Genomic DNA, 57,218 nt, shown 5'->3' with positions numbered 1-57,218 from the left:
CGTGCGTGCCGCGGCCGTCACCTTCGCGATCGTCGCCGCCGAGACGTTCGGCTCGCCGTTGATCACGCGCGAGACGGTCTTCACGCCGACGCCCGCGAGCGCGGCGACATGTCGCATCGTCGGCCGGGAGCGGCCGCCCCCGGAGCCCGACGTGTCCTCTGACAACGATGTCACGATCTGCTCTCCAATGTGCCAAGTGGACTTGACTATACACATCGACATGGTCTAGACCTAACGTGACATCGTTGTCAGGGCGACAACGGTCACCCACGACCAGAGGAGATTCGTCGATGAATCACGCAGCACCCGGCGCCGTTCGCCGCCGCCTGATCGCAGTGGGCGCGCTCGCCGCGGCCACCGCACTCGCCTTCACCGGATGCGCGTCCGGCACAGCCACCGGATCGTCGGATGGCGGCGACGACACCGTCGGCGTCTCGCTCATCGTGAAGACCACCACGAACCCCTTCTTCGTCGCCATGCAGGACGGCGCCGAGGCCGCCGCCGAGGACCTGGGCGTCGAGCTCACCATGGCCGCCGGCAAGGAGGACGGCGACGAGGACAGCCAGATCCAGGCCGTCGAGAACGCCATCTCCAAGGGCGACGCCGGCATCCTGATCACCCCCAACGGCCCGGCCGTCGAGGACGCGCTCGTCAAGGCCCGCGACGCCGGCCTGTTCGTCATCGCGCTCGACACCCCGCCGGCCGACCCCGAGTCGGTCGACATCACGTTCGCGACCGACAACTTCCTCGCCGGCCAGAAGATCGGCGAGTGGACCGCGGCGAAGCTCGCAGGCGAGAAGGCGACGATCGCGATGATCGACCTCTTCGACGACAAGGTCGTCTCGGTCGACGTGGCCCGCGACCAGGGCTTCCTCGACGGCATGGGCATCGACCTGGCCGACGACACGGCCAACGGCGACGAGGAGGCATCCGGCACCTACAGCGGCGGCGACTACGAGATCGTCGGCAACGAGGCCTCGCAGGGCGCCGAGGACGGCGGCCGCACCGCCGCCGAGACGCTGCTTTCGAAGAACCCCGACATCAACGTGGTGTACACGATCAACGAGCCCGCCGCGTACGGCGCCTACGAGGCCTTCAAGGCCGCGAGCGCCACCGACGGCCTCATCGTGGTCTCCGTCGACGGCGGCTGCGCCGGCATCGATGCGGTCAAGGACGGCATCATCGGCGCCACCAGCCAGCAGTACCCCGTCAAGATGGCCGAGCTCGGCGTGAAGGCGATCCACGACCTCGTCACCAAGGGCACGACCCCCGAGAACACCGAGGGCCTCGACTTCTACAACACCGGCGTCGAGCTCGTGACCGACGACCCGCAGGAGGGCATCGACTCGATCGACACCACCGAGGCCGCCGACATCTGCTGGGGCTGATGCCCCGCACCGCACCGTGAGGTGGTGCGGCGTCGGCGACGGATGCCGCGAGCTCGCGCCCGGGGCATCCGTCGACACCAACCGGGGCCGCACCACCGCACCACCCAACATCGGAGATTTCACGTGAGTCAGCACACGACCGAGCCGCCGACGGCGGCACTCGACCTGGCCGAGGAGTTCCTCGACCGAACCACCCCGCTCAGCCGCATCCGCAACACGCTGCACCGCTATCCGGCGATCAGCCCGGCCATCGTGCTGGTGCTGTCCGTCATCGTGTTCGGACTGCTCAACGAGCGCTTCCTGAACCCGGCCAACCTGTCGCTCATCACGCAGCAGGTCGCCGTGGTCGGCACCCTCGCGGTGGCCCAGACGCTCATCATCCTCACCGCGGGCATCGACCTCTCGGTCGGCGCCGTGATGGTGCTGAGCTCGATGGTCATCGCCCAGACCACGGTGCAGGCCGGACTGCCCGCACCGGTCGGCCTGTTCCTCGGCCTGCTCGTCGGCCTCGCAGCCGGCGCGCTCAACGGCGCGCTCGTCACCCGGCTCAAGCTGCCGCCGTTCATCGTGACCCTGGGCACCCTGAACATCTTCGTCGCGCTGACGCTGCTCTACTCGGGCGGCGCCACCGTGCGCGGCGGCGAGATGCCCGCGCTGCTCACGTGGACCGGCAACACGTTCAACGTGCTCGGCGTGAACTTCACCGTCGGCGTCGTCATGATGCTGCTGCTCTACGTCGTCATCTCCTTCATCCTCGCGAAGACGGCGTGGGGCCGGCACGTTTACGCGGTGGGCGACGACAAGGAGTCCGCGCGCCTGGCCGGCATCAGCGTGAACCGCGTGCTGATGAGCGTGTACCTGGCCGCGGGCGCCATCCTCGCGCTCGGTGCGTGGATCCAGATCGGCCGCACCAACGCGGCCTCGCCCAACGCGGGCACCGACCTCAACCTCGACTCGATCACGGCCGTCGTCATCGGCGGCACGAGCCTCTTCGGCGGCCGCGGCACCGTGTGGGGCACGCTGCTCGGTGCCCTCATCGTGGGCGTCTTCCGCAACGGCCTCTCACTCGCCGGGCTCGACGTGCTCTGGCAGACCTTCGCGGTCGGCGTGCTCATCATCGTCGCCGTCTCCGTCGACCAGTGGATCCGAAAGGTACGCAAATGACCGACACCATCGCATCGGATGCCGCGGGCGGCGCGCCCGTGGAGACCCGCACGCCCATCCTCCGGGCCCGACGCCTCGTGAAGACGTTCGGCCGCGTCGTCGGCCTCGACGGCGTGAGCCTCGACCTCTACCCGGGTGAGGTGCTCGCCGTGATCGGCGACAACGGCGCAGGCAAGTCGACCCTGATCAAGTGCCTGACCGGCGCCGAGATCCCCGACGAGGGCGAGATCTTCCTCGACGGCAAGCCCGTGCACTTCAAGCGCCCGCAGGACGCTCGGGCCGCGGGCATCGAGACGGTGTACCAGAACCTGGCCGTCTCGCCGGCGCTCGACGTGGCCGCGAACCTGTTCCTCGGTCGCGAGGAGCGCAAGCGGGGCGTGCTCGGCTCCGTCTTCCGCGTCGTCGACCAGAAGGGCATGCGGCAGAAGGCGAAGGACGAGCTCACCGCGCTCGGCATCTCGACGCTGCAGGACGTGACCGTGCCGGTCGAGAACCTCTCGGGCGGGCAGCGCCAGGCCGTGGCCGTGGCCCGCGCCGCCGCGTTCGGCTCGAAGGTCGTGGTGCTCGACGAGCCCACCGCGGCGCTCGGCGTGCGCGAGTCCAACCAGGTGCTCGAGCTCATCAAGAACCTGCGCGAGCGCGGCATCCCCGTGATCCTCATCTCGCACAACATGCCGCACGTCTTCGAGGTCGCCGACCGCATCCACATCCAGCGGCTCGGCAAGCGCGCGGCGACGATCACGCCGGAGTCGCACTCCATGACGGACGCCGTGGCGATCATGACGGGCGCGGCCCGCGGATGAGCTGGGCGAGTGAGGACGGCCGCGTCGAGCTCGTGGCCCGGTTCACCGCCCTGCCCGGCCACGAGGAGGAGGTCGAGCGCCTCCTCCTCGCGCTCACCGCGAAGGTGCGCGACGAGCCCGGATGCCTCGCCTTCGAGCCGCATCGCGTCGGTCCTGCTCCGGCGGGGTCGGGCGCGACGGAAGGACCGGAGCCGATCGGCACCGGCTTCGTGGTCGTCGAGGCCTACCGCGACGACGCGGCGTTCGCCGAGCATCTCGCCGCCCCGTACGGCGCCCCGTTCAATGCGGCGCTCGGGCCCCTGATCGAGGAGGACGGCTCGGTCCTCACGTTCCTGACCCGGCTCGGCTGAGCCCGACCGCCCGAACCCGGCGGCGGCGCCCTGCGCATGACGCGGGCGTCGTCGCCGACCTCGGTCCGACGCCGCTCGTCGGAGCCGCAGGCCGTCGCCTGTCAGGCGTGCGCGACCCGGTACGCCTGGAACGTGCGGTCGAGCGCCTCGGCGATCGGAGTCGCGCGTGCGCCGAGCGCCGCGATGCGACTCGAGTCGACGACGAACGGCTCCTCGAACTCGTAGGCCATCTCGAGGAGCTCCCGAACGGTCGGATTGACGAGGCCGACGGCGCGCAACGCGACCTTCGGCAGGCGTCCGATGCGCGGCTCGGTGCCGGCGAGCCGGAAGAACTCCTCGACCATCGCGCGACTCGTCCACGGCTGCGGGTCGTTCGGCAGGTGCCAGGCGGATCCGCTCACGCCGTCCGCCGTGCCGAGCACGGCGAGGCCCTCGCCGATGTCGGGCAGGTACGTGTAGCTGTGCACCAGGCCGGGATCACCGAACAGGTCGACGCGCTTGCCGGCGGCCACCGCGTCGAGCACTCGGTCGCCGATGGGCGACGCGATACCCGCACCCGGCCCGTAGTAGTCGGACGCCCGGCCGCTCACGACCTCGACGCGCCCCTCGCGGTGCGCCGCCCACAGCTCGTTCGCCATGTCGAGCCGCACTCGCCCCTTGCGGGTGTGCGGCTGCTGAGGGCTCTCCTCGGTGAGCGGCCTGCCGCCGGTGCGGCCGTACGAGTACACGTTGTCCATGTTCACGAGGCGCGCGCCGTTCGCCTCCGCGGCCGCGAGCACGCCGCGCTGCAGCGGCGGGAAGTCCTCGGCCCACCGGTGGTAGACGGGGTTCAGGGTCTGGTAGACGGATGCCGCGCCGGCGGCCGCGCGGGTGGCGAATGCGGCGTCCGCGGCATCACCGCTGATCACCTCGACGTCGGCCAGCGCTGCGGCATCGGGCCCCAGCGCGTTGCGGCCGCTTCGGTTGACGATGCGCACGCCGAGCCCGCGGGAGCGCAGTGCGACCGCGGTGGCGCGGCCGACGGGGCCCGAGCCGAAGACGACATGCAGGCGGGGGTCGCTCATGGTGCTCCTGATCTCGCGATATCTCTGGACACTGTTCGGCGTTACAACACTGTACGGTGTGTGGAGATGAACCGCCAGATCGCACCCGCATGAGACCCGGACCCCGCCGCAGCTTCACCCACGCCGAGATCCTCGACGCCGCCTTCGACCTGCTCGAGACGAGAGGCTTCGCCGCGGTGTCCGTGCGGGGCGTCGCCGGCTCGCTCGGCATCACGCCGACCGCACTCTATACCTACTACTCCAGCAAGAACGCACTGCTCCGCGGCATGATCGAGCACCTGCTCGCCCGCCTCGACCTGCGCGAAGCCGGCGGTTCCGACACGGTCGACGTTCCGGATGCCGCGGCGATCCGCCGGCGCATCGTGGCCCTTGCGCTCCGCCTCCGTGAGCTCCTCACCGCGCACGCCGGCGCGCTCGGCCTCATCATGAGCGGCCCGCTCGACGGGCCGAACGCGATGCGCCTGAACGAGACGCTCCTCGAGTCGTTCACCGCTGCCGGCCTCGGCCTCGACGACGCCGCGCGGGCTGCCTACGCGCTGCAGGTCTTCGCGCTCGGGTCGATCGCCCTCGAGTCGGCCGACCAGGACGCCGACCTCGAGGCGGCCGCACCGACCGACGGCCTGTTCCCGGATGCCTCGGGCACGGCGCTCTGGACGGACCTCGCCACCTTCCCCCTCAGCTCACGCACCGCCGACGTGGCGGCTCAGCACAACTCCACCGACCAGTTCGTGTGGGGCCTGGAGCGACTGCTCGACGGACTGCTGCCACAGGCCTGATCGGGCCTCCGTCGCCCAGTGGAGCGGCCGTCATGCCCGTCGGCGCGATCCGATCGCGGTGGCGGCGGCTCCGGCCGCGGCGAGGGCGGCCGCCGCCACCATGCCGGGGAACGCGTCCGTCCCGGTGGCAGGCAGGGCCTGATCGGGGTTCGTCGGACCCGGGGGCGTCGACGGATCGGTCGGGGGATCCGTGGGATCCGGTGGAATCGAGTCACCGCTCTCGAGACAGGTGAGCTCCGCGGCGAACGGGAAGTTGTGGACCTCGCGCGGCGAGCCGACCGGCGTCGCGGCGGGCTGCCCGTGGATGAACGAGGCCGCGATGACGTTGCCCTCGATGTTCTGCGTGACCTGCCAGTTCACGTCGGCGTTCGGGGCGTAGATCGTGCCCTCGAGGGTCGCGCCGCCCGTGACCGTCACCGAGGTCGCCTCGGGGAAGTTCCACAGGATGAACGGCGCATTCGCTCCGGAGAGGCCGGCGAGATTCGGGATGGTCCCGCTGAAGGCAGTGCCGGTGACGTTCACCAGCAGTGGCGTGTCGGGCGACGGGCCGCCGTCGGGAAAGGTGATCTCGGCCAGGGCATCGAGGTCGGCCGCCGCGAGCGTGACGACGTTCGTCTCGCCGGGCACGAGGGTGAGTCGGGCCGCCGTCCCCTCGGCATACGGGGGAGTCAGGGGTGCGCCATCGTCTCGGTTGGCGAAGTCGATGGTCGGAGCGCAGCGGCTGAGCGTGGTCGTCGTGTCCCGGTAGAGGGCGAACGCCCCGTCGACGTCGATGAGGTCGGCGGGCACCGGCGTCTCGATCGAGGTCGGCGTCTGCGTGATCGTGCCCTCGATGCGCGGCTGCGTCTCGTACGAACCCCCGGGCGGCACGACGTGGTGCGGACCGACGGTGTTGTTCTGGTCGGTGTCGAACGCGTCGTAGGTCGTCGTGTCGGCGATCTTCGTGAAGCCGTTGTTGAGCACCTTGAGCACGACCCCGGCGTCGTCCGGGAACGCGACGCCGCCGCCGACGTAGAGGTACGTCGGCGAGGTGTCGCCGGGGGCGATGAAGGTGCCGGGCGGCACCGAACCGGCCGCGATGTTGTACGGCGTCTGGAAGCTGAGGTCCCCGCCGAGCGCGAGCGTGCCCTCGGCTTCGTCCGCGTTCAACTCCACGTCGCCCTCGACGAACACGAGGAAGCCGCTGTTCGCGGCATGGCTGCCGAGCGGCTGGGCGACGGGGTTGATCGGTCCGATCGTGTCGCCCGGCGCGGCGACCGCGGCGCCCGGAAGCAGCACGGCGGCTCCCGCGAATGCAGCCACTGCCACGACCGTGGCGACGGCCCTTCCCCGACGTTCCCCCGAATGCGTCATGCGCTCCAGCCTTGCACGTGCCGGGTCGCCCGCCAAGCGTTCACGAGCGCTCATCCGCGCGTCGGCGCCTCCGCGGCCGGCGCTCCGCAGGAATGCGGCGAGGCGCCGACTCCCGAAGGAGCCGACGCCTCGCCGGTCGTGCGATCGGATCAGCCCGCTGCGGGCGGGGTGATCTTGATCTGGGCGGACGTGTTGTTCTTGCCCGCCTTCTTCACCTCGACGACGGTGCCGTAGCCGACACCGGCATCGGCCGGGTTGCCCGAGCCGAGCGTCATGCCCGGCATGACCTCCAAGCCGTAGAACTCGGTGAGCGGCGTGCCGTTCTCGTCGACGACCCGCGTGGAGTACGGCTGGTTGTCGACCGAGGGCACGACGACCGAACCGTTGCGGTAGCGGTAGTACAGGTCCTCGCCGTTGCGGATCTCGATGCCGGGGACCCAGCCCTGGTTGTCGGTGAAGACGCTCACCGGCTTCTGGGACTTGACGTCGGTGCAGTACTCGTCGGTGAAGTCGGCTCCCGTGATGCACTCCGTGAAGGGGTACGTCTTGGTGAGGCCGAACGCCGCGTTCGAGGACTGGGCACGCGAGGGCATGTTGTCGGTCGCCGTGGGGTCGATCTCGGCCGCCTCGCCGGTACGGCGCAGCGGGTCGAAGTGGCTGTCGACGATCAACAGGCCGCCCTTGGCGCCGGCGCTCGGGAGCGCCGTCTCGTTGGACTCGACGTGGTTGGTGCTGCCGTAGCCCGCGTCGCGGTACCAGACGAGCGCACCGGGAGCGTTGTACTTGATCTTGTCGACCTTCCACGCACCGGCCGTGGCGCTGTAGACGGTGTCGTACCCGTACTTCAGGCCCTCGTCGAAGCCGTCGAAGTTGCGCCACTCGACCAGGTAGTACTGGGCGGTGGTGGAGGTGCCGCTGTCGATGCGCCAGCCGGGACCGGTCGATGCCGCGAAGGTCTCGACCTGCTTCTCCCAGCCGTTGTCACCGCCCTCGACATCGTCGGACCAGACGGTGGTGCCGGCGCTCTGCAGGTCGAAGTCGTCGACGAACCAGCCGCGCTCCTGGAAGGCGGCGTCGGTGGCGAGGCGGAGGCGGAGGCTGACCGTGCTGCCGGCGTACGCGGCGAGGTCGACGTACTGGTGCTTCCACCCGTCGGAGGTGCCCGTGAGGCCGTAGTGCTTGGCCTCGCCCTCGTTCGAGCCGAAGGTGGCCATGTTGCCGTTGGGGTCGGCGTAGCCGTCGGGCGTGGTGGCCTCGCTGCCGTCCTCGTTGAGGACCTTCAGCTCGCTCCACGTGGTGCCGCCGTCAGTCGAGACCTCGACGAAGCCGAAGTCCCAGTCCTCCTCGATGACGTAGTTGTTCTGCATCCAGAGCTTCGCGTCGACGGGCACGTCGAGGTCGCGGACGATGCGGATGTCGCCCCAGTCCTGGTCGGAGCCGGTGTACCACATGTTCTCGCCGCTGGTCGGCTCGGCCATGACGTTGACCTTGGCGGGCAGGTTGATCTTCACGCCGTCCTCGGTGCCCTTGATCGGGCGCGAGCTCTGGCCGACGGTGATGGTCTTGGCAGCTTCACCGGGGTTCATCTGGATGGGGTCGGCCCAGCCGAGCACCCACTTGTCCCAGAGGCCCATGTGGGTCGGCATCGACTGGAAGATCGGTCCGGAGTGCGAGCCCGACGACATCAGGTCCCAGAAGTCGACGTCGGAGTCGCCCTGGTTGGAGGTGTCGTAGAGGTCGGGCAGGCCGAGGTCGTGGCCGTACTCGTGCGCGAACACGCCGACGCCCGAATCCTCGGGCTGCACGATGTAGTTCGAGAGCTTGAGGTCGGTGCCGGGGATGGCAGCGCCGCCCGCGACAGCGGAGGAGTGCGCCCAGATGGCGTAGGTGCCCTCTGCACCGCCGCCGCCCGACTTGTCCTCACCGGCGTGCACGAGCACGACGTGGTCGATCACGCCGTCGGGCTCGAGGTAGTTCCCGTCGCCGTCGCGGTCGCCCTGGTCCTCGATGTCGTAGTCGGCCCACGGGAAGTCGGGCTGCGCCGCCGCCAGTGCCGTCACCGCGTCGATGGGGAGCTGGCCCGCGCCGATGGGGTTGTCGGGGTGGCCCTGCATGTCCTGGATCGCGCCGGCCTCGTACACGCCCTCGTCGTTCAGGAAGCAGGTGCTCGCGCCGTAGTACGCCTCGGAGTGCGGGACGGTGACCCACGGGGTCGCGGAGCCGTGCACGGTATAGGCGCCGTGCGACATCTCCTCGTACATGTTCTTCATGGTGTAGCCCGAGATGTCGATGCCGGGCTTGCCGTCGGGACCGACGAGGTCCTTGCGCACGCGCTCGGTGATGCCCTTGTCGGTGAAGAGCATGGTGTTGTAGTGCTCCGACGAGAAGTCGGAGACCCACATCGAGTTGTTGTCCTCGAGCTCGTAATCGGCGGGGTTCGGGATGTTGTTGTGGAGGGGGCCGTTCTGGACCTCGCCCGGCTTGCACTCGGTCGAGCCGAACTCGGTCGGAACCTGCACGCCCGTGAAGTCGTCGTTGGCGTCGGTGTTGAACTCGACGAGGATCGTGAGGAGCTTCGCCTCCTGCGTCTCCTCGGCCTGCTTGTAGTCGGGCGTCTTGTGCGGGTTCTTGTGCTTGCCCTTGTCGGAACGCCCCTCGCGCTTGAGCTGCCCAGGGCTCTTGCCGGTGTCGATCGACTGGGCCTCGAGCTGCGCGAGCCCCTTCGCCGCCACCGGGTTGCCCTGCGAGTACTTCGCGTCGATGGCCTCGGCCTCGGCGATGGCCTCGGGCGCGGTGCGCTTGGCGACGGATCCGGCGACGACCTCGTCGTCGGTGCCGAACGCCGCTTCGGCTCTCGGCGCGACGTAGTTCATGTAGTACTCGTCGTCGCTGATCACCGGCGCGGAGACGTGCGATGGCGCTGCCGATGCCCCGGTCGCTCCCATGGTCGCCAAGCCGGCGGCCGCGAGTGCGAGCACGGGAATCGTCGCCACCACGCGCCTGCGCGCGCGAGTGGTGTTTCCAAACATGCTTCTCCCTCCGAGTGCGCCGGGGGATGACCGCGGCGCACGAACGACGCCCGCCTGGTAGACGGACGTAGACGGCATCCTGCCTTGCCATGCGGCCCCTATGGAAGTGCTTTCCGCAATCTGTGGAGAGAGACGCAAGTCCGTTGCGTGCCGCGCACGATTCATCCGCGGGCCCTGCTCGGTGACCGCGCCGATTGTGAACGGACCGTTACAGAGTGCGGCCGAGGGGTGGCCGGGTGGGGAAGACGGGCATACCCTGAGCCGGGACCGCGCCCGGCGGATTCCGGAGAGGAACACATGAGCGAGTCCACCGGTTCCACCCTCGCCGATTGGGAGCGGGAGGAGATCGCGCGCGCGAACGCGTCCGACCTCACGCCGGTCGTGTTCGTGCACGGACTCTGGCTGCTGTCGAGCAGCTGGCAGCCGTGGCGCGACTTCTTCGAGGACAACGGGTTCATCACCCTCGCACCGGGATGGCCCGACGACCCGGCCACCGTCGCCGAGGCGCGCGAGCATCCCGAGGCCTTCGCGAAGAAGATGGTGCAGCAGGTCACGGATCACTACCTCGAGGCGATCGCGGCGCTCGACCAGGCGCCCGTCGTGATCGGCCATTCGTTCGGCGGCCTGATCGCCCAGAAGATCGCCGGCGAGGGCGTGGCCGCCGCCACGGTCTCGATCGACAACGCGCCGTTCAAGGGCGTGCTGCCGCTGCCCGCGTCCGCGCTGAAGTCCGCGTCACCGGTGCTGTCGAACCCGGCGAACGCCAAGCGGGGAGTGGCGCTCACCTTCGAGCAGTTCCAGTACGGCTGGGCCAACGCGCTCGACGAGGCCGAGGCCAGGCGTCTCTACGACACGCTCCATGTGCCCGCTGCCGGCGCTCCGCTCTTCCAGGCGGCGTTCGCGAACTTCAACCCGTTCGGCGGCGAGACCACGGTCGACTCGAAGAATCCGGAGCGCGGACCGATGCTCATCATCGGCGGCGAGAAGGACCACACCGTTCCGCCGGCGATCACCGACGCGAGCTACAAGATCCAGGCGAAGAACCCGGGCACGACCGAGGAGATCACGATCCCGGGCCGCGGGCACTCGCTCACCATCGACTCGGGGTGGCGCGAGGTCGCCGACGAGGCCCTGGCCTTCGTGCAGCGGTTCATCCAGTAGCCGAGCGGATGCCGCGTGGCGCGTGCCCGCGGCATCCCGCTCCGTCCGCCGGTCGCGGCTCCCGGCCGCTCAGCCGGCGCGGCGTACGATCGGTCGCGGGGGTGGTTCGGATGGGCGGAATCCTGGTTCGAGGCGCAGGGCGGCGGCCTGCGGCATCCGCTGCGCTGATGGCGACGGTCGCGCTGGTCGGGGCGCTGGCGCTCGCAGGCTGCTCGTCGAACACCACGGGGGGCGCGTCGGCGCTGCCGCCCGTGATCGTCGACCTCGGCGACGTGGACGGCACGACGGTCGAGGTGACCGAGGGCGGCACGATCGACCTGACCGGCGACGACGAGACCTACGCCGCGTGGACGGCCGACATCGATGATCCCGACGTGGTCGAGTTCGTCGCGGGCCGCGACGACGGCAGCGCGCAGTTCAACCCCGGCCTCACCGCGAAGTCCGTCGGCGAGACCAACGTGACGCTGGACAACGGCGAGACGGGCGACAGCGTGACCTTCACCGTCGACGTGGTGCCGAAGGCCGCGGGCGGCTCCTGACCCGGCGCCCGGGGCCGTGCCCCGTGGGCGGGCGGAGCCTCAGCCGAGCAGCAGCGACCGGAGCTGGTCGGCCGAGTGCACGACCGCCATGGCGTCGCCGGCCTCGGCGGGGGAGCCGTAGCCCCACTCGACCATGATCGTCGGCACGCCGTTCGCGGCGGCACCCAGGGTGTCGTAGCCGCGGTCGCCGACCATGACGGGGTTCGAGAGGTCGACGCCCTGCGACTCGAGGCGACGCAGCGCCTCGCGCACGACCTCGGCCTTGGTGCTGAGCTCCTCGTCGTCGCTCGCGCCGGTGATCTCGGTGAAGTACTGGCTCAGTCCGGCGTGGTCGAGCACCTTGCGGGCCATCGACTCGGGCTTCGAGGTCGCGAGTGCGACCGGCACGCCCGCGGCGTGCAGCCGCTCGAGCACGCCCGCGACGCCGGGGAAGACCGGGGAGCAGAGCACGCGGTGCGCGTAGTGCTCGCGGTAGACGTTGAGCGCCTCCCAGGCCTCGGCGTCGTCGAAGCCGGCGGTCAGCCGCAGGCTGTCGAGCAGGGGCGGGCCGACGTAGGAGCGGAGCACCTCGTCGGACGGCACGTCGACGCCGAGCTGGGTGAACATGTGGGCGAGCGACGCCGTGATGTCGGAGGCCGAGTCGACGATCGTGCCGTCGAGGTCGAACAGCACGGCCGACCAGGTGCGCGTGGGCGCGATGGTCTGAAGGGGCATCGTGGAAGTCACCGTGTCATCCTATGTCGAGCGTGTCTGAGTGTTTCTCAGGAAGAGAACGCTCCCATTCCCCAGAACGAGCGACAAGGGGCTTGCATGCCGATCGTCCGATCGTCGTGCGACGGTCAGTCGACTGCCCCACGCGCCCCCTCAGAACAGGCGGGCGTGGCCGCTCTCGATGCCGCGCATCGCGTCGTAGTCGAGCACGACGCAGCGGATGCCGCGGTCCTCCGCGAGGGTGCGCGCCTGCGGCTTGATCTCCTGCGCGGCGAAGATGCCGGTCACCGGTGCCAGGCGGGGATCGCGGTTCATGAGCTCGAGGTAGCGGGTGAGCTGCTCGACGCCGTCGATGTCGCCGCGCCGCTTGAGCTCGACCGCGACCGAGGCCCCCGAGGCATCCGTCGCCAGGATGTCGACCGGACCGATCGCCGTCATGTACTCGCGCCGCACGAGCCGGTGCCCGTCGCCGAGGAGCTCGATCTGCTCGGCGAGGAGCTGCTGCAGGTGCGCCTCGACGCCGTCCTTCTGGAGGCCCGGGTCGACGCCGAGCTCGTGCGCGGAGTCGTGGAGCACCTCGTGGATCGAGACGACGAGCTGGTCGGCGGTCTTCTTGTGCGTGACCTTCCACAGCTCGATGACGCCCGCAGCGGCCTGGTCGTCGTCGGGCTCGAGCGACTCGAGCGTGCACGGCGGGCTCATCCAGTTGAGCGGCTTGTAGCTGCCGCCGTCGGAGTGCACGAGCAGGCTGCCGTCGCCCTTGACCATGAGCAGCCGCGTCGCGAGCGGCAGGTGGGCGGAGAGGCGCCCCGCGTAGTCGACGGAGCAGCGGGCGATGACGAGACGCACCCGTCGAGTGTACGGCGTCAGGCGCCGGCGGATGCCTCGGGCGGCCGCGCCTCGTGGTGCCGGCGCCCGCGGGTGCGCCGGTCCTCCTTCATCTCGGCCTCGAAGAGGTGGCGGCGTCCGCCGACGAGCTCGTCGCGGGCCGCGCGCTCGACGTCGCGAACCTCGGCGTAGTAGCCGTCGTCGTACTCCTCGACGACCTGGAACGTCCAGCGGCCCTCGAGCACGTTGCGACCGATGACGTCCCGTTCGAGACGGTCCGCGACCCGCTCGTAGCCCGCGGCGCGGAAGAGCTCGGCGGCCTCGCCGATGGCCAGGTCGGCCTTGCCGGTCAGTCGGTGGAACCGGTACAGCGAGCCACGGGCATCCTCGATCGTCTCGAGCGCCTCGGAGAGCTTGCCGAGCGCCTCGACGGTGGCGTCGTCGACGCCCGGCGGCCGGGTGTGGTGGACGGCGGGGCGGTCGAGGTCGGCTCGGCCGTCACCGTCACCGTCACCGTCACCGTCACCGTCACCGTCGCGGTCGTCGCGGGCCGGGTCGAGGCGGGCGTGGTCGTCGAGCAGGTCGTCGGCATCCATCCTCGGATTCTCGCCGTCCGGGCGGCCGGCGCGAGAGCCCTTGCCCGCTCCCGGACGGTGCGCTACGGCGCTGCGGGCGCCTTGGGCCGCGCGCGCGGACCGGTCTGCTCGCGGGCGGCGGGCGCTGCCAGCCCGGCCATCACCATGAGGCCGAGGATGACGAGCAGCGCGTTCAGGATGCCGAAGTGCTCGCCGATGAACCCGAGGAACGGCGGGCCGGCGAGGAACGCGCAGTAGCCGATGATCGCGACGGCGCTCACCCGCGAGGCCGCGAGGCGGCGGTCGGACACGTCGGCCGCGGCGGACATGCCGACGGGGAACCCGAGCGAGCAGCCGACGCCCCAGAGCACGGTGCCGATGATGAGCAACCACGGCTCGTCGCCGTAGATGAACAGGGCGAGGCCGACGACGCCGATGGCCGCGAGCACCTGGAGGATCGGGACGCGGCCGAACCGGTCGAGCACGGGCCCGCCGAGCACGCGTGCGGCGGTCATGGACACTGTGAAGACGGTGAAGATCGCCGCACCGACGGTGGCGTCGAAGCCGTGCCCGTCGACGACCGCGAGGGCGAGCCAGTCGTTCGCCCCGCCCTCGGCGAACGACATGCCGAGCATGACCACGCCGATGAGGAGCAGCCGCACGTCGCCCCAGACCATGAGGCTCTCGCGCAGACGACGGCGCCACGGAGGACGCGGCGCGTCGGTATGCGGGTCGTCGCCGAGCTCCTCGCGCACCGGCACGAAGCGCACCGCGACGATCACGGCTCCCGCCACGAGCACGGCCATGACGGCGAGGTGGAAGGCGACCGGGATGCCGAGCGCGGACGCCACGACCGCGACGCCGGCTCCGGCGACGGTGCCGAAGCTGAAGAACGCGTGCATGAGGGGCATCAGCGTGCGGCCGATCTCGCGCTCCACCTCTGCGCCTTCGACGTTCATCATCACGTCGACCGTGCCGTTGCCGAACCCGAACAGCGCCAGGCCGATCATGACGAGGGGCACGGACGGCAGGATCGAGCCGCCGATCCCGACGAGGATCAGGCCGACGGCGACGATCACGAGCACCGCCGCCATGCCGAGACGCGTGCCGAAGCGCGCCATCAGCCACGGCGCCACGATGAGGCCGATCACGGATGCCGCGGAGCCGGCGAGGATGACGAATCCCACGCCCTGCGTGCTGAGGTCGACGTCGTCGCGGATCGCGGGAAGTCGGGCGACCCAGCTCGCGAGGCTCAGCCCCGAGAGGAAGAAGATCGTGAAGATCGCGTTGCGCCAGGCGATCAGTTCGCGACGCGTGCGGTCGGTGGTCACGCTCTCACGCGGGGTTCCGGTCATCTGCTCTGCTTCGTCGTGTGCGGCTCGGCGACGGGGTCGAATCGATTCGATACCGCCGATCTGAGAACCATATCGATCACGCGGGATGATCGCAACCGCGGCCCGGCACGCCCGGAAATCCGCGGCGCGCAACGCTTGCGCAGCACGTCGGTGGCGGGTTATCTTCTCGTGCTAAACGATTAACAATCGTTTCCCCCGCTCGGGGCCAAGGCCCCGCCGTAGACCCCCGACAGAACCACTTCGAAGGAGAAACGCATGCTCCGATCCACCAGACCCGGCCGCACTGTCGCGGCCCTGGCCGCATCGGCCGCCGCCCTGCTCGCATTCAGCGCCTGCGCGTCCGGCAGCGCGGCCGGCGATGACGGCGGCGACGTCACGATCGACTACGCCATCTGGGACCAGAACCAGCAGCCTGCGATGGAGGAGATCGCCGCCGCGTTCACGAAGGAGCACCCGAACGTCACCGTCGACATCCAGCTCACGCCCTACAAGGAGTACTTCACGAAGCTCCAGACCGCGGTGTCGGGCGGCGCCGGCCCTGACGTGTTCTGGATGAACGGCCCAAACTTCCAGCTCTACGCCTCGAACGGCGTGCTCGCGCCGCTCGACGACGAGGGCATCGAGGCATCCGACTACCCGCAGGGGCTCATCGACCTCTACACCTACGACGGCTCCCTCTACGGCGCACCCAAGGACTTCGACACCGTCGCGCTCTGGTACAACACCGAGCTCTTCGACGCGGCCGGCGTCGAGTACCCGAGCGCCGGCTGGACGTGGGACGACCTGAAGGCCGCCGCGGCGAAGCTCACCGACCCGGCGGCCGGCGTCTACGGCATCACGGCAACCCAGTACGGCCAGGAGAACTTCTACGACTCGATCGCCCAGGCCGGCGGCGAGGTCGTCAGCGCCGACGGCACCGAGACCGGCTACGGCACCCCCGAGGCGCTCGAGGGCATCACGCTCTGGACCGACCTGATCGAGGCCGGCTCGTCGCCGACCGCGCAGCAGATGACCGACACGAGCCCCGAGGACTTCTTCCTCTCCGGCAAGGCGGCCATGTTCCAGAACGGCTCGTGGGCCGCCGTCGCCTACGCCGAGAATCCCGACATCGCCGACAAGGTGAACGTGGCGCCGCTCGCCGCCGGGCCGGAGGGCAACCAGAGCGTCATCCACGGCATCGGCAACGTCGCCAACGCGAAGAGCGACCAGCTCGAGATCGCCAAGGAGTTCGCCGCCTTCGCGAGCGGCGAGCAGGCCGCGAAGATCCAGGCCGAGACCGGGACCGTGATTCCCGCCTTCAACGGCACCCAGCAGGACTGGGTCGACGCGCTGCCGCAGTACGACCTGCAGGTCTACATCGACGCGCTCGAGACCGCCGTGCCGTACCCGGTGTCGAAGAACACCGCCGCGTGGAACGCGATCGAGAGCGAGATCCTCTCGCAGGTATGGGCGGGCGCGTTGACGCCGGAGGACGGCCTCGCGCAACTGGCGGACCAGATGCAGGCCGCGCTCGACGCGGAGTCGGAGTAGCGCCATGACCGACCTGATCGCGCAGCGCACCGCCGCGCCGATCGCCGAGCTGGACGGGGGGCGGCCGGGAGACGCCGCCCCTCGCCCCGGCCGACGGGGGGACCGGGCGGGTCGTACCGGCCGCGGCCCGCGCCAGTCGGGCTGGTGGGCTCTCCTCTTCATCGGGCCCACGGCCGTCGGGCTCCTGGCGTTCTACCTCTGGCCCACGGTGCGCACGCTCATCCTCTCGTTCACCGAGTCGGGCCCCTTCGGCGGCACCACCTTCGTCGGCTTCGACAACTACGTCTCGCTGCTGCAGGACCCCGAGCTCCTCGGAGCGCTCCGCAACACCGCCGTGTACACCCTCATCACCCTCGTCGGCATCCCGATCGCCGTGGCCATCGCCGCGCTGCTCAACACCACCGGGCTCCGTGGGCGCGGCGTCTACCGCACCCTCTACTTCATCCCGGTCGTGACCATGCCGGCCGCGATCGCGCTCGTGTGGCGCATGATCTACAACGGGGACTACGGCGTGCTCAACGAGGTGCTCGGCGTCGTCGGCATCGAGGGCCGCAGCTGGCTCACCGACCCGAGCACCGCGCTCATCTCCATCGCGGTCGTCGGGATCTGGGCGGGACTCGGCACGAGCATCGTGATCTTCCTCGCGGGCCTGCAGGGCATCCCCGACACGCTCATGGAGGCGGCCGACCTCGACGGCGCGGGCCCGATCCGCAAGTTCTTCTCGATCACCATCCCGATGCTGTCGCCGAGCATCTTCTTCGTCAGCGTCATCGGCGTGATCGGCGCCCTGCAGGTCTTCGACCTCGTCTACATGATGCTCGGCCGCAACAACCCGGCGATGCCGAACACCCGCACGATCGTCTACCTCTTCTACGAGGCCGGCTTCCTCGACAACCAGCGCGGCTACGCGGCCGCGATCGCGTTCCTGCTGCTGCTGATCATCCTCGTGCTGACCGTCGTGCAGTTCAGGCTGCAGAAGAAGTGGGTGCACTATGAGTGACCTCTCCCTGGACACCCGGGCGATGACGGGCGCGGATGCCGCGGGCGCGCGCCAGCGCGCAGCATCCGCTGCCCGCACCGGCCGCCGCAACCGCGGCCACTGGATCGTGCACGTGCTGCTCTCGGCCGGCGCCGTCGTCATGGTGTTCCCGTTCGTGTGGCAGACGCTCACGGCGTTCAAGACGTTCCAGGACTCGGTGCAGGTGCCGCCCGTGGTCATCCCCGACCCGTGGGTGTTCACGAACTTCGCCGAGGTCTTCGAGTCGATGCCGTTCGGGCAGATGTTCCTGAACTCGGTGGTGCTCACGATCGGCCGCACGGTCGGCCAGGTGGTCCTCTGCACGATGGCGGGTTACGCGTTCGCTCGCATCCCGTTCCGGGGTCGCAACGTCGTGTTCGTCGTGTTCCTCTCGGTGCTCATGGTGCCCTCGCAGCTGTACCTGCTGCCGCAGTACGAGATCATCCAGTCGCTCGGCTGGCTGAACACCCTGCAGGCGCTCATCGTGCCCGGCATCTTCAGCGCGTTCGGCACCTTCCTCATGCGGCAGTTCTTCATGTCGATGCCGGCCGAGCTCGAGGAGGCCGCGCGCATCGACGGCGCCAACCCGTGGCAGACCTTCTGGCGCATCATGGTGCCGCTCGCCAAGCCCGGCATCATCGCGCTCACGGTGTTCACGGTGCTGTGGTCGTGGAACGACCTGCTCTGGCCGCTCGTGGTCACGACCGACCCCGAGAAGATGCCGCTGTCGGTGGGCCTGTCGCAGCTCGTCGGGCTGCACGGCACTGATTACCCTGTGCTCATGGCCGGCGCGCTGCTCGCGACGTTGCCGATGCTGATCACGTTCATGGTCCTGCAGAAGCAGTTCATCCAGGGCATCGCGTTCTCCGGGACGAAGGGATGACGCGGGTGACGCAGGCGAACGAGCACGAGGAACGGCACACGGCGCCCAGGCGGCGCCCGACGCTGCGCATGGTCGCCGAGCTCGCCGGCGTGTCCACGGCGACGGTGTCGTACGTGTTCTCGGGCCGCAACGGCGGTGAGTCGGGCGTGGCCGAGCCGACCGCCGAGCGCGTGCTCGCCGCGGCCCGCCAGCTCAACTACCGGCCGAACCGCGCGGCCCGCACGATCCGCACCGGCCGCAGCGACACCGTGCAGCTCTCGCTGCACATGCTGAGCGACCCGTGGTCGCTCGCGGTCGCCGCGGCGGTGAACGAGGAGGCGAACCGGCACGGCCTGACCACGCTGATCCTCGCCGACGGCGACTGGTACGCCGCGCTCGACCGGGTCGAGAGCGACGTCGCCTACCTCGACGGGGCGGTCGCCACCGACGACGGTCGGCAGAAGCTGCAGGCGCTCGTCGAGCGCGGCCAGCGGCTCGTCGTGTTCTCGGAGACGCTCGAGCCCGACGGCTACGACGTGATCCGCTCCGACGCCCTGCCGGGGTGCGAGCTGGCGATGGACCACCTGCTCGAACGGCACACGGCGATCGGATGCCTCGTGGCCGAGGGCGCGTTCCGCGCCACCGGACGCTCCCGGTACTCGCCCTACGTGGAGCGCCTCCACGCGCACGGGCTTCCCGTCGACCCGGCGTTCACGGCGACGTACGGCGAGACGCAGGCGAGCGCGTTCGCCGCCGCGGTTGCGCTCCTCTCGCAGGAGCACCGCCCGACCGCGATCTACGCCACGACCGACTTCGCCGCGATCGCCGCGATCAACGCCGCGCACATGCTGGGGCTCCGCGTGCCCCACGACGTCGCCGTGGTCGGCGTGGGCAACACCCCCGACGCCCAGCTCGTGGCCCCCACCCTCACGACCGTCGGTCCGACCGACTTCTACGAGCGCCAGGCCGAGATCATCGTGGCCCGCGCGCTGGAGCCCGAGGCGGCCGAGCCGCGGCTGCACGACTTCCCGTGGTCGCTGTTCCCGGGCGGCTCCACCGATCTCGACGCGCCGCCGCGCGCGCCCCGAAACCTGTAACCCCCTGAAGGAGTACCAACTCGTGCACCACCCTGTGGACCTGAACATCGGCATCGTCGGCTTCGGCGCGCGCGCCTCGCTCTGGCGCGAGGCGCACCGACCCGGACAGGGCGCCCGCGTCGTCGCGGTGTGCGACCTCGCCGAGCGCTCGCGCGAGGAGGCCCGGGCGGCCCTGCCGGAGGCATCCGTCACCGCATCGCTCGACGAGCTGCTCGGCATGGGCCTCGATGCCGTCATGGTGCTGACCCCCGACCACCAGCACGCCGCCGTCGCGATCGCGGCGCTCGAGGCCGGCGTGCCGGTGTTCTGCGAGAAGCCGCTCGCCGTGACGGTCGAGGACGCCGACGCGATCCTCGAGACCGCCCGCCGCACTGGCACCCGGCTCTACGTCGGGCACAACATGCGGCACATGCCCGTGGTCGTGCTCATGCGGCGCCTCATCCTCGAGGGGCGGATCGGCGAGGTGAAGGCGGTCTGGTGCCGCCACTTCGTGGGCAACGGCGGCGACTACTACTTCAAGGACTGGCACGCCGAGCGGTCGAAGACCACCGGGCTGCTGCTGCAGAAGGGCGCGCACGACCTCGACGTCATCCACTGGCTCGCCGGCGCCTACTCGACCGAGGTGCAGGCGATGGGTTCGCTCACCGTCTACGGCGGCATCGACGACCGCCGCGACCGTTCGGGCGAGCGCATGCGCGACTGGTTCAGCCTCGACAACTGGCCGCCGACCGCGCAGACCGGGCTCAACCCGATCATCGACGTCGAGGACCTCTCGATGGTGAACCTGCGACTCGGCAACGGCGTGCTCGCCTCGTACCAGCAGTGCCACTTCACGCCCGACTACTGGCGCAACTACACCGTCATCGGCACGGAGGGGCGCATCGAGAACCTCGGCGACACCGCCGGCTCCGAGGTGCGGCTCTGGAACCGCCGCCACCACGGCGCGGCCCCGGCCGACGAGACGTTCATCGTGCCCGCCGCCGGCGAGGAGGCCGGCCACGACGGGGCCGACGCGCTGCTCGTCACCGAGTTCCTGCGCTTCGTGCGCGAGGGCGGGCGCACCGAGACCTCACCCGTCGCCGCCCGCGAGGCGGTCGCGGTCGGCATCCGGGCCACCGAGTCGCTTCGCAGCGGCGGCGGGAGCCTCCGCGTCCCCGCGCTCGACGCGGACCTCGTCGCCTACTTCGAGCGGGGCCAGGTCGAGCCGGCCGACGGGTCGGCGGATGCCGCAGGGCGGGCGCCGGTCACGGTGACGGTGGCCCCGGCATCCGTGGCTACCATGAACTGACTGGCGATCGGCGCCACCGGACACGAACCGGTGCCCGACCCAGAGCCGAACACCCCCGGCTCGCGACCCAGAGAACAACGAGGTTATCGATGAAGGCCCTCTACAAACCTGCCCCCGGCGCCGGCCTGGAGTACGTCGACCGGCCGGAGCCCGAGACGGGCCCCGCCGACGTGAAGATCCGGGTCCTGCGCACCGGCATCTGCGGCACCGACCTCCACATCGAGCGGTGGGACGACTGGGCCGCCGCCGAGATCCAGGCGCCGCTCATCCCGGGCCACGAGTTCTACGGCGAGGTCGTCGAGGTCGGTGAGCTCGTGCACGACGTCGCCGTCGGCGACCACGTGTCGGGGGAGGGCCACATCGTCTGCGGCATGTGCCGCAACTGCCGGGCCGGACGCCGCCAGATGTGCATCCGCACCAAGGGCGTGGGCCTGCACCGCGACGGCGCGTTCGCGGAGTACATCGTCATCCCCGGCGAGAACGTGTGGGTGCACCACGCCTCGGTCGAGCCCGAGGTCGGCGCCATCTTCGACCCGTTCGGCAACGCCGTGCACACCGCGCTCGCGTTCTCGGTCGTCGGCGAGGACGTGCTCGTCACCGGCTGCGGCCCGATCGGGCTCATGTCGATCGCCGTCGCCCGCCACGTGGGCGCCCGCTACATCGTCGCGTCGGATGTCTCGCCCGCGCGCCTCCAGCTCGCCATGCAGATGGGGGCGGATGCCGCGGTCGACGTGTCGCGCGAGCGCGTCCGCGACGTGCAGCAGCGCCTCGGCATGCGCGAGGGCTTCGACGTGGGCTTCGAGATGTCGGGATCGGCGAAGGCGCTGCCCGAGATGATCGAGAACATGAACCACGGCGGGCGCATCGCCCTGCTCGGCCTGCCGTCCGAGCCGTACGCCATCGACTGGGGCAAGGTCGTGACGCACATGCTCACCCTCAAGGGCATCTACGGCCGCGAGATGTTCGAGACCTGGAACTCCATGAGCGCGATGCTGCAGACCAGCGGCGAGCTGCGCTCCCGGGTCGCGTCGATCATCAGCGACCGCTACCCGGCACGCGAGTGGCGTGCCGCGTTCGACGCGGCGGCATCCGGCGGCGTCGGCAAGGTCATCCTCGATTGGACGGAACTCTGATGTACGGAACGGTTCGCGACCAGCTGCGCGCTGAGCTCGACGAGATCGAGGCTGCCGGCCTCACCAAGCGTGAACGGGGCATCCGCGGTCCGCAGTCGTCCGAGATCGAGGTGGCCGGGCGCCAGGTGCTGAACTTCTGCGCCAACAACTACCTCGGCCTCGCCGACGACCCCCGCATCGTCGAGGCCGCGCACGCCGGCCTCGACGAGTGGGGCTACGGCCTCGCGAGCGTGCGATTCATCTGCGGCACCCAGGAGCTGCACCTCGAGCTCGAGCGCCGGGTGTCCTCCTTCCTGGGCTACGACGACACCATCTTGTTCTCGTCGTGCTTCGACGCGAACGGCGGCGTCTTCGAGGTGCTCTTCGGGCCCGATGACGCGATCATCTCCGACGAGCTCAACCACGCGTCGATCATCGACGGCATCCGGCTCTCGAAGGCGGCGCGGTACCGCTACAAGAACCGCGACATGGCCGACCTCGAGGCGCAGCTCGTCGCGGCATCCGGAGCCCGTCGCCGGGTGATCGTGACCGACGGCGTCTTCTCGATGGACGGCTACATCGCGCCGCTGCAGGAGATCTGCGACCTCGCCGATCGATACGACGCGCTGGTCTTCGTCGACGACTCGCACGCCGTCGGCTTCGTCGGCTCGAACGGCCGCGGCACGCCCGAGTACTGCGGGGTCGAGGGGCGCGTCGACATCACGACCGGCACGTTCGGCAAGGCGCTCGGCGGGGCATCCGGCGGCTACGTCGCGGCCCGTGCCGAGATCGTGGCGCTGCTGCGGCAGCGGGCGCGTCCGTACCTCTTCTCCAACACGCTCGCCCCGGCGATCGTCGCGGGCACGATCCGCGCGCTCGAGCTGCTCGAGTCGTCGGGCTCGCTCCGCGAGACGCTGAAGTCGAACGCGGCCCTCTTCCGGTCGCTGATGGATGCCGCGGGCTTCGACCTGCTGCCCGGCGAGCACCCCATCGTGCCGGTCATGTTCGGCGACGCCGCGCTCACGGCGCGCATCGCCGCGGCGTTGCAGGAGCGGGGGGTGTTCGTCACGGCGTTCAGCTTCCCGGTGGTGCCGCGTGGGGCGGCGCGCATCCGCGTGCAGCTCTCGGCGGCGCACTCCGAGGACGAGATCCGTCGGTGCGTCGAGGCGTTCACGGCCGCGCGCGACGAGATTGCCGCGACCGCGGCGGCCGAGTAGCGTTCTCCGGTCGGGCCCGCTCGAATCGATTCGGCTTAGAATCAGCCCATGCACGCGGATGCCCCACCACGCCCGACGCTCGCCGACGTCGCGGCCAAGGCCGGAGTGTCGGCGTCCACGGCGTCGCTCGCCTTCAGCGGTTCCGGTCCCGTGTCGGACGCCACGAAGGAGCGCGTGCTCGCCGCGGCATCCGCCCTCGGCTACGCCGGACCCGACCCGCGCGCCCGCTCCCTGCGCCGGGGGCGGTCGGGCATCGTCGGGGTCGTGCTCGAGGAGCGCGTGCGCGCGGCCTTCCTCGACCCGGTGAAGATCCAGATGCTCGACGGCATCACCGAGGGCATCGCGCCGCTCGGAGCCGGCCTGCTGCTGCTCACCGACACCGGCGAGGCCGGCGGTCACGCCGTCGGCATCGAGAGCGCCCCCGTCGACGCGGTCGTGCTGGTCGGCTGCAGCCCGCGGCTCGGGCACTCGGTCGAGGCGCTGCGGCGTCGCGGCATCCCGGCCGTCGCGATCGAGGGCGATGCCGGCGACGACGTGCCGAAGATCTCCATCGACAACCGCGAGGCGACCCGCCGGGGAGCCGAGTACCTCAAGAGCCTCGGGCACACGGATGTCGCGCTCGTCACGCTCCCGTTCGACGCCGCCCGCACGCGCGGCCCGCTGACGCCCGAGCTCGAACGCGGCAGCACCGCCGAGACCGCGAGCGAGCGGCTGCTCGGGGCCCGCGAGGTGTTCCCGCACGTGACCGGACGGTCGGCGGCCGCGAGCTCGATCGAGGAGGGCCTCGAGGCCGGGCGGGCGCTGCTCGCCGACCCGGCGACGCGGCCGACGGCGATCATCGCGCAGAGCGACCTGCTCGCCGCCGGCGTGATCCAGGCGGCGGAGGAGCTCGGCATCGCGGTGCCCGCCCAGCTCAGCGTGCTGGGGTTCGACGGGATCCGGGTCGACGGGCTGCAGCACGACCTCACCACGCTCGTGCAGCCGTCGGTGGCGAAGGGCCGCGCCGCGGGCGAGGCCGTGGTGCGGCTGCTCGCCGGCGAGCCGCCCGAGTCGGTGTGCTTCACGAGCTCGCTGCACGTGGGCGACACGACGGCGCCGCCACGCGATCCGCGCACCTGAGCCGACAGAGCGGAGTCGCCATGGAGCACGGGGAACCCGGACGGCGCGACGATCAGCGCGGCGCGTTCCTCGAGCGCTTCGGCGCGGTGTACCGCGGCGGGTGGGATCCGGCCGACGCGCTCGCGTGGCGCGCGGATCCCGACCGTCCACTGCCGAGCGGCGAGCCGTCGCCGAGCGCGCGGGTGCGGGAGCTCGAGCTCGTGGTGTACTCGACCCGCACCGCCGACGGCTCGGACGCGGGGGAGGAGCTCGCACGCCTGATCGGGGAGCTCGACCGGCAGCGTCTCGAGATCGACCGGGCGATCGCCGAGGCCTCCGCTCCGGACACGCCCGACCCGCGCCCGGCGGAACGGCCGGCCGGCGGTGTCGAGGCGGCGCGCGGGGGCCGATCGCCCCGCCTCCGCACCACGACCGTCGCCGTCGCGGCGGCGGCGGCCGGAGTCGTCCTGGCGCTGGGCGTGCTGCAGCTCGCCGGCGGGAGCCCCGGCACCGACCACGACCCGACCGGCGACGGCGTGCGGGGCTCGGTCGAAGACGTTGTCCCGTACGAGGACCGCTCGCTCGGGGCCGCGCTCCAGCAGGAGTTCGATCGGGTGCAGGACCCCACCGATTTCCCGACGCAGCCGGTCTCGACCTGGTTCATCGCGGAGAGCTTCCGTCGCCTGCCCGTCGAGCCGTTCCGCGGAGCCGTGTACCTCGCCCGGACCACCACGGGCGACGTCTGCCTGCTGCTCCTCCCCGTCGACGGGCGACTGGCGTCGGGCTGTGTCGCGGAGGGCGGCGTCAGCACGAGCGGGCTCGCCGCGGTGACCCGCGCCCCGACCGGTGACACGCCGCCCGGCGGAGATGAGTTCATCCGGGTCCGCTGGACGGGCGACGGGGCGATCGTCGAGATCGCACCAGTGGGGGAGCCGCCGTCGGCCTGAACCGGCCCGTCCGCGTCACGGAGCGCCCGTCACCATCCAGCGCGCGCCGCGCGCCCGCAGCGACAGCGTCACCGCGCGGGCGGCGAGGTAGCCGATCGCGAACGAGCCGGTGAGCCACGCCAGCGCTGCGGCGCCGGGCAGCCCCGCGGCATCCGCCCACCAGACCGTGCCGAGCGCCAGCGGCACGAACACGGCGAGGTTCACGAGGCCGGTCCAGGCGAGGTAGCGGGCGTCACCGGCGCCGATGAGCACGCCGTCGAGCACGAACACGAGTCCGCCGAGGGGCGCCGACAGGCCGAGCACGACGAGTGACGGCGGCAGCAACGCGGCGACCTCGGGCGACGACGTGAACAGTGCGGGCAGCACCCAGGCGGTGGAGATCACGAGCGCGCCGAGCACCACGCCCGATCCGATGCCCCACTCCACGCATCGCCGCAGCACGGCCCGGACGTGCGCCACGTCGCCCGAGCCCAGCCCCTTGCCGATGAGCGCCTGCGCCGCGATCGCGAGCGCGTCGAGCGCGAACCCGAGCGTGAAGTAGATCGTGATGGCCACCTGGTAGGCCGCCAACTCGTCGGACCCGAGCGACGTCGCCGCCCACGTCGCGAGCAGCAGCGCGACGCGCAGGCTCGCCGTGCGCAGGAACAGCCAGCCGCTCACGGCCGCGCCGCTCAGCACGCCCGCGTGGTGCGGCCACGGGCCGGCGCCGACCCGCCGCGCGTGCCGCGCGATGACCACCAGGTAGACGACGACCATGCCCCACTGCGCGATCACGGTGCCGATCGCGGAACCGGCGATGCCGAGGCCCAGCCCGTAGATGAACAGTGCGTTGAGGCCGATGTTCACCGTGAAGCCGATGCCGGCCACCCAGAGGGGCGTGCGCGTGTCCTGCAGCCCGCGCAGCAGGCCGGTCGCAGCGAACACGACGAGCATCGCCGGAAGCCCGGCCATCGAGATCGACAGGTAGACGGAGGCCTCGGCCGTCACCGCCGCCGACGCCCCGAACACGCCGACGAGCCACGGCGTCGCCAGCCATCCGGCCGCGGCCAGCAGGACGCCGAGCCCGAGGGCGAGCCACAGCCCGTCGATCCCGGATGCCACGGCCGCCCGCTCGTCGCCCGCCCCGAGCCGTCGCGCCACCGCCGGCGTCGTCGCGTAGGCGAGGAACACCATGAGGCCGATGATCGTCTGCAGCACCGCGCTCGCGAGCCCGAGCCCGGCGAGCGGCACGGCGCCGAGGTGCCCGACCATGGCCGTGTCGGCGAGCAGGAACAGCGGCTCGGCGATGAGCGCGCCGAGCGCCGGCACGGCGAGCCGGAGGATGTCGCGGTCGACGGCGCGACGGAAGAGCGCAGTGGTCATGTGCTCACGAGCCTAGGCGGGCCTGCCGACGGCCGGACCGCCGCGCGCGGCATGCCGCACGGCCGCGTCGGGCGCGCCTTACGGGGCTAGTGTGGCGCTGTGACCACGCGCGAGTCGACGGGGATCGGGCGACGGATGCTCCGCCTGCGCCGCCGCGGCCTGCACCCGGCGCAGGCCGTGGTGGTGGGCTTCGCGTCGGTGATCCTCGCGGGCACCTTCCTCCTGCTCCTGCCGATCTCCGCGACCGACGGGCGGCCGCCGTCGTTCGTCGACGCGCTCTTCACGGCGACGTCGGCGGTCTGCGTCACGGGGCTGACCGTGCTCGACACGGTGACGTTCTGGAGTCCGTTCGGGCAGGTCATGATCCTGCTCATGATCCAGCTCGGCGGCCTCGGCATCATGATCTTCGCGTCGTTGGTCGGCTTGCTGCTGGCCAGGAAGATGTCGGTGCGTTCGCGACTCAACACGGCGAGCGAGGCGAAGAGCGTCGGGTTCGACGACGTGCGCGGCCTCGTTCGCGGGATCGTGCTCATCTCGTTCACGATCGAGGGCGCCACGGCGATCCTGCTGTTCCTGCGCTTCCTGCTCGGCTACGGGTACGGCGTGGGCGAGGCGGCTTGGCATGCCGTGTTCCACGCGATTTCGTCGTTCAACAACGCGGGCTTCGCGCTGTACTCCGACAACCTGATCGGGTTCGTGGACGACCCGTTCATCTGCCTGCCGATCGCCGCGGCCGTCATCCTCGGCGGGCTCGGCTTCCCGGTCATCATGCAGCTGCGCAAGGAGTTCCGCCGTCCGCTGCACTGGTCGATGAACACGAAGCTCGTGCTGTGGGGCACGCTTGTGCTACTCGTCGGCGGCACCGCCTACATCACGGTGCTCGAGTGGGACAACGTCGCCACGCTCGGCACCCTCGACCCCGGCGCCAAGGTGCTCGCCGGGTTCTTCCAGTCGGTGCAGACCCGCACGGCCGGGTTCAACTCGGTCGACATCGGGGCGATGCACGACCAGACCTGGCTCGGCATGGACGTGCTCATGTTCATCGGCGCAGGCCCCGCGGGCACGGCGGGCGGCATCAAGGTGACGACGTTCGCGCTGCTCTTCTTCGTCATGATGACCGAGCTGCGCGGCGACCCCGCCGTGAACATCTTCGGCAAGCGGCTCTCGCGTGCGGTGCAGCGCCAGGCGATCACCATCGTGCTCATCGCGGTGGGGGCGGTGATGGCGGGCACGCTCGCGCTCATGCTGCTCGTCGAGGAGGACCTCGACCGCACCCTGTTCGAGGCGGTGTCCGCGTTCGGCACCGTCGGGCTCTCGACGGGACTGACGCCCGAGCTGCCCGACCCCGGCAGGCTCGTGCTCGTGGTGCTCATGTTCATGGGCCGGCTCGGTCCGCTCACGCTCGGCTCGGCGATCGCCCTGCGCCACCGCCGGATCCTCTACGAGTTCCCCAAGGAAAGGCCCGCCGTTGGCTAAGTTCTCGATCTTCAGCAGTGACACGACCCGACGCATCGCCGAGGCCGACTCGGTGGCCGTCATCGGCCTCGGGCGATTCGGCAGCTCGCTCGCCCTCGAGCTCATGGCCGGCGGCACGGAGGTGCTCGGCATCGACCTCGACGAGGAGCTCGTGCAGGCGCTGAACGGTGAGCTCACCCAGGTCGTTCGCGCCGACTCCACCAAGGAGGAGGTGCTGCGCCAGCTCGCGGTCGACGAGTTCGACCGCGTGGTCGTGGCGATCGGCGACGACATCTCGGCGTCGATCCTCACGTGCTCGGTGCTGCTCGGCATGAAGACGCCCGTGATCTGGGCCAAGGCGGTCGACGATCGGCACGGCCTCATCCTCGAGCAACTGGGCGTGCATCACGTGATCTACCCGGAGAAGGACATGGGTCGCCGCCTCGCGCACCTCGTGCGCGGCAATGCCCTCGACTACATCGAGGTCGACAAGGGATACGCACTCGTGAAGGCGTCGGCGCCGGCGGTGCTGCTCGGCAGGCGCCTCGGCGACACCGGACTCCGCTCGGCGTACGGGGTGACCGTCGCCGCATTCAAGAAGCCGGCGGGCGAGTGGAGGAACGCCGACCAGGACACGGTGCTGGACGAGGGCGACACCATCCTGGTGGTCGGTCCGACCTCGAGCGCCGAGGGCTTCGCCCAGCTGCGGTGAGGCGAGCGGATGCCCCACGCCTGCGAGTGCACCGTGAGACGTGCCGTCGCGGCATCCGCTGTGCCGGTCCCGAGTCCTAGGCTGGGGTGATGACCGACGTCACGCTCCCCTCAGGCATCGCGAAGGACGAACTCGACGGCGAGGTGCGACCGCAAGACGACCTGTTCCGCCACGTCAACGGCAGGTGGATCGAGCGCACCGAGATCCCCGCCGACAAGGCCCGCTACGGCTCGTTCCTCGTGCTGCACGAGGAGGCCGAGGCGGCCGTGCGCGACATCATCGTCGAGGCGCAGCAGGCCGAGCCGGGCACGGAGGACCGCAAGGTCGGCGACCTCTTCGCCAGCTTCATGAACGAGCAGCGCGCCGACCTGCTGGGCGCCACGCCCATCGCCGGGCAGCTCGTCGACGTGTCCCTGATCGGCTCGGTCGAGCAGTTCCTCGAGACCCTGGGCCGCCTCGAGCGGCAGGGCGTCTCGGGCTTCCTGCAGCTCTACGTCGACAACGACCCGGGCGACCCAGAGCGCTATCTCGTCTTCGTGGAGCAGGGCGGCATCGGCCTGCCCGACGAGAGCTACTTCCGCGAGGAGCGCTTCGAGGCGGTGCGCGCCGCGTACGCGAAGCACCTCGAGCGCATGTTCGCCCTCGCCCAGCTCGACGACGCCGGGGATCGCGCGGTGCGGGTCTTCGACCTCGAGGCCGACCTCGCCAAGGCGCACTGGAACAACGTCGACACCCGCGACAGCGAGAAGACGTACAACCTGTTCCAGTGGGCGGATGCCGCGGCCGCGGCATCCGTCGACCTGCAGGTGTGGCGCGACGCCATGGGCGTGCCCGAGGGCGCGTTCGACGAGCTCGTGCTGCGCGAGCCCTCGTTCGTCGAGGGCCTCGGCGCGCTGCTCACCGAGGAGCGGCTGCCGGCGTGGCGCGACTGGCTCGCCTGGCAGGTGATCCGGTCGAGCGCCGCTTACCTCTCGAACGACTTCGTCGAGGCGAACTTCGACTTCTACGGCCGAACGCTCACCGGCACCCCGCAGATGCGCGAGCGGTGGAAGCGCGGCGTGTCGCTCGTCGAGGGCGCCATGGGCGAGGCCGTGGGCCGCATCTACGTCGAGCGGCACTTCCCGCCCGCGGCGAAGGAGGCGATGGACGACCTCGTCGCGAACCTGGTCGAGGCCTACCGCCAGTCCATCGCCGCGCTCGACTGGATGGGCGACGACACCCGGGCGAAGGCGCTCGACAAGCTCGAGAAGTTCACGCCGAAGATCGGCTTCCCGGTGAAGTGGCGGGACTACTCGAAGCTCGAGATCACCGCAGACGACCTCGTGGGCAACGTGCGCGCCACCGCCGAGTTCGAGTTCAACCGCGAGCTCGGCAAGATCGGCAAGCCGATCGACCGCGACGAGTGGTTCATGACCCCGCAGACGATCAACGCGTACTACAACCCCGGGTTCAACGAGATCGTGTTCCCCGCGGCGATCCTGCAGTACCCGTTCTTCACGCCCGAGCGCGACGCCGCCGCGAACTACGGCGCGATCGGCGCCGTGATCGGCCATGAGATCGGGCACGGCTTCGACGACCAGGGCTCGAAGTACGACGGCGACGGCCGGCTCACCGACTGGTGGACCGAGGCCGACCGCGCGGCCTTCGAGGAGCGCACGAAGGCCCTCATCGCGCAGTACGACGCGCTGAAGCCGGCGCAGCTCGACGGCCAGGACCACCACGTCAACGGCGCCCTGACGATCGGCGAGAACATCGGCGACCTCGGCGGGCTCGCCATCGCGTGGAAGGCGTACGTGCTCTCGCTCGACGGCGCCGAGCCGCCGGTGATCGACGGGCTCACGGGCGCGCAGCGCTTCTTCCTCTCGTGGGCGCAGGCCTGGCAGATGAAGGGCCGCGACGAGGAGGTCATCCGCCTGCTCGCCATCGATCCGCACTCGCCGAACGAGTTCCGGTGCAACCAGATCGTCCGCAACATCGACGAGTTCTACACTGGCTTCGGAGTGACCGCGGATGACGCCCTCTGGCTGGAGCCGGCCGAGCGGGTGACGATCTGGTAGGCCACTCCACTCATCCGTCCAGTCCATCTCTTTCGAGCGCGCCGCAGACCGCGGTGGGGGAGCGCCGAGCGTCCGAGGAAGATCGTGCAAGCACTGTGGTGACGTCGTCGCAGGGTTCCGAACGCCGAGCGCGCCACGCCAGCATCCGACACGGCAAGCATCGCACCGAGGAGCCCAACGAGAACTTCGCGCGGGGCTTCCACGCCCTCGGCGAGCTCGCCCTCGCGGGCGTGCAGGTCTCGGCCCGGGCGACCGACCTCGCCACCGGGAAGGTGCTGTTCTCCGTCGACGACCACGTGGTGATGCCCACCGCGTCGATCGGCAAGGTGCTGCTGCTCGTCGAGGTCGCGTCCCGGCTCACCGGCACGAGCGCCGAGGCGTTCACCGTCCTCGACCGCACCCCGCGCGACGCCGTCGGCGACTCCGGCATCTGGCAGCACATGCAGTCGCCGTCGCTGCCACTCGCCGACCTCGCGGCGCTCGTCGCGGGCACGAGCGACAACCTGGCCACGAACGTGCTGCTGCGCTACGTCGGCCTCGAGGCGGTGCGCGCGCGCACCGAGGCGCTCGGCCTCACCCGCACCGCGCTGCTCGACCTCGTGCGCGACCACCGCGGCCCCGACGACGCCCCGCAGCTGTCGATCGGCTCGGCGAAGGAGCTCACGTGGCTGTTCGCCTCGCTCGCGCGCGGCGAGATCGTGAGCCCCGAGGTGTCGCAGCGCGTCGTCGGGTGGTTGTCGCTGAATGCCGACCTGTCGATGGTCGCCTCGGCGTTCGGCCTCGACCCCCTCGCGCATCGCAAGCCCGACCACGGCGTGCTGCTCATGAACAAGACCGGCACCGACGGCGGCGTGCGCAGCGAGGTCGGCGTGCTTCGCGGCCCGCGCGCGAGCGTGGCCTATGCGGTGTCGATGTACTTCGCCGACACGATGCTCACCTCGCGCCTCGCGGTGCTCGACGGCATGCACCAGGTCGGCGTCGACCTGCTGGAGTACGTGCACTGAGCCCGTCGGCGCTGAGCTCAGCCCTGCGCGAGGAGGGCGACGCCGTCCAGCACGGCCTGGTGCGTCTCGGGCGCCCCGAGCACCCGGAAGTGGCCGACGGCGGGGACCCGCACGTTCGTCGCCCCCTCGAGGAAGCTCCCGTCGGGGATGTGCGGGTCGTAGCGGCCGAACACCGAGACGATCCGCCCGTTGACCGACGAGGCTCGCCCGAGGGTCACGATCGTCTCGTCGCTCGGCATCAGGGCGCGCACGCTGGGGTCGACGACGAGGCGGGCGAGCCGCGAGCCGCCGAACGGGGTGCAGATCGCGACGATGCCGATCACGCCGAGCGGCGCGCCGCCCCCCGTCGACGTGGCCGTGGGTGCCGACGTGCTCGTCGCGCTGGCGGACGGACTCGGCGAGTCGGGCGGCGCGCTGGCGGCCGCTGCGGCAGCGGCCGCATCGCCCCCGCTCGCCGCCTCGACGGCGGCCGCCGCGGCCGCGCCGGAGGTGACCAGCAGCTGCTTGGCGATGAGCCCGCCCTTGCTGTGTGCGACGATGACCCGGCCCGCGGCGGGCGGGCGCGTACGGGCGAGCGCCCGGCCCAGACGGTCGGAGGTCTCGGAGATGCCCCGGCGGTTCGAGCCGAGCCCGTGCACGACGCGCACCCGATGGCCGGCGGCGTTGAGCGCGTCGCCGAGCGGCCGGAGGAACGTCCAGTGCTCGTAGATGCCGGGCAACAGGATGACCTCGGGCAGGTCCCGGGAGCCCGAGGCCCACGCGCGCGGCGACGGGCGGAGGCGTCCCAGCCCCCACGGCGGCCGGAGGATCGCGAGCTGCCGTGCGCCCGCGTACACGTAGTCGCTGGCCCACCACCAGCCGCGAACGACCGCCGGTGGCAGCTCGGGCTCGGTGGGCGCGCGCACCTCGTCGCCGACGCGATCGCCGTGGGCGTGCGCCGCCACGAGCATGGCGACCTGCTCGCCGGCCGTCACCATGGTCTCGTGTCCGCGGCCGGGCACCTCGACGTAGCGGGCGTGCGGCACGAGCCGCGCCACCTCCTGCGCCCACGCCCTCGGCGAGATGCGGTCGTCCTCGCCGCGGACCACGAGCGTCGGCCGCGCGACATCCGGAAGCGTCTCCTCGAGGTGGTGGTCGAGCATCTGGCCGAGCTTCGCGAAGTACCACCGGGGGCCGGCCTGCAGGTAGGTGAAGACCGCGAGTCCCATGACCTTGGGCTTCGTGATCGACTCGTCCTGCAGCAGGCGCAGTGCCTGCATGCCCATGCTGCGCTCGCGCGGGTTCACGGTCGGCGCGATGAGCACCACGCGCGCGACCCGCTCGGGGTGCCGGGCGGCCGCCTCGGCGACGATCTGCGTGCCCATCGAGTGGCCGACGAGCACCACATCGTGCAGGTCCTCGGCCTCGAGCAGCGCGGCGAGGTAGTCGCCCGACGCGCGCATCGAGAGCGGCTCGTCGGGCTCGGGCGCCTCGCCGAAGCCCGGCAGGTCGAGGGCGAGCACCCTTCCGTCGCGGGCGAGGGCGTCGGCGAGGCCCGAGAAGTACCGGTGTCCCATGCCGATGCCGTGCACCAGCACGTAGCACGGCCCGGTGCCGGTGCCCGACTCGGTGATCACCGTCACGCCGTCGCCGCGGCGGAACTCGCGAGTCACCGACATGGCGGCAGTCTACGAGGCGGAGCCGAGCGTGGCGGGAACCGCGCAGCGTCCGTTCGGATGCGCGGTCCGACCCCGCACCGGGCACGCGCTCAGTCGATGAGGTCGGATGCCGCGAGCAGGCGCAGCACCTCGACGCCCGCCGGCGGGCAGCGGTGGGCGTCGGCCGTGGTCACCCAGTGCAGTGCGCCCACCTCCGCGGATGCGGCGGGCGCGGCATCCGTCTCGGCGCGGAAGACCCGCATGCGCACCAGCCGGCCCTCGGGCTCGCCGTGCGCCTGCACGACCACCTCGAAGAGCTCATCGAGCGCATCGGGGTCGAGGTCGAGTGCGACCTCCTCGAAGGCCTCACGCGCGGCGGCCTCGGCGGCGGTCTCGCCCGGGTCGATCTTGCCGCCGGGCATGTAGTGCACGTCGCGGCCGCGCGCGGTGACCATGAGCACGCGCCGGTCGCGCACGAGCGCGATGGCGGCGACGAGGAGATCGGGCAGCTTCGGCATCCTCTCCACCCTAGGCGGGGCGGCTCCGCACGGGGCACCCCTCCGCGCCCCCGCTACGCTGGCTCGCAGTCCGATCGCGAAGGAGCGGCCCGATGACCGAGGCGAACCGCGGGTACGCGCGCACCGTGCAGTCCGACGTGTACCGTGCCGGGGTGAGCGGCACGAAGCCGGCCGTGCCCGTCGACGTGGCGGCGCTCGAGCGCGCCGCCCGCAAGGCGACGTCCGCCGAGGCGTTCGCCTACCTCGCCGGCGGCGCCGGGTCGGAGGCGACGATGGCCGCGAACCGGGCCGCGTTTGGGCGGTGGCAGGTGTGGCCGCGCGTGCTCCGCGACGTGTCCGAGCGCGACCTCTCGATCGAGCTCCTCGGGCGGCGACGCGCCACGCCGTTCCTGCTCTCGCCGATTGGGGTCGCCGAGCTCGCGCACCCCGAGGCCGATGTGGCCGTGGGCCGCGCGGCATCCGCGCTCGACGTGCCCTACGTGCTGTCGAACCAGGCGTCGCGCCCGATGGAGGAGGTCGCCGCCGCGATGGGCGACGGATCGCGGTGGTTCCAGCTCTACTGGAGCGCTTCACGCGACCTCAACGCGTCGCTGCTGCGCCGGGCGGAGGCGGCCGGTTGCGAGGCCGTCGTCGTCACCCTCGACACGCACCTGCTCGGCTGGCGCGCCCGCGACCTCGACGCCGCGTTCCTGCCGTTCACGCGCGGGCAGGGCATCGCGCAGTACACGAGTGATCCGGTGTTCGCCGAGCTCGCGCGCGCACGGGTGTCGGGCGGCGCCGTCGGGGGAGCGCGGCCCAGCGTCACGCCGACCCTGTTGCGCTCGGCCCTGTCGATAGCCCGCCACGGCGCCGGCACGAGGCTGCTCGAGGGCGGCGTGCGCGACGCCCTGCGCTCGCCGCTGCCTCGGGCGGCGGTGGAGACCTTCCTCGACGTCTTCTCGGACGCGAGCCTCACGTGGGACGACCTCGGCAGGCTGCGTGAGTGGACCTCGCTGCCCGTGCTGCTCAAGGGCGTGCTGCATCCGGATGACGCGAGCCGGGCCCTCGACGCCGGTGTCGACGGCATCGTGGTGTCGAACCACGGCGGCCGTCAGGTCGATCGCTCGGTGGCGACCCTCGACGCGCTGCCGGGCATCGTCGAGCGCGTCGGCGGACACCTGCCGATCGTGCTCGACAGCGGCGTGCGCAGCGGAGCCGACGCCTTCATCGCCCTCGCACTCGGAGCCACGGCGGTCGGCATCGGCAGGCCCTACGCGTACGGCCTCGCCGTGGCCGGCGAGACCGGCGTGCGCGAGGTCGTGCGCAACCACCTCGCCGAGCTCGACCTCACGATGGCGCTCGCGGGCCACCGCTCGATCGGCGGGATCGGGCGGGACTCGCTCCGGGCTGCCTGAGTGGTCCCCCGCCCCGATCACACGCCGTGCCGTCGCGTCCCGATGGGCCGCCGTGTGGCGCGGCGGGGGTATTCCTGCTGCCACGCGCGTTCCAAAAGTTGTACCACCGTGCGCAAAACGATGAACCATTGCGCTCGACTTACGTCGTAGCTAGGTTGGCTTTTATCGCACCGGTCGACGGAAGCCCCCCAACCGGGGGTGCGCCGCCACCGGTACCGACGACGCCGGCACCCCGCCGGCGTCAGGGCCTGTCAACGTCGACGGAGGAGCTCCATGAAGTCGTCACCGCCGATGACCGCGCCCTTGACGATCGAGGGCGCACTGCTGACCTCGCTCGACGGCCGCATGGTCGCCGACCCCGTCATCGAGACTCCGGACGCCGCCGCGGACGCCGGCGCCCGCCTCGATGCCGAGGTCGAGGCCTTCGGTGCGACGTCACCGGCCATCACGGCCGCGCACTGGCGCCGCGTCCGGTCCCGGTGCGCGGCGTTCGGCCCCGAGGTCGTCCGGCTGCTCGACGAGGCGGCGGCGTCCGACGGCGGCAAGCACCTCCGACCGCGTCTCGTGGCCGCCGCGTACTTCGCCTTCGGCGGCGCTGACCACCGTCTGCTCGGCGAGGTCGCCGGCGCCCAGCAGCTGCTCCACCTCGGCCTCTGCATGCACGACGACCTGATCGACGGCGACCGGCGGCGCCATGGCCGGCCGAACCTGCTCGCCGCGTACGAGGCCGGTGACCGCGCAGCGGGGCTGACGGATGCCGCGGCCGACCGGCACGCGATGGCGGCCGCCCTGCTCGCCGGCGACCTCGCCCTGAACGCCGCGCTCCTCGCACTGCTCGACGCGCCTGCCCCCGCGCAGCTGCAGCAGCGGCTCGCCGCCGAGGCCGCGGCGGCGCTGGAGCGCACGATCGCGGGCGAGCTGCTCGACGTGCGCTCGGAGCTGGTCCGCCCCGACCTGGCCGACCCACTCAGGGTCGCCGAGCTGAAGACCGCCGTGTACAGCGTGTCGCTGCCGCTTCGGCTCGGCGCGATCGCCGCCGGCGTGGCATCCGTCGACGTCCTCGACAGCCTCGACCGGGTCGGCCTCGCCTTCGGCATCGCCTATCAGCTCGCCGATGACGACCTCGGCCTCTTCGGCACCGAGGCCGTCACCGGCAAGTCGGTGCGGTCCGACCTGCAGCAGGGCACGCGCACGGAGCTCATCCGACTGGCCTACGGGCGGCTCGACGCCGCTGGCCGCGCGATGCTCGACGCCGTGCTCGGCGCACCGTCGGTCACCGACCGGGACGTCGACCTCGTGCGCGACCTCGTGCTCCGCAGCGGTGCCCGCGATGCCGTGGCGGTCGCCGTCGACGAGCACGTCGCCCGCGGCATCCGCATCGCCGAAGCCGACCTGCCGGGCCCCCTCGCGACCCACCTGGCCCGACTCGCCCGATCGATGCGAAGCCGCACCCGATGATCCGAACACCCTGGAGGAATGACGTGACCATGCTCGACACCGCACCGCCGCTCGACACCGACTCGAACGCGCCCACCCCCACGACCGGTTGGACGGACGGTCGCGTGGGCGTGTGGCTGGTCGGCGCCCGCGGCTCGGTGGCCACCGCCGTCGCGGTCGGACTGCACGCCCTCGCCGCCGGCCTCGCGGCTCCCACGGGCTGCGCCACGGCCGGCGCCGAGTTCGCGGGCGTGCCGCTGCCGGGCTTCGACGACCTCGTGCTCGGCGGCCACGACGTCAGCACCACGCCGCTGGCGCATCGCGCGCAGGCGCTGGCCGACTCGGGCATGATCCCGCAGCGCTACGTCACCGCCGCCCTCGCAGGGCTCGAGCAGGCCGACGCCGAGATCCGGCCGGGCTACCACCCGGGGACCCATGCCGGCACCCAGGCCGCCGCCGTGGCGAGGCTGGCCGACGAGATCCTGGCGTTCCGCGACCGGCACGGGCTCGACCACGTCGTCGTCGTCGACATCTCGTCGACCGAGCCCATCGCCGCCGACCGCCCCGAGTTCCACGATGCGGTGCTCCTCGCTGCCGCGCTGGCCGACCCGGCCCGGGCCGTGCTGCCGTCGAGCTCGATCGCCGCGCTCGCCGCGATCGAGTCCGGCAGCGCCTACGCGGGATTCACGCCCTCCGCCGGACTCTCGCTGCCCGTCCTGCAGGAGCTCGCCGCGCAGCGAGGCATCCCGTTCGCCGGGCAGGACGGTAAGACCGGTGAGACCCTCATCCGCACGGCGCTCGCTCCCATGTTCGGCGCCCGCGGCATGCACGTGCACTCCTGGGCCGGAGCGAACCTGCTCGGCGGCGGCGACGGCGCCACGCTCGCCGACCCCGAAGCCGTGCAGAGCAAGCTCGCCTCGAAGACCCGGGGCCTGCGCACCCTCGTCGGCGAGCACGTCGTCGCGCCGCTCCACATCGACAACGTGCCCGACCTCGGTGACATCAAGACGGCATGGGACCACATCCACGCCGAGGGGTTCCTCGGCTCGCGCATCACCATGCAGACGATCTGGAGCGCCTACGACTCGATGCTGGCGGCGCCCCTCGTGCTCGACCTCGCACGGCTCCTCGCGCTGGCGGATGCCGCGGGCGCCGGTGGCGTCGTGCCCGAGCTCGGCTTCTTCTTCAAGGACCCATGGGGCAGCGACGTGCACGACTTCGGGCAGCAGACCGACGACCTGATCGAATGGGCGCAGTCGACGGGCGCACGCCTCGCCGTGGCACGGCGACCCGCACGGGTCGCACGTTGACCGCGGTCGGCGACGTCCTCGAGCTCGTGCGCGCACCGGCCGCGCTCACGGTGATCGGCGATGCGATCGCGGGCGGGTATGCCGGTGGGGGGCGTCTCGCCGGCCGCAGGTGGCTGCTGCCGCTCGCCTCCGTCTTCCTCTACAGCGGCGGCATGGCCCTCAACGACTACGCCGACCGCCGGCTCGACGCCGTCGAGCGGCCCGAGCGGCCCATCCCGTCGGGCCGCGTCCCGCCTCGGCGTGCCCTCGGCATCGCGGCCGCCTGCATGGCCGTCGGCGTGGGGCTCGCCGCGACCGGCGGCGGCCGAAGGGGGCTCGCCGTCGCCGTGCCGCTCGTCGGCGCCGTGGTGGCGTACAACACGGTGTTCAAGGAGACGGCCGCGGGACCGCTGAGCATGGCGGCGTGCCGCGGGCTCGACGTGATGATGGGTGCGCGCGGCGTCGCGACGGCGCTGCCCGCCGCGACGGTGGTCGCAGTGCACACGGCCGGCGTGACCGCGCAGTCCCGCGGCGAGGTGCACGGCGGTTCCACCGGTGTCGCACTCGCGGGGCTCGCGGTCACCGGTGCGACCACGATCGCGGCCGTGGGCGGCGGCCGCGCCGACGACGTCCCCGGCCGCGGCTCCCGGACCCGCGTCGCCGCGACCGCGGGTGCGGTGGCGGGCGGCATCGCCTACGCGGGCACCCTGCTGCCGAGCCAGCTCGCGGCGCTCGCCGACCCGTCGGCCGCCAATGTGCGCACGGCGACTCGCGCCGGCATCGGTGCGATGATCCCGTTGCAGGCGACGCTCGTCGCCCGCACCGGCGCAGTGGTTCCGGCGGCCGCCATCGGCGCGCTGGACCTCGTCCGCCGCGCGCTCGCCGCCCGGCGTCGGGCGGGTGACGTCACATGACGATCGCCCTCGGCGACACCGCGCACGCCACCGGACCGCTGCCCGACGCCGGCTTCGTGCTCGGCTACGGCACCAACGGCTTCACCGACCACCCGCTCGAGGCCGCACTGCGGGTGCTCGAGTCGAACGGATACGGCGCCTTGGCGCTCACCCTGGGGCATCCGCACCTCGACCCCTTCGCCGAGGACGCCGACCTCCGCGCGGCCCACCTTCGCGACCGCCTCGACGAACTGGGCTGGCGGGTCGTGGTGGAGACCGGCACCAGGTACCTGCTCGATCCCTACGCCAAGCACCGCCCCACCCTCGTCGACGAGTACGCGGCCGCGCGCCTCCGGTTCCTCCGCCGTGCCGTCGACCTCGCCGCGATCCTGCGCGCCGACTGCGTCTCGTTGTGGTCGGGCGTGCTTCCCGAGGGCGTCGACGCCGACGAGGGCTGGCGTCGGCTCGTGCCGCGCATGCGCGAGATCGTCGCGCACGCGGAGGCGTCCGGGGTCGCCCTCGGCTTCGAACCCGAACCCGGCATGCTCGTCGAGACCGTCGCCGATGCGCTGCGCCTGCGCGAGCAGCTCGGATCGCCCGACGTGCTCGGCATCACCGTCGACCTCGGACACTGCGTCGTCGTCGAGCCCGATGGAGTCGTCGGCGCGCTTCGCGCCGCGGGCGACCTGCTCGTGAACGTCCAGGTCGACGACATGCTGCCCGAGGCGCACGAGCACCTCGAGCTCGGTCGCGGCCGCCTCGACCTCGCCGCGTCGCTCGCGACGCTGGAGGAGATCGGCTACCGGGGCGTCGCTGCCGTCGAGCTGCCACGGCACGCGCACGACGCCCCGGGCGTGGCCGCGCGGAGTATGCAGGCCATCCACGACGCATGGAGGGAACGATGACGATCGACTGGACCACCGCCGCCGTCGGCGAGGTGATCGCCGAGCCGCAGCGCATCGTCGTGCTGTTCCCCGCGGCCGGCCGCGCGGTCGGGCGCGCGCCGATCGAGCCTGCGGCCGATCCGCTCGGCCTCCGGCACGGCACGGTCGACGACCGGGCGCGCGCCGATCTCGTGGTCGCCCTACTGCGGGTGCTGCCGCCGGGCGAGGCCGCCGCGCAGCTCGCCGACCTCTACCGGTACGGCGACGATGCCGAGCGACGGGGCGTGCTGTACGGCCTCAACGTTGCGCCTCGTGTCGGGCCCGAGGTGGCCTCGGCCGGCGTCGAGCTCGTCGCCGACGCACTCCGCACGAACGACCCCCGCCTCGTCGCCGCGGCGCTCGGCGCGTTCGCCGCGGCGCACCTCGACCAGCACGGCTGGCGTCACGGGGTGCTCAAGGCGCTGTTCATGGACATCCCGCTCGACGTCGTGGCCGACCTCGACCGCCGCGCCGACCCCGAGCTCGCCCGCATGGCCGCCGCGCTCATCGCCGAACGCCGGGCCGCCGGGCGCACGGTGAGCGACGACATGACGGCGCTCGCCACCACCACCGACCCAGGAGCCTGAGCATGCGAATCTTCGATCCCCACATCCACATGAGCGCGCGCACCACCGACGACTACGTCGCCATGTACGAGTCGGGCGTGCGCGCGGTCGTCGAGCCGTCGTTCTGGCTCGGCCAGCCGCGCACCAGCGTCGGCAGCTTCGTCGACTACTTCGACGCGCTGATCGGCTGGGAGCGGTTCCGCGCCGCGCAGTACGGCATCCGCCACCACTGCACCATCGGCCTCAACCCGAAGGAGGCGAACGACCCGCGCTGCCGGGAGGTGCTCGCGCTGCTGCCGCGGTACCTCGCGAAAGACGGAGTGGTCGCCGTCGGCGAGCTCGGCTACGACTCGATGACGCCCGAGGAGGAGGAGGTCTTCGTCACCCAGCTCGCGCTCGCCCGCGACGTCGGCCTCCCGGCCGTCGTGCACACGCCGCACCGCGACAAGGCAGCCGGCACGACGCGCACGCTCGACGTGGTGCGCGAGTCGGGCATCGGCCCCGAGCGGGTCGTGGTCGACCACCTCAACGAGACCACGGTCGCCGAGGTCGCCGCATCCGGATGCTGGATGGGCTTCTCGATCTATCCGCACACCAAGATGGACGAGCATCGCATGGTCGCGATCCTGCGCGAATACGGCACCGAGCGGATGCTGGTGAACTCCGCCGCGGACTGGGGTCAGTCCGATCCCCTGAAGACCCGGAAGACCGCCCAGGCCATGCTCGACGCCGGCTTCACCGAGCACGACGTCGACGTCGTGCTCTGGCAGAACCCCGTCGCCTTCTACGGGCAGAGCGGGCGACTGCACCTCGACCCGGTCCCGGGGTTCGTCGAGCACGAGCCGCTCGTCCCGGCGACATTCGAGGGCAACTCCGTGCTGCGGGGGGCGCGAGCCTGATGGAGCTCTCGTACTGCACCAACGTCCACCCCGCCGAGGACCTCGACGGGGTGCTCGCGCAGCTCGATGCCTTCGCCGGCCCGGTGCGGGCGGCCGCGGGACTCGACCGGCTCGGCGTGGGCCTCTGGCTTCCGGCCGACCTCGCCGCCCGCCTCGCCGCGAGCCCGCCGGATCGTGACCGGCTCCGGGCGCGGCTCGCGTCGAACGGGCTCGAGCTCCGCACGGTCAACGCGTTCCCGTACCGGGCGTTCCACGCCGACGTCGTGAAGCTCGACGTGTATCGCCCCGACTGGACCGACGAACGCCGCGTGGCGCACACGCTCGACTGCGCGGCCGTGCTCGCCGACCTCCTGCCCGAGGGCGGCGCCGGCAGCATCTCGACGCTGCCGCTTGCGTGGCGTGCGCCGTGGACGGCCGACGACGACCGTCGCGCGAGCGCATCGCTCGCTCACGTCGCTCGCCGGCTCCGCGCGCTTCGCGAGGAGACCGGCCGCACGGTGCGGCTCGCGATCGAGCCCGAGCCCGGCTGCGTGCTCGATACGGTGCACGACGTCGTCGCCTGGCTCGCCCCGCGCACGCGCTCGGGCGAGATCGACCCCGAGTTCGTCGGCGTGTGCCTCGACACCTGCCACCTCGCGGTCTCCTTCGCCGACCCGGATGCCGCGGTGCGCGAGATCGCCGATGCCGGACTTCGCGTGGTGAAGGTGCAGGCCTCGGCCGCACTGCACGTCGAGCGGCCGTCGGACGCCGCGAACCGCGAGGCGATCGCCGCCTTCGTCGAGCCGCGCTACCTGCACCAGACGCGGGAGCTCCAGCCCGACGGCAGGGTGCTCGCCACCGACGACCTCGGTGAGGCGCTCGACGTGCTGCCCGCCGGGGGACCGTGGCGCGTGCACTTCCACGTGCCGCTGCACCTCCGGCCGAGAGCGCCGCTCACCGCGACGACCGAGGTGCTCGCCACCGCGCTCGCCGCCGTGCGCTCCATCCCGCATGGCGATGAGGCCCACGTCGACGTCGAGACCTACACCTGGACCGTACTGCCCGATGCGGTCGACGACCTCGTGGCCGGCATCGCCGGCGAGGTGCGCTGGGCCGCCGACCTGCTCGAACCCTCGGAGGTGACCGCATGACCTCGGTCCTGCTGCTCGACGTCGTCGGACTGACCCCACGTGCGCTGGCGCACATGCCCAGGCTCAGCGCCCTCGCGGCATCCGGCGCCCGCACCCGGCTCGGCACCGTGCTGCCCGCCGTGACCTGCAGTGTGCAGTCCACCATGCTCACCGGCCTGGCGCCCGCGCAGCACGGCATCGTGGGCAACGGCTGGTACTTCCGCGACCAGGGCGAGGTGCACCTGTGGCGCCAGCACACTGCGCTCGTGCAGGGCGAGAAGGTGTGGGAGACGGCCAGGCGCCAGCAGCCCGGCTTCACGGCGGCGAACGTCGGCTGGTGGTACGCGATGGGGGCCACCACCGACGTGACCGTGACGCCGCGTCCGGTCTACCACGCCGACGGACGCAAGTCGCCCGACGCCTACGTGCGACCGCCGGCGCTGCACGACGAGCTGACCGGCGCGCTCGGCGAGTTCCCGCTCTTCCAGTACTGGGGTCCGACCGCGTCGATCGCGTCGACCCGCTGGATGGTGGAGGCGACCCGCATGGTGATGCGCGAGCGGCGGTCCGACCTCGTCATGGCGTACCTGCCGCACCTCGACTACGACCTGCAGCGCTTCGGTCCCGAGTCGCTGCAGGCAGACCGGGCGGCGGCCGAGCTCGACGCGGCCATGGCGCCCCTGCTCGACGACGCGCAGGCGACGGGCGTCACCGTGATCGCGGTCTCCGAGTACGGCATCGAGTCGGCGAACCGGCCCGTCGACCTCAACCGGTTCCTCCGTCGCGAGGGACTCCTCGAGGTCTACGTGCAGCAGGGACGCGAGCAGCTCGACCCGTGGACGTCGCGGGCGTTCGCCGTCGCCGACCACCAGGTCGCGCACGTCTACGTGGCCGACCCCGCCGACGTCGAACGCGTGCGGGACCTGCTCCTGGGCCTGCCGGGCGTCGACGAGGTGCTCGACCGCGACGCTCAGCGGCGATACGGACTCGACCACGAACGGTCGGGCGAGCTCGTCGTCGTCGCGGAGCCCGGGGCCTGGTTCACCTACTACTACTGGCTCGACGACGACCGTGCGCCCGAGTTCGCGCGCGGCGTCGACATCCACCGCAAGCCCGGGTACGACCCGGCCGAACTGTTCTTCGACCCGGCCGACCGCCTGGCGAAGGGGAAGGCGGCGCTCGGGTTGGTGCGCAAGAAGCTCGGCCTGCGGTACGCGATGAACGTCGTGCCGCTCGACCCGTCGTGGGTGCGCGGCACGCACGGTCGGCTGCCGTCGTCGGAGGCCGACTCCCCGCTGTTGCTGTGCTCCGACGCCGCGCTCCCGTTCTGGGACGACGTCGGCGACGCGGTGCCCGCGGCCGCCGTGCGCGACCTGGTGCTGCAGGCGGCGGGCGTCGGTGCGCCGGTGGGGGCGGCATGAGCACCGTCCTTCCCCACTCCGAGGCGCGGAACATCGAGGAGGTCGTCCTGCTCGACCCATCGGGTGCGCCGATCGGGTCGATGGAGAAGTCGAGGGTGCACGGCGTCGACACCCCGCTGCACCTCGCCTTCTCCTGCTACGGCTTCGACGGCGACGGGCGGATGCTGCTGACGCGCCGTGCGCTCGCCAAGCGCACGTGGCCCGGCGTGTGGACGAACACGTGCTGCGGCCACCCCTCGCCGGGCGAGGACCTGGAGGCGGCCGTCGAGCGGCGGCTGCGGTTCGAGCTCGGGGTCGCGCCGATCTCGGTGCGAGTCGTGCTGCCCGACTTCCGCTACCGCGCGGTCGCACCCGACGGCCTCGTGGAGCACGAGGTCTGCCCGGTGGTCTTCGCCGAGCTGCCGACCAGCCTCGACCCCGCGCCCGACGAGGTCATGGACTGGCGCTGGGTGGACCCCGCCGACTTCCTCCGGGTGGTGGACGCGTTGCCGTCGGTGCTCAGTCCCTGGAGCGTGCTGCAGGGACTCGAGCTGCGGGCGGCCGGGGCGTTCGGGGGTGTGCCGTGAAGAGCGTGGGCCCGACGGCGTGACGACCGAAAGGGGGGCGCCCTTGCGACCACGATCCGGGAACTTCGAACGCCGATTGTGGAAGAATGGACAGATGACCGACATAAGTCGCACCGGCCAGAACGGGCACATCACCGCCCTCGGCTCCTCCGTCGCCAGTGACCTGTTCCAGATCCTGCGCGACGGGCGTCCCCGCACCCGCACCGAGCTCTCGGCCATGACGGGCCTCGCCCGGTCGACGGTGGCACTCCGCATCGACGCCCTCATGAAGCTCGGGCTCGTCGGCCCGGTCGGCGACGCGGTCTCGACCGGTGGGCGACCGTCGTCCCAGTTCGCCATCGCGGCGAGCGGGCGCGTCGTGCTGGGCGTCGATGTCGGCGCCTCCCACGTGCGTATCGCCGTCAGCGATCTCACCGGGCGCATCCAGGCCGAGAGCAGCGAGCCCATCCGCGTGGCCGAGGGTCCCGAGACGGTGCTCACGTGGGTCTCGGGGGCCGCGCAGGAGCTGCTCGACCGGCTCGGCCGTTCGCCCGCCGACCTGCTCGCCATCGGCATCGGGCTCCCGGGTCCCGTCGAGCACAGCTCCGGCCGGCCGATCAACCCGCCGATCATGCCCGGTTGGGACCGCTTCGACGTGCCGGGCTGGTTCCACGGCACCTTCGACGCCCCCGTGCTCGTCGACAACGACGTGAACATCATGGCGCTGGGCGAGCGCGAGCTGTCCTGGCCGGAGGTCGACCACCTCATCTTCGTCAAGGTCGCGACCGGAATCGGGTCGGGCGTCATCTCGGGCGGCATCCTCCAGCGTGGGGCACAGGGCACCGCCGGCGACATCGGGCATGTGCACGTGGCACGCGGCGCCGACGTGCCCTGCCAGTGCGGGAACCGCGGATGCCTCGAGGCGCTCGCCTCGGGTCCGGCCCTCGCGCGCGACCTGCGCGACACCGGCATGTCGCCCGAGTCCAGCCAAGACGTGGTCGAGCTCGTGAAGGGCGGCAACATCACCGCCATCCAGGCCGTGCGCCAGGCCGGTCGCGACATCGGCGAGGTGCTCACCACCTGCGTCAGCCTCATCAACCCGTCGGTCATCGTCATCGGCGGCTCGCTCGCCCAGGCGGGCGAGCACCTCATCGCGGGGGTCCGCGAGATCGTCTACACGCGCTCGATGCCGCTCGCCACCGAGCACCTGCAGATCACGCAGTCCAAGGCCGGGGCGGACGCCGCAGTACTCGGCGCCTGCATGCTCGCGATCCACCACGCGCTGTCGCCCGCGAACATCGAGGAGATGGTGGTCGGCGCGCCGACGGCGGCGAAGGTCTGACCCGCGGCGGGATCCGCACCACGCGAGGACATACGACGGATGCCCCGAGGCCACCCCGGGGCATCCGTCAGAAGTCGGGCCGCGCTCGGCGTTAGTCGGCCTTGGTGCTGAACGCGGCGTCGAAGGCTGCGTCAGGAGCGTCGAATGCCAGCCGTCGCACGAACTCGATGGCCTCGGGCGCGCCGAGCAGGCGGTCCATGCCGGCATCCTCCCACTCGATCGAGATGGGACCCTGGTAGCCGATGGTGTTGAGCATGCGGAACGCGTCCTCCCAGGGCACGTCGCCGTGTCCCGTGGAGATGAAGTCCCACCCGCGGCGCGGGTCGGCCCACGCGAGGTGCGAGCCGAGTCGGCCGTTTCGACCGTTCACCATGCGCTTGCGCGTGTCCTTGCAGTCGACGTGGTAGATCCGGTCGCGGAAGTCCCAGAGGAAGCCGACGGGGTCCAAGTCCTGCCAGACCATGTGGCTCGGGTCCCAGTTCAGGCCGAACGCCGGTCGGTGGCCGATGGCTTCGAGGGTGCGGATCGTCGTCCAGTAGTCATACGCGATCTCGGAGGGGTGCACCTCGTGGGCGAAGCGCACGCCCACCTCGTCGAACACGTCCAGGATCGGATTCCAGCGGTCGGCGAAGTCCTGGTAGCCGGCGTCGATCGCCTCCTGGGCGACGGGCGGGAACATCGCGATGTACTTCCAGATCGCCGAGCCGGTGAAGCCCACCACGGTGTCGACGCCGAGGCGCGCGGCGAGGCGCGCGGTGTTCTGCATCTCTTCGGCGGCGCGCCGACGGACGCCCTCGGGATCGCCATCGCCCCACACGCGTTCGCGCAGGATGCCCTCGTGTCGAGCGTCGATGGGGTCGTCGCACACGGCCTGGCCGGTGAGGTGGTTGGAGATCGCCCACACCTTGAGCCCGTGTCGTTCGAGCAGCGCGAGCCGGTCGGCGATGTAGTCGTCGTCGTCCCAGCGCCATGGGTCGAGATGGTCGCCCCAGCATGCGAGCTCGAGCCCGTCGTAGCCCCATGAGGCGGCGAGGCGTGCGACCTCCTCGAGCGGCAGGTCGGCCCACTGGCCGGTGAACAGGGTGATCGGTCGAGTCACTGGATCCTCCTTGATGCGTTCGTGACGTGGTTGCTCGTGTCGGGTTCAGGTGGTCGGCGTCCAGGTGCCGTTCGCCTGGGAGCTCTGCTCGACGGCGCCGAGGACGCGCTGCACCTGGAGCCCGTCGGCGAACGACGGGGTCGGCTGCACGCCCCCGGCGATCGCCTCGACGAAGTCCTTCGCCTGATGGGCGAACCCGTGCTCGTAGCCGAGCATATGACCGGCGGGCCACCAGGCGTCGAGATACGGATGCTCCGGCTCCGTGACCAGGATCTTCGTGAACCCCTGGCGGTCCGACGGTGCGGTGCGGTCGTAGTACTGCAGGGCGTTCATGTCCTCGAGGTCGAAGGCGACGGCGCCCCGCGATCCCGAGACCTCGATGCGGAGGGCATTCTTGCGCCCCGTGCTCATGCGGGAGGCGACGAACGAGCCGAGGGCACCGCCCTCGAAGCGTCCGGTGAACAGGGCGACGTCGTCGACGGTCACGGCACCGAAGCCGGCGCCCGCGGTGCCCGAGAGTCCGCTGCCCTCAGCGAGGAGCGGCCGCTCGGCGACCACGGTGTCGATGGTGCCGGCGACACCGGTGAGGCGCTGGCCGGTGATGAACTGGGCGAGGTCGATGGCGTGGGCGCCGATGTCACCGAGGGCGCCGGAACCCGCGTGCTCCTTCTGGAGGCGCCAGGCGAGGGGCGCGGACTCGTCGACGAGCCAGTCCTGCAGGTACTCGGCGCGCACGCTGCGCACGTCGCCGATGGCCCCGCGCGCGACCAGGTCCCGGGCGAACGTCGCAGCGGGAACCCGGCGATAGGTGAACCCGACCATGGCGAAGACGCCTCGGGCGGCGGCGCGTTCGGCGGCGGCGGCCATCATCTCGGCCTCGGCCACGGAGTTGGCGAGCGGCTTCTCGCAGAGCACGTGCTTGCCGGCCTCGAGGGCGGCGATGGCGATCTCGGCGTGGGAGTCGCCCGGGGTCACGATGTCGATGACGTCGATGTCATCGCGCGCGATCGCCGCGCGCCAGTCGGTGGAGGTGTCGGCCCATCCCCACTTCTCGGCGGCGGAGGCGACCGCGCCGCCGTTGCGGCCGACGAGCAGCGCCATGTCGGGGCTCGCCGGCAGGTCGAAGAACCGTGGCGCCACGCGCCACCCCTGCGAATGCGCGGCTCCCATGAATCCGTAGCCGATCATGGCTACCCGCATCGAGGTCATCGTTCTCTCTCTCATCGGCCTCGACGGGCCGGTCCGGGGCGGACGCCCGCGTCGCAGTGGCGACGCGGGCGTCCGCGGGTGGTGCGATGGCTCCCGATCGGTCGACCGGGCACCGCCGCGCTAGGAGGTGAAGGCGGTCGGCAGGTACGTGTCGACGTTGTCGGCCGTGACGACGGGCGCGTAGAGCACCACGCGGTTGGGCACGTCCTGCTCGACGAGGTCGCCGAGGGCCTTGTTCTGGGCGATGAGTCGCGCGAGCGCGACGCCGTCGGCACCCTGGGTCGACGGGTAGATGACCGTCGCCTCGAGCACGCTGTTGCCGGCCTTGATGGCCTCCATGGCGTTCTTCGAGCCGGCGCCGCCGACCATGAAGAACTCGTCGCGACCCGCGGCGTCGATCGCCGCGAGGACGCCGACACCCTGGTCGTCGTCGTGGTTCCAGATGGCGTCGATCTTCGGCGCGGCGGCCAGCAGCTGCGAAGCGGCGGCCTCACCGCCCTGGACCGTGAAGTCCGCGGCGACGCGGTTGCTCACCTCGAGCCCGCAGTCCTCGAGCGCATCGGCGAAGCCCTTCGAGCGGTCCTGCGTGAGCGGGAGCGAGTCGATGCCGGCGATCTCCGCGACGACGGCGTCGGGGTTGTCGCCGAGCTTCTCGCAGATGTAGGTGCCGGCGCTGACGCCCATGCCGTAGTTGTCGCCGAGCACGGTGGTGCGGGCGGCGAACGGGCTGGAGAACTCGCGGTCGACGTTGATGACCGGGATCCCGGCCTCCATCGCCTTGATCGCGACCTCGGTCAGCGCGGCGCCGTCGGTCGGCAGCAGCACGATGGCGTCGACGCCGTCGTTGATGAAGGTCTCGACCTGGCTGATCTGCAGGTTGGCGTCGTTCGTGCCCTCGGCGACGACGAGTTCGACGTCGTCGTACTTCTCGGCCTCGGCGATGGCGCCCGAGTTGATGGCGCCGAGCCAGCCGTGGTCGGCTGCGGGGCCGGAGAAGCCGATGGTGACGGTGTCACCGGACTCGCTGTTGTTCGCATTGTTGGTGGGGCCGCTGTTGCCCTCCTCGGCGCCGGCCGTGCAGCCGGTCACGAGACCGGCGACCACGAGGGCGCCGGCTGCGGCGAACATGCGCCGTCGGGTGCGCGCTGTGCGCATGTGTCCTCCAAATGTGAGTGATTCGCAGACGTGCCGGCGAGGATTCTCGACCCTGGCACGGCTGCCCCGGAGGGTAGCTCAGCCGCGTCGTCCGCGCTGACAACGTCAACGTAGCATAAGTGGCGTCTTGGTTGGCAACTTAAGTTTGTTCGTCGTCATAAATCGCCGACGCGCGGTCCGGCAGTCCTTATTCCGGCGGACGCCAGATCGTCGCCGTTTTCCTCCTTGTGAGGCTGGCCCAGAGCCGGGCGCATCTGTTATGTTCATCACATGATCAAAGGTGATAATCCAGCGTCATTACTTTCGATGCGCGGGATCACGAAGGCGTTCGCCGGAGTTCCCGCCCTCCGTGGCGTCGATCTCGACGTGGTCGCCGGCGAGGTGCACTGCGTACTCGGGCAGAACGGCGCCGGCAAGTCGACGCTGATCAAGGTCCTCGCGGGCGCGCATCAACCCGACGACGGCGAGATCATCTGGCAGGGGGAGCGGCGCGTCATCCCGAACCCGGTCGCCGCCATCGACATGGGCGTCGCGACGATGTACCAGGAGCTCGACGTCGTCGACGGCCTCACCATCGCGGAGAACATCTTCCTCGGCCACGAGCTCGCGACCGGCGGGGTGCTGCACCGGGCGCGCGCGGCGAAGACGACTCGCGACCTGCTCAAGCGGCTCGGCCACGGCGACCTCTCGCCGCATCGCGAGGTCGGCACGCTCTCCGCCGCCCACAAGCAGATCGTGAGCATGGCTCGCGCACTGTCGCACGACGCGAAGCTCATCATCATGGACGAGCCGAGCGCGGTGCTCGACGCCGAGGAGGTCAAGAACCTCTTCCGGGTCGTGCACGAGCTGACGGCCCAGGGCATCGCGATCATCTACATCTCCCACCGCCTCGAGGAGATCCGGCAGATCGGCGATCGCATCACCGTCATCAAGGACGGCTCGAGCATGGCCACCGGCCTCCAGGTCGCCGACACGCCGACGCCCGAGCTCATCCGACTCATGACGGGCCGCCACGTCGAGTTCGTCTTCCCGCCGCATCGCGACCTGCCGTCCGATGCGCCCGTGGTCCTCGACGTCACCGGCCTCGGACTGCGCGGCACCTTCTCCGACGTCACGTTCCAGGTCCGTGCCGGCGAGGTGGTCGGCCTCGCCGGTCTCGTCGGTTCCGGCCGCTCGGAGATCCTCGAGACCATCTACGGCGCCCGCCGCCCGACGGCGGGCACCGTGTCGGTGAGCGGCGCCCGGCTTCGTGCGGGATCCGTGAACTCGGCGGTCGGCGCCGGCGTCGGGCTCTCGCCGGAGGAACGCAAGAGCCAGGGCCTCCTCCTCGAGGAGCCCATCTTCCAGAACGTGACGCTCTCCTCCTTCGCCCGCTTCGCGCGCGGCGGCGTGCTGAACGAGCGCCGCGAACGCGCGGTCACCCGCGAGCAGATCGACGCGCTCGAGCTCCGACCGGCCGACCCCGACCGCATCACCGGCACGCTCTCCGGCGGCAACCAGCAGAAGATCATGCTCGCGCGCTGGCTCGTGCACGGCACGTCGGTGCTCCTGCTCGACGAGCCGACGCGTGGTGTCGACGTCGGCGCCCGCGCCGAGATCTACGCCCTCATCCGTCGCCTCGCCGACGCCGGCACTGCGATCGTCGTGGTGTCCAGCGAGATCGAGGAGGTCCTCGGACTCTCCGACCGCGTGCTCGTCATCGGCGACGGCCGCGTCCTCCACATCACCCCAGCCACCGAGATCGACGAGCACGGCGTGCTCGACCTCGTCATGAAAGGAACCGCCGCGTGAGCGAGCAATCCCCTGCACCCGCACCTGCGACCACGGTCATCGAGCCCAGCCAGAAGCCGTCCGGAGGTGTCGGGAGCCGCCTGCTGAGCGGCGCGGCCGGTCGCAACCTCGGCCTCATCATCGCGCTGCTCCTGCTCGTGGTCGTCGGATGGATCACCGCGGGCCAGACGTTCATGAACTTCGAGAACCTGCTGACGATCATCCGCTTCGCCTCGATCATCGGCGTCATCAGCATCGGCATGACCTTCGTCATCACAGCCGGCGGCATCGACCTCTCGGTCGGCTCCGTCATGGGTCTCGCGAGTGTCGTCGCCTCACTCACCTGGATCCAGACCGGCGCCACGCAGTCGAGCTGGCTGCTCATGGTGGTCGTCGCCATCGCGGTCGGCGGGCTCGCAGGCCTCGTCAACGGCATCGTGATCGCCTATGGCAAGGTGGTCCCGTTCATGGCCACCCTGGCCATGCTCGTGGGCGCCCGAGGGCTCGCCGAGCTCCTCTCCAACAAGCAGACGCAGATCGTCAGCGTCACGGGCTTCCTCGAGTTCTTCCGCGGGGACTTCCTCGCCATCCCGTGGCTCATCTGGATCTTCGTGCTCGCCGCCGTCGGCGGTTGGTTCCTCCTGGGCCGCACCACGTTCGGACGCCGCACGGTCGCGATCGGCGGCAACTTCGAGGCCACCCGCCTCGCGGGCATCCGCGTGAAGCGCCACCTCGTGTCGCTCTACGTGCTGGTCGGCCTCAGCGCCGGCATCGCCGCGGTCATGATCCTCGGGCGCACCACCGCCGGCACCTCCACCCACGGCCAGCTGTACGAGCTCGACGCCATCGCGGCGGTCGTCGTCGGTGGCACCCTGCTCGTGGGCGGCCGCGGCACGATCGTCGGCACCGTCCTCGGCGTGCTGATCTTCGCGACGCTGACGAACGTGTTCACGCAGAACAACCTCTCCACCTCGGTGCAGGCAGTCGTGAAGGGCATCATCATCATCGTGGCCGTGCTCCTGCAGCAGCGCTTCGCGTCACGCCCGGGTCGTTCGAGCTAGCCGCACCAACCCGCCCGCACGACGGCGCCCCGACGATCTCGCATCGTCGGGGCGTCGTCGCGTGCGCCGGTCGCGCCCGAGCCACGCCCCCAATCCACGGGCCATTCGCGCCTCGCGCACAGGAGCCGTCGCGGGCCCGGTGTTAGCCTGAGGCGTCTACCTTTCCGGAAGAGGGGTGGCGCTGCGTTCCGGGTCGCGCGTTACGGGTGCGACCCGGAACGCGCCGTTTTCAGCCGAGCCGCATCCCGGCGGATGCCGCCCCGCGACGTGCTCCTCTGGAGCCGATTCCCGACTCGCACCCTCAGGCATGATGGAGTCCGACTGCGTCCGGTCCGCGTGCCGCGTCGGCTCGCCTGCGTGGTCTCGCCTGCGTCGGGGTCGTCGAGACATGCGGAAAGCCCCGGTCCGCCTGTCGGCGAACCGGGGCTTCCGGATCGTGGCGCCCTACGGGAGTCGCTGCTGGATGTCGGCGATCACCGCCTCGGCCCCACGGATCACGAGGGCCGCCGCGTCGGCGTCGGTGCGGATTCGCGTCGGAGCCTTGTCGACGATGAACTGCAGCTTGCTGATCGCCGTCGTCGTGTCCCCGGCGGCCAGCGCCGCGTCGGCCTCCGCCAGCGTGTCGCCGAAGGACGCCTTCACGCCCTGCGTGATGCGCTGGTCGGCCTTGAGTGCCGCGAGCAGGTCACGGATGTCGTCCGTCGACGTCGTGAACGCCAGCTGGTCGAGCTCCACTCCACCGGTGCTGGTCACGTAGACCCGATCCGTGCCCTCGGGCACGCTCACGAGCGGCGAGGAGACCTCCTGCCAGCCGCCGCTCGTGTTCGCGACGTCGATGGTCAGGAACGGCTCGGCGTCGGGCGCACCCCAGTGCAGCGACAGCGTGCCCGTGCCGATGGCGCGAGCCTCGACGCCGGTGATGCCGATGAGGTTCACCGGGTCGTATGCCAGCCAGTCGCCCGCGTCGAACGAGATGACCTTGCGCACGCCGTGCGCCGTCGTGTCGTCGACGATCTGCGTGCCGCCGCTCGTGGCGTCGGCGTGCTCCGCCTGCAGTTCGCGCGGGTTGAGCAGCGTCACCGCGTCGCCCAGCAGGGCCGGGGCGGTCGCAGTGCCGGCGTCGGTGTACGACGCGCCGATCACACCGTAGATGTTCTCGGTCTCGCCGTGCCCCGCCTCGGACTGCGTCTCGATGGTGGCGGTGCATCCGGTGCCCGTGAAGAGCGGGTGGGCGTGGGTGTTGTCGTGGCCGAGGCCGTAGCTCCACAGCACCCGGCTGCAGTCGATCGTCTCCTCGGGGTCGGTGACCTTCACCTCGAAGGCGACCTGGTCGCCCCAGTCGGTGAACGAGCCGTTCTCAGGGGTGACGATCTCCACGATCGGAGCCGTGTTGCCGACGGTGATCACGACCGAGGTCAGGTTCACGCGTCCGCCGCTGTCGGTCACCCGCACGCGAGCCGTGTACTGACCGTCTTGCGTGTAGGTGTGGCTGATCTCGGCGGGTCCCTCGGTGAACGTGCCCGTGCCCTCGAGGTCCCACGCGAAGCTGAGTGCGAGGTCGTCGGGGTGGGTGCTGCCCGCCGCCGAGAAGTCGACCTCGAGCGGGCCGTGGCCCGACGTGACCGACGCGGTGAGGTCGGCGCGGGGACCCTTCGTGCCCACGGTGTAGTCGACGCGGTAGAGGCCGGCGTCCGGGTTCGGCCGGAAGAAGCCGTCGCCGTAGTCGAGGACGTAGAGCGAGCCGTCGGGGCCGAACTCGAGGTCCATCACGTTGTCCCACACGGGCATGCCCGCCGCGGTGAGGGCGGAGTTCGGCAGGAACTCCTGGATCTTCGTCACCTCGCCGTCGGGGTCCTCCTGGTCGAACACGAAGATCCGGTCGCGCGAGAACTCGGCCATGATCGGCTTGCCGCTCCAGTAGGAGGGGAACTTGGTCGCCGAGGTGTTCTCCTCGTCGTAGCGGTAGGTCGGGCCGCCCATCGGCGCCTGGCCGCCGCTGCCGAACTCGGTCCATGGCTGGTGGGTCGGCTGGTCGCCGTACCAGATCTGCGGTGCGGTGGCCGACGGCAGCTGCTGGAGGCCCGTGTTGTAGGGCGAGGGGTTCACGAGCGTGCCGGCGCAGTCGTACCAGCCGCGCACCGTGAGGGTCTCGTAGTCCCAGTTGCTGTAGTTCGCGTTCGGACCGTGGCAGTACGGCCAGCCGCCGTTCAGCGGCACCGTCGTGGACTGCCACTCGACATAGCCCATCGGGCCGCGCTGATCGTTGGCGGTTCCCGCGTCGGGGCCGTAGTCGCCCCACGTCAGCGCCGACGTCACCGGGTCGTAGTCGATCCGGAACGGGTTGCGAACGCCCATCACGAAGATCTCGGGACGTGCGCCGGTCGTTCCCGGTGCGAACAGGTTGCCCGCCGGGATGGTGTACGAGCCGTCGTCGTGCACGTCGATGCGCAGGATCTTGCCGCGCAGGTCGTTCGAGTTTCCGGCGCCGCGACGGGAGTCGAAGCCGGGGTTGAACCCGGCGCGGTCGTTCATCGGGGCGTAGCCGCTCGCGCCGGGTGCGCTCGCCGGGGTGTTGTCGCCCGTGGCGAGGAGCACGTTGCCGTCCTTGTCGAACGCGACGTCACCGGCCACGTGACAGCACTGGCCGCGCTGCACCTCGACCTTGATGATGGCCTGCTCGGTCGACAGGTCGAGCGAGCTCGTCTCGAAGTTCCACTTGAACCGGCTGAGCTGGTTGTAGCCCTTCCACTGGTCCCAGTAGCTCGCGTCGGCGCCGGCCGGCAGGCTGTTGGGCGCTGAACCGGTCGGCGTGGTCGCCGGGTAGGGCGCCGTCATGGTCCGGGGGGCGTAGTACAGGTAGACCCAGCCGTTCTCCTCGAAGTCGGGATCGAGGGTGATCGTCTGCAGGCCGTCCTCCGAGTTGGCGTAGACGTCGATCGTGTTGACCACCGTCGTCGTGCCCTGGGCGGGGTCGGTGAGGCGCACCTGGCCGCCGCGGGTGGTGTGGAGCACGCGGGAGTCGGGCAGCACGGCCATGTCGATCGGCTCGCCGACGTCCTTCGTCAGCGTGACCTTCTCGTAGTTGGCCCAGGTGGTGGCGGCGACCTCGTCGCCGTGGTCCTCGCCATCGTGGGCGGAGGCGGCTCCGGCGCTCAGGCTGAGCGAGGTCACCGCCAGGAGCCCGCTGAGCACGAGCGCGCCCAGGCGGATTCTGGATTTGGACATGGATGTCTCCTTGGAAGAGGGGTGCATGGATATGGGAATGCCCCGGGCCGGGTTACGGCCTGGCCCGGGGCAGTGGTACGACTAACCGCGCAGCGCGGCCATGCCGTCGTAGGCGACCTGTGCGAACTGCAGTGACTGGCCGGGGTTGGCGTTGCCGCCGGGCGCCGTGTCCTGCTCCCACATCGAGTTGTGGTAGCCCTTGGCGCCGATGCGCTGGAAGAACGTCGTGTAGTCGATGTCTCCCTGTCCGAACGGCACCATGTCGTAGCCGTTCGGCGTCGCGGTGTTGACCTTGCCGTCCTTGGTGTGGAACAGCGGGAACCGGGTGGTCTGCGCCGATACGACCCCGGCGGGGTCGAAGATGCTCTCGACGACGGTGCCGTCGGGCGCGGTGAAGCTGCGGTGCTTGTACTGCGCGACGTGAGCCCAGAAGATGTCCATCTCGAGGTAGACGTAGCTCGGATCGGTGTTCGCGAGGAAGTGCTCCAGGCGACGGACGCCGCTCGAGCGCGTCGGGCGACCGAGCGCGTCGAGCGGTCCGCTGTCGAGGAGGAAGCTGTACGCGATGTCGTGGTTGTGCGTGTACAGCTTGAGCCCGTGCGACGCCGCGCGCTCGCCGAAGAAGTTCCACCGCTCGGCGGCGAGTTCCCAGTCGGCGACGTAGGCGCTGCCGGTCGGGTCGCTGCCCGTGCCGATATGCCCGAAGCCGAGGATGTTCGCGACCTCGCACTGCGCGTCGAACTGCGCGATGGTGGCATCGCTGATCGTCGACGGGATCGAGCCGTGGTTGCCCTCGGCCTCGAGTCCGTTGTCGTCGAGCCAGGTGCGCAGCAGCTGGGCGCCGGCGACGTTGTTGACGTTCCCGCCCTCGGCGTTGGCATGCTGGCCGTAGCCGGCGAACTCGATCTGCTTGTACCCGATCCGGGACAGCTCCTGGAAGACCTCCTTGAAGCCCGACGCGAGGTCGGTCGTGTTCGGGTCGCGCGAGATGGCATCCCGAACGGTGTAGAGGATGATGCCGCGCTTGCCGGGAGGCAGCAGCACGCCGTTGCCTCCGGCTTTCACCGCACCAGCGGCTGCGGCTGCGGCGGCGCCGCGGGTGGCGGCGTGGGCGGGGCCACCGCCGAACGCGGCGGCGCCGAGCGCGGCGGCTGCGGCCATGCCCGTCGTCGCGGCGAGCAGCTGCCGCCGCGAGAGGCCGAGCTTGCGGCCGAGCTCGGGGTTGTCGTCGCGATCGATCAGATCGTCCATGATGCTCCTTTGCATGAAGAGGGGTGTGTCGAGACCTGACCCGACGCCACGTCGCGTCGCACCGGGACCGAGTCTCGGAACGGGCGCGCGAAGGCCTGGTTCACACCGGTCTTCGCGCTCCCAGCCCGCGTGGAGGCGGAGCCCCCCCGCGCGCTTCTCTCGAACGCTACGGCACAAATTGCAAATAGGTCAAGCGAAAGCCGGGAGCGCGACATTAATCTTTAGTCAGTTGTCCGTCATAAGTCTGAATCGTTGAAAAATGCCTGATCAGGTCAGGCGGATCACTTGGCCGCGCGCTCGTCCGCGGCACTCGCGACGGGCGTGTCGGAGGATGGGGCGCTGCCGTCGTCGCGGATCTCGGTCTTCAGGATGCGCATCGACTGACCCAGTGACCGCGCCAGTTGGGGAATCTTGGGAGCGCCGAAGAGCAGCAGGATGATGGCGATGACGATGACGGCGTGCCAGCCGTTGAGGTTCGCGAACATGTTTCCTCCATGAGTGCAGGCTGGACGCCTTCGGCGCCCTTGACTCTCGCCAGACTAATCACAACGCATGTCAGAAGTCGACCGTCGAGACCAGAGCTTCGGTCGATTCGCGTGAATTAGTGGCCTACTTCGCGA

Annotated in this window: 52 protein-coding genes (2 of these 52 only partly in view); 34 read left to right on the top strand and 18 right to left on the bottom strand. The window is 71.1% G+C overall.

Annotation, left to right across the window (positions count from 1 at the left end; translation table 11 throughout):
• Positions 1-117 carry the 5' portion of a LacI family DNA-binding transcriptional regulator gene (locus J2X63_RS07025; RefSeq protein ID WP_309977848.1) on the bottom strand. The gene continues 888 nt to the left of window position 1, outside the view, so 117 of the gene's 1,005 nt are visible here — the first part of the coding sequence; the start codon lies at positions 115-117; its stop codon lies beyond the left edge, outside the window.
• Between the two features lie 173 nt (positions 118-290).
• Between J2X63_RS07025 and J2X63_RS07020 the strand changes: the two genes are divergently transcribed.
• The 4 genes from J2X63_RS07020 to J2X63_RS07005 all read left to right on the top strand — a co-directional run bounded on the left by J2X63_RS07020 (position 291) and on the right by J2X63_RS07005 (position 3,705).
• Positions 291-1,388: a substrate-binding domain-containing protein gene (locus tag J2X63_RS07020; RefSeq protein ID WP_309975497.1), complete on the top strand. Its 1,098-nt coding sequence runs from the start codon at positions 291-293 to the stop codon at positions 1,386-1,388.
• Positions 1,389-1,511: 123 nt separating this feature from the next.
• Positions 1,512-2,552, top strand: a complete 1,041-nt coding sequence (locus J2X63_RS07015; protein ID WP_309975495.1) for an ABC transporter permease — start codon at positions 1,512-1,514, stop codon at positions 2,550-2,552.
• Entirely contained in the window at positions 2,549-3,355 is an 807-nt protein-coding gene (locus J2X63_RS07010) for an ATP-binding cassette domain-containing protein (RefSeq protein WP_309975493.1), read from the top strand. The genes J2X63_RS07015 and J2X63_RS07010 overlap by 4 nt, the downstream gene beginning before the upstream one ends.
• Positions 3,352-3,705, top strand: coding sequence for a putative quinol monooxygenase (locus J2X63_RS07005; protein ID WP_309975491.1), 354 nt, complete (start codon positions 3,352-3,354; stop codon positions 3,703-3,705). Before J2X63_RS07010 ends, J2X63_RS07005 begins: the two co-directional genes overlap by 4 nt.
• Positions 3,706-3,806: 101 nt before the next feature.
• Here the strand turns inward: J2X63_RS07005 and J2X63_RS07000 are convergent, their stop codons facing one another.
• Positions 3,807-4,769 (bottom strand): NAD-dependent epimerase/dehydratase family protein, encoded by a 963-nt coding sequence (locus J2X63_RS07000; RefSeq protein ID WP_309975489.1) that lies wholly within the window; start codon positions 4,767-4,769, stop codon positions 3,807-3,809.
• An 89-nt stretch (positions 4,770-4,858) separates the two neighbouring features.
• Between J2X63_RS07000 and J2X63_RS06995 the strand changes: the two genes are divergently transcribed.
• A complete protein-coding gene (locus J2X63_RS06995) occupies positions 4,859-5,545 on the top strand; it encodes a TetR/AcrR family transcriptional regulator (protein WP_309975487.1) in 687 nt (228 codons plus the stop codon).
• Positions 5,546-5,575: 30 nt separating this feature from the next.
• On the opposite strand, the gene J2X63_RS06990 is transcribed toward J2X63_RS06995, so the two are convergent.
• Both J2X63_RS06990 and J2X63_RS06985 read right to left on the bottom strand, forming a co-directional pair.
• Entirely contained in the window at positions 5,576-6,847 is a 1,272-nt protein-coding gene (locus J2X63_RS06990) for a collagen-binding domain-containing protein (RefSeq protein ID WP_309975485.1), read from the bottom strand.
• Positions 6,848-7,047: 200 nt separating this feature from the next.
• Positions 7,048-9,891 (bottom strand): immune inhibitor A domain-containing protein, encoded by a 2,844-nt coding sequence (locus J2X63_RS06985; RefSeq protein WP_309975483.1) that lies wholly within the window; start codon positions 9,889-9,891, stop codon positions 7,048-7,050.
• 333 nt (positions 9,892-10,224) lie between these two features.
• Here J2X63_RS06985 and J2X63_RS06980 point away from each other — a divergent pair, with 333 nt between their 5' ends.
• The 3 genes from J2X63_RS06980 to J2X63_RS06970 are packed head-to-tail and all read left to right on the top strand — an operon-like array spanning position 10,225 to position 11,627.
• A complete protein-coding gene (locus J2X63_RS06980; protein ID WP_309975481.1) occupies positions 10,225-11,088 on the top strand; it encodes an alpha/beta hydrolase in 864 nt (287 codons plus the stop codon).
• A 15-nt stretch (positions 11,089-11,103) separates the two neighbouring features.
• Positions 11,104-11,256: a hypothetical protein gene (locus J2X63_RS06975; RefSeq protein ID WP_309975479.1), complete on the top strand. Its 153-nt coding sequence runs from the start codon at positions 11,104-11,106 to the stop codon at positions 11,254-11,256.
• The gene (locus tag J2X63_RS06970) at positions 11,256-11,627 is read left to right on the top strand and encodes a hypothetical protein (protein ID WP_309975477.1); all 372 of its coding nucleotides are present in this window, start codon (positions 11,256-11,258) and stop codon (positions 11,625-11,627) included. The genes J2X63_RS06975 and J2X63_RS06970 overlap by 1 nt, the downstream gene beginning before the upstream one ends.
• A gap of 39 nt (positions 11,628-11,666) precedes the next feature.
• Here the strand turns inward: J2X63_RS06970 and J2X63_RS06965 are convergent, their stop codons facing one another.
• The 4 genes from J2X63_RS06965 to J2X63_RS06950 form a co-directional block, all read right to left on the bottom strand.
• Positions 11,667-12,353 carry an HAD hydrolase-like protein gene (locus tag J2X63_RS06965; protein WP_309975475.1) on the bottom strand — a complete coding sequence of 229 codons (687 nt, stop codon included), beginning with the start codon at positions 12,351-12,353 and terminating at the stop codon, positions 11,667-11,669.
• 138 nt (positions 12,354-12,491) lie between these two features.
• The gene (gene nucS, locus J2X63_RS06960) at positions 12,492-13,187 is read right to left on the bottom strand and encodes an endonuclease NucS (RefSeq protein ID WP_309975473.1); all 696 of its coding nucleotides are present in this window, start codon (positions 13,185-13,187) and stop codon (positions 12,492-12,494) included.
• A gap of 17 nt (positions 13,188-13,204) precedes the next feature.
• Positions 13,205-13,762, bottom strand: a complete 558-nt coding sequence (locus J2X63_RS06955) for a hypothetical protein (protein ID WP_309975471.1) — start codon at positions 13,760-13,762, stop codon at positions 13,205-13,207.
• A gap of 62 nt (positions 13,763-13,824) precedes the next feature.
• Positions 13,825-15,096, bottom strand: coding sequence for an MFS transporter (locus tag J2X63_RS06950; RefSeq protein ID WP_309975469.1), 1,272 nt, complete (start codon positions 15,094-15,096; stop codon positions 13,825-13,827).
• Positions 15,097-15,351: 255 nt separating this feature from the next.
• Here J2X63_RS06950 and J2X63_RS06945 point away from each other — a divergent pair, with 255 nt between their 5' ends.
• The 9 genes from J2X63_RS06945 (at position 15,352) to J2X63_RS06905 (ending at position 25,265) form a co-directional block, all read left to right on the top strand.
• A complete protein-coding gene (locus tag J2X63_RS06945) occupies positions 15,352-16,626 on the top strand; it encodes a sugar ABC transporter substrate-binding protein (RefSeq protein ID WP_309975466.1) in 1,275 nt (424 codons plus the stop codon).
• Between the two features lie 4 nt (positions 16,627-16,630).
• Complete coding sequence (locus J2X63_RS06940) at positions 16,631-17,626, top strand: sugar ABC transporter permease (RefSeq protein WP_309975464.1); 996 nt, start codon at positions 16,631-16,633, stop codon at positions 17,624-17,626.
• The gene (locus J2X63_RS06935) at positions 17,619-18,527 is read left to right on the top strand and encodes a carbohydrate ABC transporter permease (protein WP_309975462.1); all 909 of its coding nucleotides are present in this window, start codon (positions 17,619-17,621) and stop codon (positions 18,525-18,527) included. The genes J2X63_RS06940 and J2X63_RS06935 overlap by 8 nt, the downstream gene beginning before the upstream one ends.
• A 5-nt stretch (positions 18,528-18,532) precedes the next feature.
• Complete coding sequence (locus tag J2X63_RS06930) at positions 18,533-19,603, top strand: LacI family DNA-binding transcriptional regulator (protein WP_309975460.1); 1,071 nt, start codon at positions 18,533-18,535, stop codon at positions 19,601-19,603.
• 34 nt (positions 19,604-19,637) lie between these two features.
• On the top strand, positions 19,638-20,891 hold the full coding sequence (locus tag J2X63_RS06925; protein WP_309977846.1) for a Gfo/Idh/MocA family oxidoreductase: 1,254 nt from the start codon (positions 19,638-19,640) through the stop codon (positions 20,889-20,891).
• Positions 20,892-20,980: 89 nt separating this feature from the next.
• Entirely contained in the window at positions 20,981-22,024 is a 1,044-nt protein-coding gene (gene tdh, locus J2X63_RS06920; protein ID WP_309975458.1) for an L-threonine 3-dehydrogenase, read from the top strand.
• Positions 22,024-23,220 (top strand): glycine C-acetyltransferase, encoded by a 1,197-nt coding sequence (locus J2X63_RS06915; protein WP_309975456.1) that lies wholly within the window; start codon positions 22,024-22,026, stop codon positions 23,218-23,220. Before tdh ends, J2X63_RS06915 begins: the two co-directional genes overlap by 1 nt.
• A 48-nt stretch (positions 23,221-23,268) precedes the next feature.
• On the top strand, positions 23,269-24,339 hold the full coding sequence (locus J2X63_RS06910; RefSeq protein ID WP_309975454.1) for a LacI family DNA-binding transcriptional regulator: 1,071 nt from the start codon (positions 23,269-23,271) through the stop codon (positions 24,337-24,339).
• A gap of 20 nt (positions 24,340-24,359) precedes the next feature.
• Positions 24,360-25,265 carry a hypothetical protein gene (locus J2X63_RS06905; protein WP_309975452.1) on the top strand — a complete coding sequence of 302 codons (906 nt, stop codon included), beginning with the start codon at positions 24,360-24,362 and terminating at the stop codon, positions 25,263-25,265.
• 15 nt (positions 25,266-25,280) lie between these two features.
• Here the strand turns inward: J2X63_RS06905 and J2X63_RS06900 are convergent, their stop codons facing one another.
• A complete protein-coding gene (locus J2X63_RS06900; RefSeq protein ID WP_309975450.1) occupies positions 25,281-26,627 on the bottom strand; it encodes an MATE family efflux transporter in 1,347 nt (448 codons plus the stop codon).
• A 135-nt stretch (positions 26,628-26,762) separates the two neighbouring features.
• On the opposite strand from J2X63_RS06900, the gene J2X63_RS06895 reads away from it, so the two are divergent.
• From J2X63_RS06895 to J2X63_RS06880, 4 genes are all read left to right on the top strand, one after another.
• Complete coding sequence (locus tag J2X63_RS06895; protein WP_309977843.1) at positions 26,763-28,103, top strand: TrkH family potassium uptake protein; 1,341 nt, start codon at positions 26,763-26,765, stop codon at positions 28,101-28,103.
• Positions 28,096-28,794, top strand: a complete 699-nt coding sequence (locus J2X63_RS06890; protein WP_309975448.1) for a TrkA family potassium uptake protein — start codon at positions 28,096-28,098, stop codon at positions 28,792-28,794. Before J2X63_RS06895 ends, J2X63_RS06890 begins: the two co-directional genes overlap by 8 nt.
• 89 nt (positions 28,795-28,883) lie before the next feature.
• On the top strand, positions 28,884-30,851 hold the full coding sequence (locus J2X63_RS06885) for a M13-type metalloendopeptidase (protein ID WP_309975446.1): 1,968 nt from the start codon (positions 28,884-28,886) through the stop codon (positions 30,849-30,851).
• A 95-nt stretch (positions 30,852-30,946) separates the two neighbouring features.
• Positions 30,947-31,855: a serine hydrolase gene (locus tag J2X63_RS06880; RefSeq protein WP_309975444.1), complete on the top strand. Its 909-nt coding sequence runs from the start codon at positions 30,947-30,949 to the stop codon at positions 31,853-31,855.
• 17 nt (positions 31,856-31,872) lie between these two features.
• Here J2X63_RS06880 and J2X63_RS06875 read toward each other — a convergent pair whose 3' ends face one another.
• Both J2X63_RS06875 and J2X63_RS06870 read right to left on the bottom strand, forming a co-directional pair.
• The gene (locus J2X63_RS06875) at positions 31,873-33,513 is read right to left on the bottom strand and encodes an alpha/beta hydrolase (RefSeq protein ID WP_309975442.1); all 1,641 of its coding nucleotides are present in this window, start codon (positions 33,511-33,513) and stop codon (positions 31,873-31,875) included.
• An 89-nt stretch (positions 33,514-33,602) separates the two neighbouring features.
• Positions 33,603-34,010, bottom strand: a complete 408-nt coding sequence (locus J2X63_RS06870) for an NUDIX domain-containing protein (protein ID WP_309975440.1) — start codon at positions 34,008-34,010, stop codon at positions 33,603-33,605.
• A gap of 92 nt (positions 34,011-34,102) precedes the next feature.
• Between J2X63_RS06870 and J2X63_RS06865 the strand changes: the two genes are divergently transcribed.
• The 11 genes from J2X63_RS06865 (at position 34,103) to J2X63_RS06815 (ending at position 45,828) form a co-directional block, all read left to right on the top strand.
• On the top strand, positions 34,103-35,404 hold the full coding sequence (locus J2X63_RS06865) for an alpha-hydroxy-acid oxidizing protein (protein ID WP_309975438.1): 1,302 nt from the start codon (positions 34,103-34,105) through the stop codon (positions 35,402-35,404).
• Between the two features lie 273 nt (positions 35,405-35,677).
• Positions 35,678-36,862 (top strand): polyprenyl synthetase family protein, encoded by a 1,185-nt coding sequence (locus J2X63_RS06860; RefSeq protein WP_309975436.1) that lies wholly within the window; start codon positions 35,678-35,680, stop codon positions 36,860-36,862.
• Between the two features lie 29 nt (positions 36,863-36,891).
• On the top strand, positions 36,892-38,151 hold the full coding sequence (locus tag J2X63_RS06855) for an inositol-3-phosphate synthase (RefSeq protein WP_309977840.1): 1,260 nt from the start codon (positions 36,892-36,894) through the stop codon (positions 38,149-38,151).
• Complete coding sequence (locus tag J2X63_RS06850; protein ID WP_309975434.1) at positions 38,148-39,044, top strand: SCO3242 family prenyltransferase; 897 nt, start codon at positions 38,148-38,150, stop codon at positions 39,042-39,044. Before J2X63_RS06855 ends, J2X63_RS06850 begins: the two co-directional genes overlap by 4 nt.
• Entirely contained in the window at positions 39,041-39,928 is an 888-nt protein-coding gene (locus J2X63_RS06845; RefSeq protein WP_309975432.1) for a sugar phosphate isomerase/epimerase family protein, read from the top strand. The genes J2X63_RS06850 and J2X63_RS06845 overlap by 4 nt, the downstream gene beginning before the upstream one ends.
• Positions 39,925-40,533 (top strand): EboA domain-containing protein, encoded by a 609-nt coding sequence (locus J2X63_RS06840; protein WP_309975430.1) that lies wholly within the window; start codon positions 39,925-39,927, stop codon positions 40,531-40,533. The genes J2X63_RS06845 and J2X63_RS06840 overlap by 4 nt, the downstream gene beginning before the upstream one ends.
• A 2-nt stretch (positions 40,534-40,535) precedes the next feature.
• Positions 40,536-41,411 (top strand): TatD family hydrolase, encoded by an 876-nt coding sequence (locus J2X63_RS06835; protein WP_309975428.1) that lies wholly within the window; start codon positions 40,536-40,538, stop codon positions 41,409-41,411.
• Positions 41,411-42,541: a metabolite traffic protein EboE gene (gene eboE / locus J2X63_RS06830; RefSeq protein WP_309975426.1), complete on the top strand. Its 1,131-nt coding sequence runs from the start codon at positions 41,411-41,413 to the stop codon at positions 42,539-42,541. The genes J2X63_RS06835 and eboE overlap by 1 nt, the downstream gene beginning before the upstream one ends.
• Positions 42,538-43,941, top strand: a complete 1,404-nt coding sequence (locus tag J2X63_RS06825) for an alkaline phosphatase family protein (protein WP_309975424.1) — start codon at positions 42,538-42,540, stop codon at positions 43,939-43,941. The genes eboE and J2X63_RS06825 overlap by 4 nt, the downstream gene beginning before the upstream one ends.
• Complete coding sequence (gene idi, locus J2X63_RS06820) at positions 43,938-44,507, top strand: isopentenyl-diphosphate Delta-isomerase (RefSeq protein WP_309975422.1); 570 nt, start codon at positions 43,938-43,940, stop codon at positions 44,505-44,507. Before J2X63_RS06825 ends, idi begins: the two co-directional genes overlap by 4 nt.
• A 94-nt stretch (positions 44,508-44,601) precedes the next feature.
• Complete coding sequence (locus J2X63_RS06815; protein WP_309975420.1) at positions 44,602-45,828, top strand: ROK family transcriptional regulator; 1,227 nt, start codon at positions 44,602-44,604, stop codon at positions 45,826-45,828.
• Positions 45,829-45,919: 91 nt separating this feature from the next.
• On the opposite strand, the gene J2X63_RS06810 is transcribed toward J2X63_RS06815, so the two are convergent.
• The 3 genes from J2X63_RS06810 to J2X63_RS06800 form a co-directional block, all read right to left on the bottom strand.
• Complete coding sequence (locus tag J2X63_RS06810; protein WP_309975418.1) at positions 45,920-46,927, bottom strand: sugar phosphate isomerase/epimerase family protein; 1,008 nt, start codon at positions 46,925-46,927, stop codon at positions 45,920-45,922.
• A gap of 45 nt (positions 46,928-46,972) precedes the next feature.
• Positions 46,973-48,136, bottom strand: coding sequence for a Gfo/Idh/MocA family oxidoreductase (locus J2X63_RS06805; protein ID WP_309975416.1), 1,164 nt, complete (start codon positions 48,134-48,136; stop codon positions 46,973-46,975).
• Between the two features lie 120 nt (positions 48,137-48,256).
• Positions 48,257-49,291, bottom strand: coding sequence for a substrate-binding domain-containing protein (locus tag J2X63_RS06800; RefSeq protein ID WP_309975414.1), 1,035 nt, complete (start codon positions 49,289-49,291; stop codon positions 48,257-48,259).
• A gap of 270 nt (positions 49,292-49,561) precedes the next feature.
• Between J2X63_RS06800 and J2X63_RS06795 the strand changes: the two genes are divergently transcribed.
• Both J2X63_RS06795 and J2X63_RS06790 read left to right on the top strand, forming a co-directional pair.
• Complete coding sequence (locus tag J2X63_RS06795) at positions 49,562-51,082, top strand: sugar ABC transporter ATP-binding protein (protein ID WP_309975412.1); 1,521 nt, start codon at positions 49,562-49,564, stop codon at positions 51,080-51,082.
• The gene (locus J2X63_RS06790; protein ID WP_396133118.1) at positions 51,079-52,122 is read left to right on the top strand and encodes an ABC transporter permease; all 1,044 of its coding nucleotides are present in this window, start codon (positions 51,079-51,081) and stop codon (positions 52,120-52,122) included. The genes J2X63_RS06795 and J2X63_RS06790 overlap by 4 nt, the downstream gene beginning before the upstream one ends.
• 444 nt (positions 52,123-52,566) lie before the next feature.
• Here J2X63_RS06790 and J2X63_RS06785 read toward each other — a convergent pair whose 3' ends face one another.
• The 4 genes from J2X63_RS06785 to J2X63_RS06770 form a co-directional block, all read right to left on the bottom strand.
• The gene (locus J2X63_RS06785) at positions 52,567-55,347 is read right to left on the bottom strand and encodes a PQQ-dependent sugar dehydrogenase (protein ID WP_309975410.1); all 2,781 of its coding nucleotides are present in this window, start codon (positions 55,345-55,347) and stop codon (positions 52,567-52,569) included.
• A gap of 81 nt (positions 55,348-55,428) precedes the next feature.
• Positions 55,429-56,598, bottom strand: coding sequence for a TIM barrel protein (locus J2X63_RS06780; RefSeq protein WP_309975408.1), 1,170 nt, complete (start codon positions 56,596-56,598; stop codon positions 55,429-55,431).
• Positions 56,599-56,879: 281 nt separating this feature from the next.
• Positions 56,880-57,083 carry a twin-arginine translocase TatA/TatE family subunit gene (tatA, locus tag J2X63_RS06775; protein WP_309975406.1) on the bottom strand — a complete coding sequence of 68 codons (204 nt, stop codon included), beginning with the start codon at positions 57,081-57,083 and terminating at the stop codon, positions 56,880-56,882.
• A gap of 124 nt (positions 57,084-57,207) precedes the next feature.
• On the bottom strand, positions 57,208-57,218 hold the 3' portion of the coding sequence (locus J2X63_RS06770; RefSeq protein WP_309975404.1) for a phosphatidylglycerol lysyltransferase domain-containing protein. The gene runs 2,545 nt beyond the window's last position; 11 of the gene's 2,556 nt are visible here — the last part of the coding sequence; its start codon lies beyond the right edge, outside the window — the gene reads right to left on this strand; its stop codon occupies positions 57,208-57,210.

It is taken from the genome of Agromyces sp. 3263, assembly GCF_031456545.1.
Lineage (GTDB): Bacteria > Actinomycetota > Actinomycetes > Actinomycetales > Microbacteriaceae > Agromyces.
Note: the sequence above shows the minus strand (reverse complement) of the source record. Positions and strands in the feature narration are given on the sequence as shown.

Coding starts and splice junctions, on each gene's coding strand:
- J2X63_RS07020 (WP_309975497.1), top strand. CDS start 291: ATGAATCACGCAGCACCCGGCGCCGTTCGCCGCCGCCTGATCGCAGTG.
- J2X63_RS07010 (WP_309975493.1), top strand. CDS start 2,549: ATGACCGACACCATCGCATCGGATGCCGCGGGCGGCGCGCCCGTGGAG.
- J2X63_RS07005 (WP_309975491.1), top strand. CDS start 3,352: ATGAGCTGGGCGAGTGAGGACGGCCGCGTCGAGCTCGTGGCCCGGTTC.
- J2X63_RS07000 (WP_309975489.1), bottom strand. CDS start 4,769: ATGAGCGACCCCCGCCTGCATGTCGTCTTCGGCTCGGGCCCCGTCGGC.
- J2X63_RS06995 (WP_309975487.1), top strand. CDS start 4,859: ATGAGACCCGGACCCCGCCGCAGCTTCACCCACGCCGAGATCCTCGAC.
- J2X63_RS06980 (WP_309975481.1), top strand. CDS start 10,225: ATGAGCGAGTCCACCGGTTCCACCCTCGCCGATTGGGAGCGGGAGGAG.
- J2X63_RS06970 (WP_309975477.1), top strand. CDS start 11,256: ATGGCGACGGTCGCGCTGGTCGGGGCGCTGGCGCTCGCAGGCTGCTCG.
- J2X63_RS06955 (WP_309975471.1), bottom strand. CDS start 13,762: ATGGATGCCGACGACCTGCTCGACGACCACGCCCGCCTCGACCCGGCC.
- J2X63_RS06950 (WP_309975469.1), bottom strand. CDS start 15,096: ATGACCGGAACCCCGCGTGAGAGCGTGACCACCGACCGCACGCGTCGC.
- J2X63_RS06945 (WP_309975466.1), top strand. CDS start 15,352: ATGCTCCGATCCACCAGACCCGGCCGCACTGTCGCGGCCCTGGCCGCA.
- J2X63_RS06940 (WP_309975464.1), top strand. CDS start 16,631: ATGACCGACCTGATCGCGCAGCGCACCGCCGCGCCGATCGCCGAGCTG.
- J2X63_RS06935 (WP_309975462.1), top strand. CDS start 17,619: ATGAGTGACCTCTCCCTGGACACCCGGGCGATGACGGGCGCGGATGCC.
- tdh (WP_309975458.1), top strand. CDS start 20,981: ATGAAGGCCCTCTACAAACCTGCCCCCGGCGCCGGCCTGGAGTACGTC.
- J2X63_RS06915 (WP_309975456.1), top strand. CDS start 22,024: ATGTACGGAACGGTTCGCGACCAGCTGCGCGCTGAGCTCGACGAGATC.
- J2X63_RS06910 (WP_309975454.1), top strand. CDS start 23,269: ATGCACGCGGATGCCCCACCACGCCCGACGCTCGCCGACGTCGCGGCC.
- J2X63_RS06905 (WP_309975452.1), top strand. CDS start 24,360: ATGGAGCACGGGGAACCCGGACGGCGCGACGATCAGCGCGGCGCGTTC.
- J2X63_RS06900 (WP_309975450.1), bottom strand. CDS start 26,627: ATGACCACTGCGCTCTTCCGTCGCGCCGTCGACCGCGACATCCTCCGG.
- J2X63_RS06895 (WP_309977843.1), top strand. CDS start 26,763: ATGCTCCGCCTGCGCCGCCGCGGCCTGCACCCGGCGCAGGCCGTGGTG.
- J2X63_RS06885 (WP_309975446.1), top strand. CDS start 28,884: ATGACCGACGTCACGCTCCCCTCAGGCATCGCGAAGGACGAACTCGAC.
- J2X63_RS06875 (WP_309975442.1), bottom strand. CDS start 33,513: ATGTCGGTGACTCGCGAGTTCCGCCGCGGCGACGGCGTGACGGTGATC.
- J2X63_RS06870 (WP_309975440.1), bottom strand. CDS start 34,010: ATGCCGAAGCTGCCCGATCTCCTCGTCGCCGCCATCGCGCTCGTGCGC.
- J2X63_RS06865 (WP_309975438.1), top strand. CDS start 34,103: ATGACCGAGGCGAACCGCGGGTACGCGCGCACCGTGCAGTCCGACGTG.
- J2X63_RS06860 (WP_309975436.1), top strand. CDS start 35,678: ATGAAGTCGTCACCGCCGATGACCGCGCCCTTGACGATCGAGGGCGCA.
- J2X63_RS06855 (WP_309977840.1), top strand. CDS start 36,892: ATGCTCGACACCGCACCGCCGCTCGACACCGACTCGAACGCGCCCACC.
- J2X63_RS06845 (WP_309975432.1), top strand. CDS start 39,041: ATGACGATCGCCCTCGGCGACACCGCGCACGCCACCGGACCGCTGCCC.
- J2X63_RS06840 (WP_309975430.1), top strand. CDS start 39,925: ATGACGATCGACTGGACCACCGCCGCCGTCGGCGAGGTGATCGCCGAG.
- J2X63_RS06835 (WP_309975428.1), top strand. CDS start 40,536: ATGCGAATCTTCGATCCCCACATCCACATGAGCGCGCGCACCACCGAC.
- eboE (WP_309975426.1), top strand. CDS start 41,411: ATGGAGCTCTCGTACTGCACCAACGTCCACCCCGCCGAGGACCTCGAC.
- J2X63_RS06825 (WP_309975424.1), top strand. CDS start 42,538: ATGACCTCGGTCCTGCTGCTCGACGTCGTCGGACTGACCCCACGTGCG.
- idi (WP_309975422.1), top strand. CDS start 43,938: ATGAGCACCGTCCTTCCCCACTCCGAGGCGCGGAACATCGAGGAGGTC.
- J2X63_RS06815 (WP_309975420.1), top strand. CDS start 44,602: ATGACCGACATAAGTCGCACCGGCCAGAACGGGCACATCACCGCCCTC.
- J2X63_RS06805 (WP_309975416.1), bottom strand. CDS start 48,136: ATGACCTCGATGCGGGTAGCCATGATCGGCTACGGATTCATGGGAGCC.
- J2X63_RS06800 (WP_309975414.1), bottom strand. CDS start 49,291: ATGCGCACAGCGCGCACCCGACGGCGCATGTTCGCCGCAGCCGGCGCC.
- J2X63_RS06795 (WP_309975412.1), top strand. CDS start 49,562: ATGATCAAAGGTGATAATCCAGCGTCATTACTTTCGATGCGCGGGATC.
- J2X63_RS06785 (WP_309975410.1), bottom strand. CDS start 55,347: ATGTCCAAATCCAGAATCCGCCTGGGCGCGCTCGTGCTCAGCGGGCTC.
- J2X63_RS06780 (WP_309975408.1), bottom strand. CDS start 56,598: ATGGACGATCTGATCGATCGCGACGACAACCCCGAGCTCGGCCGCAAG.
- tatA (WP_309975406.1), bottom strand. CDS start 57,083: ATGTTCGCGAACCTCAACGGCTGGCACGCCGTCATCGTCATCGCCATC.